Genomic DNA, 55,540 nt, shown 5'->3' with positions numbered 1-55,540 from the left:
CACGTTTGCCATGGGTCCTGCCTCTTCTTAATTCTTCGCGACAGCGGGTTGCGCTGCCGTGGGCGCAGCCGGTTCACGCCAGCCGACGGCAAGGCCGTTGGCGTAACGCAGGTCGACGCTCGCAATGTTCGTAATCTGTTCTTTCAAGGTCTTGTCATAGATGGCAATAAAGCGGCGCATCTTTTCCACCAAGCGGTCGCGTCCCAGCAACAACTGGATGCCCGGGCCGGAACTGCCGGCGCCGGTCGTCAAAAACCAGCTACCCCGTTCACGCAGTTCCAGGCGTGCAATGGAGAAGCCCAGTGGCCGCAGCATCTGGCTCAAGGCCTGGTACTGCTGCATCACTTGTTGTTGCGCCCGCTGCGGCCCGAACAGCTGCGGCAGGTGCTCATAGTTCGCCAGCTCACGCGGGGTGAACGCCTGGCCCTGGTTGTTCAACAGCGCTTCGTCACCCCAACGGGCCACGGGCAGTTGTTCTTCCAGGCGGATCGTTACCTGGTCCGGCCACACGCGGCGGACTTCGGCGTGGGCGATCCACGGCATCTGCTCCAGCTCCCCGCGCATCCCCGCCAGGTCGATGGTGAAGAAGCTCGCCGCCAGGTACGGGCCGATGCGCTGCTGCACTGCTTGCTGGCTGATGTAGCTCAAGTCGCCCTGCACGCTGATCTTGGTGATCGGGCGGTCGGCATACGGCAACAGACGCTGCGCGCCTTCGTAGGTTCCGAAGCCCAGCACCACCAGCAACACCGGCCAGTACAGCGCCTTGAGGAAACCAAAATTGGCTTTCGGCAGGCGCGCCGACATCGGCTCTTTGGCCACCATCCGGCTGGCACCCCGTGGCACCGGCTTGCGGCTCGGTGCTTGTGGGGGCTGATGACGAAGCGATGCGCCTTTCATGTCTTAGCCTCGGGGCTCAACGCTGGCGGCCAGGATCGCCAGCACCAACTGCTGGAAATCCAGGCCCGCTGCGCGAGCGGCCATTGGCACCAGGCTGTGGTCGGTCATACCGGGTGCGGTGTTGACTTCAAGGAACCAGAAATTCCCTTGGTCATCCTGCATCACGTCTGCCCGCGCCCAACCGGCGATACCCAACGCCTCACAGGCTTTCGCCGTGAGGTCCATCAATTCCTGTTCCTTGGCTGCGTCGAGGCCGCACGGGATCCGGTACTGGGTATCGGAGGCCACATACTTGGCGTCGTAGTCGTAAAAGGTGTGGGGCGTGCCCAATGCGATAGGCGGCAATACCTGGCCACGCAGGGTGGCGATGGTGTACTCGGGACCCTGGATCCACTGTTCCACCAACACTTGCGAATCGTAGGTACTTGCCGCTTTCCATGCGTCGATCAATTCGGCGGCCGAGTTCACTTTGGCCATGCCGATACTGGAGCCTTCATGGGCAGGTTTGACGATCAAAGGCAGGCCCAGTTCCTTGGCCGCAGAAATACAATCGTCTTCGCTGCACAGAACGCTGTGACGCGGGGTGGGAATCCCCAGGCTGTGCCACACCTGCTTGGTGCGCAACTTGTCCATGGCCAGCGCGGACGCAAGGATGCCACTGCCGGTGTAAGGGATGCCGGCGCACTCCAGCAGGCCCTGCATGCTGCCGTCTTCACCGCCACGACCGTGGAGGATGATGAAGGCGCGGTCGATCTTCTCGGCCTGCAAGCGGGCGAAGAAGTCGTCGCCCACGTCGATGCCGAACGCGTTCACGCCAGCGCTTTGCAGGGCTTCGAGCACGGCGTTGCCGGACTTGAGCGACACTTCGCGCTCAGCGCTTTTGCCGCCGAACAATACCGCGACGCGACCGAAGTCGGCCGGGGCGATGGTGGAAAACAGGGCGTCGTAATTCGTGGTCATTTCGACTTCCCCTGTGCAACGGCAAACAGCGGGCTCGCCAGCAGTTTCGGGGCAAGGCCACCAATGTCACCGGCGCCTTGGCAGAGCAAAATGTCGCCAGCACGCAGCAACGGCTTGACGATTGGCGCCAGGTCCACACCACGCTCGATGTAGATCGGGTCCAACTGGCCACGCTGGCGGATGCTGTTGCACAGCTTGCGGCTGTCCGCGCCCGGGATCGGTTCTTCACCGGCCGGGTACACCTCCATCAGCAACAGTACGTTGGCATCGGCCAGTACATTGACGAAATCATCGTAGAGGTCGCGGGTACGGCTGTAGCGGTGCGGCTGGTACACCATCACCAGACGGCGCTCGGGCCAGCCACCGCGTACGGCCTTGATCACGGCTGCGACTTCGGTCGGGTGGTGACCGTAGTCGTCCACCAGCATTACGTCGCCACCCTCTACCGGCAGTTGGCCGTAGACCTGGAAGCGACGGCCCACGCCGGCGAAACCCGACAGGCCGGCGACGATGGCTTCATCGCTGACGCCCTCGTCGCTGGCGATGCAGATGGTCGCCAAGGAGTTCAATACGTTGTGGTTGCCGGGCATGTTCACCGACACGTCCAACGGCTCGCGATCCGGACGCAACACGGTGAAGAAGGTTTGCATGCCTTCCTGGCGCACATTGATCGCACGCACGTCGGCGTCTTCGCTGAAGCCGTAGGTCACGGTCGGACGCTTGACCTGCGGCAGAATCTCACGCACCACCGGATCATCCAGGCACACCACCGCCAAACCGTAGAACGGCAGGTTGTGCAGGAACTCGACGAAGGTTTTCTTCAACTTGTTGAAGTCACCGTCATAGGTCGCCATGTGGTCGGCGTCGATGTTGGTGACCACGGCCACCAACGGTTGCAGGTGCAAGAAGCTTGCATCGCTTTCATCAGCTTCGGCGATCAGGTAACGGCTGGTGCCCAGTTGTGCATTGGTACCGGCTGCATTCAGGCGGCCACCGATCACGAAGGTCGGGTCCAGGCCACCGGCGGCGAACACCGAGGCGATCAGGCTGGTGGTGGTGGTTTTGCCATGGGTACCGGCGACGGCAATGCCGTGGCGGTAGCGCATCAGCTCGGCCAGCATCTCGGCACGTGGCACCACCGGAATACGGCGCTCAAGGGCAGTGGCCACTTCCGGGTTGGAGGTGTTCACGGCGCTGGATACCACCAGCACATCGGCATCGGCGGCGTTCTCGGCACGGTGGCCGATAAAGATCTGCGCGCCGAAGCTTTTCAGGCGTTCGGTGACCGGCGACTCTTTCAAGTCCGAGCCGGACACCTGGTAGCCCAGGTTCAGCAACACTTCGGCAATGCCGCACATGCCCACGCCGCCGATACCGACGAAGTGGATGCGACGGATGCGGCGCATCTCGGGTTGTGGCATGGCTTTCTGATTCTCAACCATGGGCCACCTCCAGGCAGATATCGACCACGGTGCGGGTTGCGTCAGGTTTGGCCAGGCGGCTTGCGGTGCTCGCCATGCTGTTGAGTCGTTCCGGTTGCATCAAAACCTCGGTCAGGCGTGCGGCCAAATCGGCGGCGCCAGTCGTTCTTTGCGGCAGCAGGAAGGCAGCGCCCTCCCCGGCCAAATATTCGGCGTTGCGGGTCTGGTGATCGTCGATCGCATGGGGCAAAGGCACCAGCAAGGACGGCAGACCGGCGGCGGCCAGTTCACTGACGGTCAGCGCACCGGAGCGGCAGACCACCAGGTCGGCCCAGCCATAGGCTTGGGCCATGTCTTTGATGAAAGGCTGTACGTTCGCCTCTACACCGGCTTCGCGATAACGCGCAGCAGTGACTTCACCATGGTTCTTGCCGGCCTGATGAAAGACCTCTGGACGCAATTCCACAGGGAGTTGCGCCAGTGCTTCCGGCAGCAGTTTGTTCAAAGGCTCGGAGCCCAGGCTTCCGCCCATGATCAGCAGGCGCGCCTTGCGCCCCACCAACGCGTCACGGGCGATGCTCATAAACAGCTCGGTGCGTACCGGGTTACCGGTCGTGCGCAGCTTGTCCGATGCACCGAAGGTTTTCGGGAAGGCCTCGCACACCCGCGCAGCCAACGGCACCAACAGGCGGTTGGCCGTACCGGCGACGGCGTTCTGCTCGTGCACAATCACCGGCACACCGGCGAGTTTGGCGGCAACGCCTCCCGGGCCGGTCACGTAACCACCGAAGCCGAGTACGCACACCGGCTGCACTTCGCGGATCACCTTGCGCGCCTGCCACACCGCCTTGAGCAACACGAACGGCGCCTTGAGCAGGGACAACTTGCTCTTGCCACGCAGGCCGGTGACGTTAATCAGGTGCAGCGGCAAGCCGGCATTCGGCACCAATTCGTTTTCGATACCGCGCGGTGTACCCAGCCAGTGCACGGTGTAGCCACGGTTCTGGAATTCCCGCGCACAGGCCAGGGCCGGGAACACATGGCCCCCGGTGCCGCCGGCCATGATCAGCACGTTAGCGCCCATGGGTCGGCTCCTCGGCAAAGTCGCTTTCGCTGAATTCCATCTCTTCGCTGCCCAGGTGGGTTCGACTCTCCCACTCGATGCGCAGCAACAAGCCCAGGCACGCGCAGCAGATCACCAACGAACTGCCGCCATAACTGAGGAACGGCAAGGTCAGGCCCTTGGTCGGCAACAGGCCGACGTTCACACCGATATTGATCAGGAACTGGCCGATCCACAGGAACGACAAGCCGTACGCCACATAGGCGGCGAAATACTGTTTGGCCTTCTCGGCCCACAGGCCGATGTACATGCCGCGTACACACACGAACACGAACAGCGCGACGGTGCATAGCGAACCCACCACACCGAGCTCTTCGGCCAGTACCGAGAACACGAAGTCGGTGTGGGCTTCCGGCAGGTAGAATTGCTTCTGCACGCTGTTGCCCAGGCCCACGCCCAGCCACTCGCCGCGACCAAAGGCGATCAGCGCCTGGGTCAACTGGTAGCCGGAACCGAACTGGTCGGACCAGGGGTCGGTAAAGGTAATCAGACGGGCCATCCGGTAGGGTTGCGCCTGCACCAGGACGGTCACGGCCGCGACGGCCAGTACCACCATCAAGGTGAAGCGGAACAGGCCAACACCGCCAAGGAACAGCATTGCCGCCGCTGCCCCCATCATCACGACGGTGGCACCGAAGTCGGGCTCCATCAGCAACAGGCCGGCCATGGGCAGCAGCACGATGAACGGCTTGAAGAAGCCCATCCAGCTTTCACGCACTTCTTTCTGGCGACGTACCAGGTAGCCGGCCAGGTAGATCACCACGAACACCTTGGCGATTTCCGAAGGCTGGACGTTGAACGCGCCGAAACCGATCCAGCGCATCGAACCATTCACCTCGCGGCCGATGCCGGGCAGGATCACCATGATCAGCAAGCCAAACGCGCCGATCAGCATCAGCCAACCCAGGCGCTGCCAGGTGGCGATGGGAATCATCATGGTGACGATGCAGGCGCCGAGGCCGAGCAGCAGGTACACCAGGTGACGGATCATCATGTACAGGGTGTTACCCGACTGCACGGCAGCCACTTCGGACGATGCCGAGGTAATCATCACCAGGCCCAGGCCCAGCAGTGCGAGGCAACCGGCGAGCATCGGGAAATCAAGGTCGATACCGCGCCCGGTGATGATCGGCGACGGGTACGGCTTGATGATGTTTCTCAGACCGAGGCTCATACCAAAGCCTCCACGGCGCGGGCGAACAGCTGGCCGCGCTCTTCGTAGTTCTTGAACATGTCGAAACTGGCGCAGGCTGGCGACAGCAGCACCGCATCGCCGGACTGGGCCAGGGCCTTGCAACGGGCGATAGCGTCGTCCAGGGACGTGGCGCGCACTTGCGGCACCGCGTCACCGAGGGCGGCGGCGATCAGATCGGAATCGCGGCCCATCAGCACCACGGCGCGGCAATGCTCAGCCACCGGGCCTTTAAGGTCCTTGAAGTCGGCACCCTTGCCGTCGCCACCGGCGATCAACACCAGCTTGCCGTCGATATCGGCGCCAAGGCCTTCGATGGCTGCCAGGGCTGCACCCACGTTGGTGGCCTTGGAATCGTTGTAATAGCTGACGCCATCAAGGTCGCGCACCCACTGGCAGCGATGCTCAAGGCCGCCAAAGCTGCGCAGCGCCGAGAGCATGGCGTCAAACGGCAGGCCGACGGCATGCCCCAGCGCCAACGCCGCCAGGGCATTGGACTGGTTATGGGCGCCACGGATTTTCAGCTCGCGCACCGGCATCAGGTTCTGGAATTCGAAGGCCAGGTATTTCTCGCCGTTCTCTTCACGGATGCCGAAGGCCTTGAAGTCGGGTGTGCTCAGGCCGAAGGTCCAGCAGGGCAGGCCCTCGCCCATCAGCGGACGGCTCAGGGCATCCTGGCGGTTGACCACCACTTGCCGCGCACCACGGAAGATCCGGTGCTTGGCCAGGTGATACGCCGGCAGGCCGCTGTAGCGGTCCATGTGGTCCTCGCTCACGTTCAACACGGTGGCCACTTCGGCGCCGAGGTCGTGGGTGGTTTCCAGTTGGAAGCTCGACAGCTCCATCACGTACAGTTCGACGTCGTCACTGAGCAGGTCCAGCGCCGGCACACCGAGGTTGCCGCCCACCGCCACGCGCTTGCCGGCCGCAGCCGCCATCTCGCCGACCAGGGTGGTCACGGTGCTTTTCGCATTGGAACCGCTGATGGCCACGATCGGTGCCTTTGCGTTACGCGCGAACAGGTCGATGTCACCGGACAGCTTCACGCCGCGGGCCGCAGCGGCTTGCAGGGCGGGTGTCGCCAGGGCCAGGCCGGGGCTCACGTAGAGCTCGTCGGCACGGCACAGAAACTCGACATCCAGCTCGCCACAACGCACTTCCACGTGCGGGTAGTCACGGCGCAGCGTGACCAGCTCCGGTGGATTTTCCCGCGTATCGGCCACGGCAAACGACGTGCCCCGGTTCGCCAGGAAGCGAACCAGGGACATGCCGCTCTTGCCGAGGCCGACAACGATGCGGAAGTGGTCTGAAGCGATCAGGGACACTCGTTTCTACCTCAGTTTCAGGGTGGCAAGGCCGACCAACACGAGAATCACGGTGATGATCCAGAAACGGACGATCACGCGCGGCTCGGGCCAGCCCTTGAGTTCAAAGTGGTGGTGGATCGGCGCCATGCGGAACACGCGGCGCCCGGTCAATTTGAAGGACGCCACCTGGATGACCACCGACAGGGTTTCCATCACGAACACACCGCCCATGATGAACAGGACGATTTCCTGACGCACGATCACCGCGATGGTGCCCAGGGCCGCGCCCAACGCCAGTGCGCCGACGTCGCCCATGAAGACCTGTGCGGGGTAGGTGTTGAACCACAGGAAGCCCAGGCCGGCACCGATCAGCGCGCCGCAGAACACGATCAGCTCGCCCGCGCCCGGTACATACGGGATCAACAGGTATTCAGCGAATTTCACGTTACCCGACAGGTAGCAGAAGATGCCAAGCGCGCCGCCCACCATCACCGTCGGCATGATCGCCAGGCCGTCGAGGCCATCGGTGAGGTTCACCGCGTTGCTGGAGCCGACGATCACGAAATAGGTCAGCACCACGAAGCCAACGCCCAGTGGAATGCTGGCGTCCTTGAGCATCGGGATGATCAGGGTGGTTTCCACCGCACTTGGCGCGGTCATGAACAGGAAGATCGCTGCGCCCAGACCGAACACCGACTGCCAGAAATACTTCCAGCGGCTTGGCAGCCCCTTGGAGTTTTTCTCGATCACTTTGCGGTAGTCATCGACCCAGCCAATGGCGCCGAACAACAGGGTCACCAGCAACACCGTCCACACGTAGCGGTTGTGCAGGTCAGCCCAGAGCAAGGTGCTGATGCCGATGGACGACAGGATCAGCGCACCGCCCATGGTCGGGGTGCCGGACTTGGACAGGTGCGACTGCGGGCCGTCATTACGAACCGATTGACCAATTTGCAGGTTCTGCAGGGTGCGGATCATCCACGGTCCCAGGAACAGCGACAGAGACAGCGCAGTCAGCACACCCAGAATCCCGCGCAGGGTCAGGTACTGGAAGACCGCGAAGCCTTTGTGGAACTGTTGCAGATACTCAGCCAGCAGCAGCAGCATTAATGTTTCTCCGTACTTGAGCCACACAAGGCCGCGACGACGTTTTCCATCACCGCGCTGCGCGATCCCTTGATCAAAATAGTGGTTTGTTTGTCTTGTTCAGCCGTAGCCAGCGCCTGGATCAGCTCGGCCTGGGTCGCGAAGTGTCGCGCACCGGAGCCAAAGGCGGCCACGGCGTGGGCCATGTTCGTCCCCACGGCGTACAAAGCATCGACTTTGCCAGCGGCATAGGCACCGACTTCGCGGTGGCCTTGTTCAGCCCAATCGCCCAGCTCGCCAATGTCGCCGAGCACCAGGACCTTGCGCCCGGCAAAGCCCTTCAGCAGGTCGACAGCGGCGTTGATGGAGGACGGGTTGGCGTTGTAGGTGTCATCGATCACGCGCATGCCGTTGGTGGCCAACTGCGCCACGGTGCGGCCCTTGACCGGCTGCACCGCGCCCAGGCCAGTGACGATCCCGAACAGCGACACACCCAGGGCGTGGGCGGCAGCAGCGGCGGCCAAGGCGTTGGCGACGTTGTGGTTGCCCAGCAGATTCAACTGCACCTGCTCGCTGCCTTGTGGCGTGTGCAAGGTGAAGGACGGGCAGCCACGGGCGTCAACGCTGATGTTGGAAGCGTGGAAGTCTGCCGCTGCGTTGTGCACGGCAAACGTCAGGACCTTGCGACCGGCGGCGCGTACACGCCAGGTCTCGAAGGCCTTGTCGTCCAGATTCAATACCGCAGTGCCCGCGGCATCGAGGCCTTCAAGGATTTCGCCCTTGGCTTCGACGATTTTTTCCGGGCCGCCGAACTCACCGACGTGAGCGGTACCGGCGTTGTTGATGATCGCCACGTGGGGCTTGGTCAGCGCCACGGTGTAGGCGATTTCACCGATGCGCGACGCGCCCAGCTCAATCACTGCCGCCGTGTGTTCCGGGGCCAGTTCGAGCAGGGTCAGCGGAGCGCCGAAATCATTGTTCAGGTTGCCACGGGTGGCGAGCACCGGCCCGCGTGTGCGCAGGACACCGGCGAGCAGTTCCTTGACCGTGGTCTTGCCGCTGGAGCCGGTGATGGCTGCAACGGGTTTGTTGAAGGCGGCACGGTTCAGCGCGCCCAACTGGCCGAGGGCCAGACGGGTATCGGCGACCAGCAATTGCGGCAAGGTGGAATCCGCCACTTCGCGCTGCACCAAGGCCCCCACCGCGCCTTTGGCGGCGACGTCATTCAGGTAGTCGTGACCATCGAAACGCGGGCCGGCCAAGGCGACAAACAGCTGTCCCGGCTTGATGTTACGACTGTCGATGCTGACACCGTTGAAGCTGCAATCGCCCGACAGCATACGGGCCGACAGGGCCTGGGTCAGTTCGCTGAATTTCATCGCTTCAAGCATGGGCAACCTCCCAGGCGGTCAAGGCGTGATCGGCCTCGACCAGATCGGAGAAGGCATGGCGTTCGCCGTTGATTTCCTGGTAGTCCTCATGACCTTTACCGGCCAGCACCACCACGTCGTCAGCACTGGCGCCAGCGATCAATTGGGCGATGGCGGCGCCGCGGCCGGCAACGAAGGTGACCTTGGACGCGTCTTTGAAACCGACGCGGATGTCATCGAAAATCTGGCTCGGATCTTCGCTGCGTGGGTTGTCGTCAGTGACAAGCACGCCATCGGCCAGACGCTCGACGATCTCGGCCATCAATGGACGTTTGCCGCGATCACGATCGCCACCGCAGCCGAACAGGCACAGCAACTTGCCCTTGGCGTGGGGACGCAGGGCTACCAGGACTTTTTCCAGGGCATCCGGAGTGTGGGCGTAATCAACCACCACCAGCGGCTGCGAACCGCCACCCAAACGCTGCATGCGACCGGCCGGGCCTTCCAGCTTGGGCAGCACCCGCAGGATTTCATCCAGGGCGTAGTCCAGGCCGAGCAAAGCACCGACGGCGGCGAGGACGTTGCTCAGGTTGAAACGGCCGAGCAAGGTGCTGCGCAAATGATGCTCGCCCTGAGGCGTGACCAAAGTGGCGCGCACGCCTTCGTCATTGAATTGGGCTTCACGGCAATACAGGTACGCGCTGGAATCTTCCAGGCTGTAGCTGATCAGCCGAGACTCGCGGTCTTCTGCTGCCAGTTGGCGACCGAACGCGTCGTCCAGGTTCACCACCCGGCACTTCAATTCATTCCAGGCAAACAGCTTGGCCTTGGCGGCGGCGTACGCCTCCATGGTGCCGTGGTAGTCGAGGTGATCGCGGGACAGGTTGGTCATCACCGCCACGTCAAATGCCAGCGCGGTCACGCGGCCCTGGTCCAGGCCGTGGGACGAAACTTCCATGGCAACGGCCTTGGCGCCGGCCTTTTTCAAGTCGGCCAGGGTCGCTTGCACGGCAATCGGGTTCGGCGTGGTATGCAGGCCGCTTTGCAGCGCACCATAAAAACCGGTGCCGAGGGTGCCGACGATGCCACAGTGCTGGCCGAGCAGGTCAAGCGCCTGGGCCACAAGCTGGGTCACGCTGGTCTTGCCGTTGGTGCCGGTGACGCCCACCAGGTTGAGGTGACGGCTCGGCTCGCCATAGAAGCGCCCGGCGATGTCCGACAGCTGTTTGGCCAGGCCCTTGACCGGAATCAACGGCACGTCGGTGATCGGCAGCACAGTGGCGCCTTCCACTTCATAGGCCACGGCCGCCGCACCGCGCTGCAAGGCATCGGCGATGTGCTCGCGACCATCGAACTTGCCGCCCGGCACCGCCAGGAACAGGTCCCCGGCGCGCACATTGCGGCTGTCCAGGCTCAACTCGCGGATCAGCAGATCACGACCGGCGTGGGCAAAAATCTTGTTCAGGCTAAGAGACATCAGCCACGCCCTCCATTGGCTTTTACAGCAGCGGCCGGTGGTCCGGCGTTCGCTTGTTGGGTCGGCGGCAGGTTGTCCGGGGTGATGTTCATCAGGCGCAGGGTGCCGGACATCACTTTGCTGAACACCGGCGCCGATACCAGGCCACCGAAGTAGCCGGCTTTACTCGGTTCGTCGATCACTACGACGATGGCGTAGCGTGGATCGCTCATCGGGCCGAAGCCGGCGAACAGCGAACGGTAGGAGTTCTCGGCGTAGCCCTTGGTGCCCACCGAGGTTTTACGCGCAGTACCGGACTTGCCGCCCACGTGGTACGCCGGCACCTGGGCACGGAATACGCCGCGCGGTGCTTCGATCACTTGTTGCAGCATGCCCTGCATGGTCTTGGCGACGTTTTCCGGGATCACCTGGGTGGCTTTCGGCGCTTCGTCGACGTGGATCAGGCTCAGTGGAACCATGCGACCATTGTTGGCCAATACCGAGAAGGCGTGGGCCAGCTGGATCGCGGTCACCGACAGACCGTAGCCGTAGGAGAGCGTGGCGGTCTCGGCTTTCTTCCAGTCGCGATAGTTCGGCAGGTTGCCTACGCGCTCGCCCGGGAAGTCGAGGCCGGTGGGTTGACCCAGGCCGATCTTCTGCGCCAGGTGGTAGATGGTTTCGCCGCCAATATCGAAGGCGACCTTACTCATGCCCACGTTACTGGAGTTGATCAGGATACCTGTCAGATCCAGCACCGGGCCTTCGGTACGGGACACGTCACGGATGGTGTATTTGCCCAACTGCAAGGTGCCCGGATAGACCTCGACCTTGTCGCTGGGCTTCCAGCGCCCGGTTTCGAGGGCGGCACTCATGGAGATGGCTTTCATGGTCGAACCCGGCTCGAACACGTCGATCATGGCGCGGTTGCGCATCATCGCCGGTTGCAGGTTACGACGGTTGTTCGGGTTGTAGGTCGGCTGGTTGACCATGGCGAGGATCTCGCCGGTCTTCACGTCCATGATCACCAGGCTGCCAGCCTTGGCGCCGTTCTCGATGATCGCGTTACGCAGCTCGCGGTTGGCCAGATACTGCAGACGCAGGTCAATCGACAACGCCAAGGGCTTACCGGCCTTGGCGTTTTTGGTGACCTGGACATCCTTGATCAGTCTGCCGCGCCGATCCTTGATGACTTGTCGTTTGCCGGGAACCCCGGCCAGCCATTCATCGTAGGCCAACTCCACGCCTTCGCGGCCGTGGTCATCGATGTCGGTAAAGCCAACCATGTGGGCGGTGGTTTCACCGGCCGGGTAGAAACGCCGGAACTCCTCGATGCCGTAGACACCGGGAACCTTGAGGTCGAGCACTTGCTGGCCTTGCTCGGGGGTCAGGCCGCGAACAAGGTAGATGAACTCTTTGTTGGCCTGGGCTTCGAGGCGCTCGGAGAGGGCCTTCGGGTCCTGGCCCAAGGCGGCGGCAAGCTGCGGCCACTTTTCCTTGGCGGTTTGCAGTTCCTTGGCGTTGGCCCACAGGGTGGTCACCGGCGTACTGACGGCCAGGGGCTCGCCGTTACGGTCAGTGATCAGGCCGCGGTGCGCAGGGATCGGGATATGCCGCAGGCTGCGGGCATCGCCCTGGCCGATCAGGAAGTCACGATCGATCACTTGCAGGTCGATGATCCGCCAGGCGATCGCGCCCACCATCAATGCCAGCAAGCCGAGCATCAGGCGGAAGCGCCAGGGGTAGAGTGCGCCTTCGAGCTTCATCATGGCGCCACCATGCGGACTTCGGCCGCGCCGGGGATGTGCATTTTCAGCTGTTCAGTGGCCAGCACTTCGATACGGCTGTGGGCCGTCCAGGTGCTTTGCTCCAGGATCAGTCGCCCCCACTCGGCCTGTGCCTTGTCACGCACACTCAACTCCCCGTACAGGGTGTTGAGCAATTGACGGTTGAAGTGGGCGCTGTAGGACACCGCAATCGCGGACACCAGCACGCCGACGTACAACAGCATCATGAAGAAGCTGCCGCCCGGGAGGGGCTTGGCGAAAAGCTTGCTCAACGCAGCTTCTCCGCGACACGCATGACGGCGCTGCGCGAACGTGGGTTGGCCTTCAGTTCGGCTTCGGAAGCGAATTGCGCTTTGCCAAGGATCTTGATTTTCGGCACAAAGGCTTCGAAACGTACCGGCAGGTTGCGCGGCAGGTTGTCGGACTCACCCTTGACCAGACGGCGCATGAACAATTTGACGATGCGGTCTTCCAGGGAGTGGAAGCTGATCACCACCAGGCGACCGCCCACTTCCAAGGCATCCAGCGCGGCTTCGAGGCCCGCTTCCAGATCGCCCAATTCGTTGTTGACGTGAATGCGCAGGCCCTGGAACGCACGGGTGGCCGGGTTCTTGCCCTTCTCCCACGCCGGGTTGGCGACTTTCAGCACTTCAGCCAGGTCGGCGGTGCGCTCGAACGGCTGGATTTCGCGGCGCTCGACCACGGCACGGGCCATGCGGCCGGCGAAGCGCTCTTCGCCGTATTCCTTGAATACACGGGTGATTTCTTCGTGGGAAGCGGTGGCGATGAACTCGGCCGCGCTGATGCCCCGGGTAGGGTCCATGCGCATGTCGAGCGGGCCGTCGTTCATGAAGCTGAAGCCGCGCTCGGGATCATCGAGCTGTGGCGAGGACACGCCCAGGTCGAGCAAAACCCCGGCCACTTTGCCCGCCATGCCGCGCTCGGCGACTTCGGCACCCAGCTCGGCAAAGCTGCGCTGCACAACGACAAAGCGGCCGTCTTCGGCCGCTAGCGCTTGCCCGGTGGCAATCGCTTGGGGGTCCTTGTCGAATCCGAGAAGCTTTCCGTCGGACCCAAGCTGACTGAGTATCAGGCGGCTATGCCCGCCCCTGCCGAACGTGCCATCCAGATAGCAACCATCCGCGCGCACGGCGAGAGCCTCAACGGCTTCGTCAAGCAGTACGGTGATGTGGTTAAAGCCGCTATCAATAGTCACAAGATCAAATCACGCAGTTCATCAGGCATGGCGCCCGGTTGTTGAATAGCAGCCAGGTCAGCTGCAGAAACAGCATCCCAGGCATCTTCGTCCCACAATTGGAACTTGTTCAGCTGGCCGACCAGCATTGCGCGCTTATCCAGCTTGGCGTACTCGCGCAAACGCGGCGGCACCAGGAAGCGACCACTGCCGTCGAGCTCGAGGTCGACGGCATTACCAATCAGCAAACGCTGCAGGCGACGGTTTTCTTCACGCAATGAAGGAAGGGCGCGCAATTTGGTTTCAATCAACTCCCACTCATCGAGGGGGTAAACACATAAACAAGGGTCAACGGCATCGATCGTGATGATCAACTGTCCGGAACTTCGCGAAATGAGCTCGTCACGATACCGGCTCGGCATGGCGAGACGGCCTTTTGCATCGAGACTGATAGCGTTAGCTCCGCGAAACACAGATGCGTTTCTCCAAATTTTAGCGTTTTACGTTCAAAAAACCCACTTTGTGCCACTTTCCGCCACTTGCGCACACTATAGGAATGCGCCCACCACACCGTCAAGGCGCGGATTAAAGGAAAAGCCTTACAGAACGGAGATTTAGGAGCGTAAAAGGAGGAGAAACGAGAGTTTGGCGAAGTTTTTGACCCAGCAAGCACAAACAGCTCAAAGAGCTATCGCTCAAAGTTAAAGTAATTTATTAAGAGTAAGATTTTTTTGGTATTACGAAGATGCATCTGCCAATGATTCGGCAGGGAGGGATTCTTGCGTTACTACCGGTTTTCTGCACGAGATTCGGACAGAAGGAAAAAGGTGGAGAGTCGATCTGTAAGCCGGGTTCTGTCTTGAACAGTCATTCGTCTACGATGGCCATCACTGGACATCTTTAGCAACCTACCCGGTCCCAGCGCGGGCCACGCCTTGGGACCCTATTTGGTCTTGCTCCAAGTGGGGTTTACCTAGCCACGAACTGTTGCCAGTCGTGCGGTGCGCTCTTACCGCACCTTTTCACCCTTACCGGCACCGAAGCGCTTAGGCGGTTATTTTCTGTGGCACTTTCCGTAGGCTCACGCCTCCCAGGCATTACCTGGCACTTCGCCCTATGGAGCCCGGACTTTCCTCCCCCCCCTAATTTTCATAGAGGGCAGCGACTGTCCAATCGACTCTCCGCCGCGCAGGTTAACGGCACGGCGGACTTAGGACAAGTAATAAAAGTTCAGAATTGCCATCACGTTCAGACGGAATACAGCTTTAGCCCCGGAACTATTCGGCTTTCTGTTTATCCAGCGCAACTTGATACAACACATTCTTGCGCACGCCGGTAATTTCCGCCGCCAACGCTGCCGCACGCTTGAGGGGCATTTCCTTGAGCAGCAGGTCGAGAATGCGCATGGCCTCACTGTTTACCGCATCTTCACTCTCCGGCGCCGTCCAGCCCGCCACGAGCACCACACACTCGCCGCGCTGCTGGTTGCTGTCGCCTTCGACAAATGCGCGCAGCTCTTCCAGCGGCAGGCCCTTGAGGGTTTCGAAGGTCTTGGTCAGCTCGCGGGCCAGCAGTGCCAGGCGCTCGCCGCCGAACACCAATTCCATATCCTGCAAACATTCAAGAATGCGGTGAGGGGCCTCATAGAAGATCAGCGTACGCGGCTCTTCCTTCAACGCTTGCAGGCGCGCACGCCGCCCCACGGCCTTGGCCGGCAGGAAACCTTCAAAAATAAAGCGGTCCGACGGCAGGCCTGCAGCCGACAATGCTGCAATCAGCGCGCAGGCCCCCGGAACAGGCACTACATTGATACCAGCGGCCCGCGCCTGACGCACCAGATGGTAGCCAGGGTCGGAAATCAGCGGCGTGCCCGCGTCGGAGATCAGCGCCACGTCATCACCGGCCAGCAAGCGCACGATAAAGCGGCTGCCTTCTTCACGCTCGTTGTGTTCGTGACAGGCCGCTAATGGCGTGCTGATACCAAAATGCTGCATCAAGCGCTGGGAGTGCCGCGTATCTTCCGCCGCGATCAATTTGACCTCGCGCAACACTTTCAGCGCCCGAGCGCTGATGTCGTCCAGGTTGCCAATGGGCGTCGCCACCACAAAAAGCGAGCCAGCAGTGGAATTCAAAGGACCTGGAGCAGTCAAAACGCACACCTCGATGGTTGGCAAAAGCCGCATTGTAACGCGTAGACGCCTTGAAAATATGCCATCACGGCCGATGCCTTTTCAGCCAATGATGGCCACCAGCAACATTTGCACGACCTAATTCGACGGTTTCACGCCAGTAACATCGCGCCTGGGCCAGTGCTTGGGTACAATTCCACGCTAATTTGATCGGTATCAGGAACACTTACATGATCGCTTGCCTGCGGCTGCTCTCCGCCCTCTGCCTCGCTGCCCTGTTGGCCGCTTGCGCCAGCTCGCCCTCGTCCAGCCTTGGCGACCTCCCACGGACCCCGGACGCCAGTATCGAGCAACTGCTCGAACAGGCCACCTCCGCCAAGACGCCAGAAAAGGCCGCTTTGCTGCGCCTGAGTGCGGCAGACATGGCTTACCACCAAAACAATCCAGGCCGCTCGTCGCAGATTCTTGCGCAGGTGCCCCTGGACGTCCTGAAACCAGCCGCGCAAGTATTTGCCAGCACCCTGGCTGCCGAACTGGCCATGGCGCGCAACCAGCCCAAGGCGGCGTTGACCGCCCTGAGCCACCCAAGCCTGCAAAACCTGAAGGACCTGCCGCCCGAACAACAGCTGCGCACTGGCAGCGTGCACGCCCGCGCCTATGAAGCCGATGGCCAGACGCTGGCCGCCGCCCGCGAACGCGTGGCCATGGCCCCACTGCTCAGCGGTGATGCAGCCAAAAACAACCACGAAGCCATCTGGACCTTGATTGCCGCAGTGCCTGCAGACCAACTGCAAGCCAGCGGCAACCCAACGCTCGACGGCTGGATCACCCTGGCCCAAGCGGTCAAAGGTGCCGGCACCCTGGAGCAACAACAAGCCGCCATCGACACCTGGCGCGCGCAAAACCCAAGCCACCCGGCAGCCGTACAACTGCCGTTGCCACTGACCAAGCTCAAGGAACTGGCCAGCCAGCCCCTGAACAAGATCGCCCTGTTGCTGCCGCAGGAAGGCCCGCTGGCCTCCGTCGGCAAAGCGCTGCGTGAAGGTTTCATGGCGGCGCACTACCAGGCTCAGCAGGCCGGGCAGAAGCCGCCGGTCATCGAGTTCTTTGACAGCTCGCGCCTGACCTCCATCGACGACTTCTACGCCAAGGCCCAGGCTGCCGGCGTGCAACTGGTGGTCGGCCCGCTGGAAAAACCGCTGGTCAAACAGCTGAGCGCACGCCCGCAACTGCCGATCACCACGCTGGCACTGAACTACAGCGAGGCCGACCAGAACCCGGCGCAACTGTTCCAGTTCGGCCTGGCCGCTGAAGATGAAGCCCGTGAAGTCTCGCGTCGTGCTCGCGCTGACGGCTTGCATCGTGCGGCCGCCATGGTGCCGCGTGGTGAATGGGGTGAGCGTGTCTACAAGGCCTTCCGCCAGGATTGGGAAGCCAACGGCGGTACCGTTGTCGGCGTGGAATACGTCGACCAGCCGGTCGCCCTCGCCCAGCAAATCGCCGACCTGTTCCAACTGCGCAAAAGCGAAGGCCGCGCCAAGAGCCTGCAAAACACGGTCGGCACTGACGTAGCGGCGCAACCTTCGCGCCGTCAGGACATCGAGTTCATCTTCCTGGCCGTGCCCCCGCAGTTGGCCCAGCAGATCAAGCCGACCCTGAACTTCCAGTACGCCGGTGATGTACCGGTGTATGCGACCTCCCACGTATTCAGCGCCAGCGGTGACAAGAACCAGTACCTGGACATGACCAACGTGATGTTCTGCGAAACCCCTTGGTTGCTCAACAGCACCGACCCGCTGCGCAATCAGGTGGCTGCGCAGTGGCCGCAAGCCAATGGTAGCCTGGGCCGTCTGTACGCGATGGGCGTTGACGCCTACCGCCTGGCGCCACGCCTGGGCCAACTCAAGGCACTGCCGGACACTCGTATTGACGGTCTCTCTGGCAACCTGGGCATCAGTGCCAGCCAGCGTGTTGATCGCCAGATGCCATGGGCCAAGTTTGTTGGCGGCGACATCCAGCGCCTGCCCGACACCCCGCGCTGATGCCCGAGCGGTCCAGCGCACAAAGCGGCAAGGACGCCGAACTGCAAGCTCTGAAACACTTGCAACAGCAGGGTCTGCGCCTTCTGGCGCAGAACTGGTTGTGTAAACGCGGTGAGCTTGATCTGGTCATGCTTGACGGCGATACAGTAGTATTCGTCGAAGTCCGCTACAGAAAACACGCACAATGGGGTGGCGCGCTCGCCAGTATCGACGGGCGCAAGCGTCAGAAGCTGATACTCGCCGCGCAGTTTTTCCTGCAGAAAGAGCATCGCTGGGCCGACGCCCCCTGCCGTTTCGATGTGGTTGCCATTGAACGCACACCGTCTGGTCAGGCTGATCTGAACTGGCTCAAAGATGCCTTCGACAGCTGATTCGCCGGACATCTTCACCACACACTTTTGCTCTTTGCTTTGCGGGCTGCACATTCCTGTGCCAAACAGCCGCGCTACTTAAGGTCACACAGATGGACATGCAATCCCGAATTCGCCAGCTTTTCCAGGCCAGCATCGACACCAAGCAACAGGCGATGGACGTACTTGCACCGCACATCGAGCAAGCCAGTCAGGTCATGGTCAACGCGTTGCTCAACGAGGGCAAAATGCTTTCGTGCGGCAACGGCGGTTCGGCCGGCGATGCCCAGCATTTCTCGTCCGAACTGCTCAACCGCTTCGAACGCGAGCGTCCGAGCTTGCCGGCCATCGCCCTGACCACCGATTCGTCGACAATCACCTCGATTGCCAACGACTACAGCTACAACGAAATCTTCTCCAAGCAGATCCGCGCCCTGGGCCAACCTGGCGATGTGCTGCTGGCGATTTCCACCAGCGGCAACTCGGCAAACATTATTCAAGCGATCCAGGCCGCACATGATCGCGAAATGATTGTCGTAGCATTGACCGGGCGCGATGGCGGCGGCATGGCTTCGCTATTGTTGCCGGAGGACGTGGAGATCCGCGTTCCAGCCAATGTCACCGCACGTATCCAGGAAGTCCATCTGCTGGCGATCCACTGCCTATGCGATCTGATCGACAGCCAATTGTTTGGGAGTGAAGAATGACCGTTAACCGCCTCAGCCTATTGGCCATCACGCTGTGCATCGCTATCAGCGGCTGCAGCACGGCAATCACTGCAACACGTGACACCCCGATCCAGGATGACAAGGGCACCCGCACCTTCGGTAGCAAGATCGACGACTCGTTGATCGAAACCAAGGTTGAGGTCAACGTTGCCAAGGCCGCTACCGACCTGGGCAACGGTGCGTCGCGCATCGTCGTCACCAGCTTCAACGGTGTGGTCCTGCTGGCCGGCCAGACTCCGCGTGCCGACCTCAAGGCCCAGGCTGAACAGGCCGCCTCAGCGGTGCAGCGCGTGAAGAAGGTGCACAACGAACTGCAGGTCATGGACCCGATCACCCTGCTGGCCATCAGCAATGACGCGCTGCTGACCACCAAGATCAAGGCACAGATGCTGACCGATAACGCGATTCCTGGCTCGCGCATCAAGGTCGTCACCGACAACGGCATCGTCTACCTGATGGGCCTGCTGACCCAGGCCGAAGCCACCCGTGCAGCCAACCTGGTGCAGGGTGTGTCCGGTGTGCAGAAGATCGTGAAAGTGTTCGAATACATCGACTGATCCAACCGTCAGCCACAAAAAAGGGCGCCGTGCATTGACTGCACGGCGCCCTTTTTTGTGGTCCTGTGTGTTACTGGTACTGCGAGTACGGGTTGCCCTGGAACTGGTTGTTCTGTTGTGGCGCTTGTTGCTGGGCGCCCGGCTGGCCATATTGCTGACCTGGGATCGGGCCAAGGTTGACCTCTACTCGACGGTTCTGGGCACGGCCGTTGACGTCGGCGTTACTGGCAATCGGGTTATCCGGACCGGCGCCACGTACACTCAGGTTGGCCGAACTCACACCCTGGGAAGTCAGGTAGTTGGCCACGCTCTGCGCACGACGCTGGGACAGGTCCATATTCAACTGGCGGCTGCCGGTGCTGTCGGTGTAGCCGACGATCTGGATGGTATTCTGATTGAACTGCTTGAGGGAGTTGGCCAGGTTGTTCAGCGGCTGGTAGAAGCTGCTGGAGATCGCGTCCGAGTTGGTGGCGAACGTAATGTTGCCCGGCATGATCAGCTTGATCTGGTCACCCTGGCGCTGCACTTCGACCCCGGTATTGGCCATGCTTTCACGCAGCTTCTTCTCTTGCTGGTCGGCGTAGTAGCCATAGCCCGCAGCACCGGCACCGGCAACCACCGCACCGATCAGCGCACCCTTGCCGCGGTTGTTGTGGTCGATGGCCGCACCGGCCAATGCACCGGCCAGGGCACCCAGGCCACCGTACTTGGCGGTCTTGCTCATACCGCCGGAATCATTGCTGGCCTGTCCTTGGCTGCTGCCGTCGTAAGGGTTAGGCGTAGCGCAGCCCGACAACAGGGCTACGACGGTGGCGACAACAAGCAGACGACGCGAAGTGAACATGAAGGAGGCTCCTACTTTTGCATTCTATGGTGCAAAGGACATTGGCAATGGACCTGTGCCGAGTTTGGAACGCGACAAACAGCAAAAATTCCGTGGCCGCGCGCCGACCAGTAACAAAAGATTCGGAACCAAGACTGCTATAGAAACCGTAGCAGACCTACGCTGAACGCGACCTGAGTTTTTGCTACAACGGTTATCGGTTATAGAACAGCCCGCCCCTCCTAAGCCCGTACAAACGGGTTCTCCCGCATCTCATCCCCCAGCCGGGTATCCGGCCCGTGCCCTGCCACCACCGTTGCGCCCTCATCCAGGGTATACAGGCGCTGCTTGATCGAGCGCACGATGGTCGCCTGGTCCCCACCCCACAAGTCCGTACGTCCCACGCCACGCCGAAACAGCGTATCGCCGGCAATCAGCAACTTGGCATCGGCAAACCAGAAGCTCATCGAACCCGGCGTGTGCCCTGGCGTATGCAACGCCACACCGCAACCGCAGGCCAACTCTTCGTCATGTTCCAGCCAGCGATCCGGAGCCGGCACTGGAGTGTAGGGCACGCGAAACATCTGACACTGCATCTCAAGGTTGTCCCACAGGAACTGATCTTCCTTGTGCAGGTGCAAGGTGGCACCGGTCTTCTCCTTCAACTGGCCGGACGCCAGGAAGTGATCAAGGTGAGCATGGGTGTGGATGATGCTCACCACCTTGAGACCCAGCGCATCCAGGCGCGCGAGGATCAACTCATGGTTGCCGCCCGGATCGACCACGATGGCTTTCTTGCTGATGGGATCGCCGATGATGGTGCAGTTGCATTGCAGGGGGCCGACGGGAAAGGTTTCGCGGATGAGTGTCGGCTTGGCGGTGTCCATGGGCGGTCCTCTAGTACAAACGGAATGTCGCTTTCGGGCGAATATCGCCAGAACAATTGCACTATTAAAACAGACTGGCGGTCACTCGCTAACCAATCAATCGCAACTCCTGCGCCCGCGCCACCGCCTGCGTGCGGCGCTCCACCCCCAGCTTGCTGTTGATATGGCTCGCGTGGGTCTTGACCGTGTGCAACGAGATAAACAGCCGATTGCTGATCTCCTGGTTCGAGCAGCCTTCGGCGATCAGTTGCAGCACCGCCAGCTCCCGTGCACTGAGGGTTTCCTGCAGGGGTGCGGCCTCCACCACCACAATCGCCGGCAACAGCGCCAGCAGGCTCTGGTTCAGCAAGCCATGGGCGTCCTGGCCCAACTGTTCGCGCATCCAATCGGGGTGGTTTTCCAGTAAGCGCTGGAACGGCTGCAGCGCGCCACCTGCGCCCGCCTCCAGGGCCTGGGCCACAACCACACGGGCCTTGGCTTCGTGACCACCGTCCAGTAGCAATTGCGCCAACTGGGTCAGGGCCATCAGCGCAATCATCTGGCGTCCGCTGTTCCGGGCTTGCTGCGCCAGTTCTTCGAGACGTTGCAGAGCGGCAGCGGGTTGATGACGCGTGGCGTCCAGCGCGGCCTGCTGCAGGCCGATATGTTGCGGCAGGTGTGGATGAAATTCCGGTGCGGCCGCGGCGTGCTCGCCATTGTAGGTTTGCCCCAAGCGGTTCAACCACGCATCCGCCAGGTCGGTGCGGCCCTGGGCCAGCCAGAGTTCGCACTTGATCAGGGTGATCATCGCCAGGTAGTAAATCGGCGGCACGTCCCAGATATGCATCAAGCGCTCGGCCTCGGCCAGTTCGGCAAACGCCTTGGAGAAATCATTGCGCCGCCCCTCAAAGCTGGCGATCACGCAGTGCCCGATCAACACGCTTATATCGCGGCAGGCGCGAGCCTCCACCAGCCCTGCGCGCAAACGGTCAATCCCCGCATCGGGCTGGTAGCGCACCAACAACAGGTAGCCCTCATAGAGCGACAGGCGCGCACGCACTGCGTACAACCGCTCGGGCGCCAAGCCATGCAAGCGTTGCAGGCCCTGACGCACTTCATCCAACGAACGCAGAATCTCGCCCCGGGCCTGTAGGACGCGTGCGCGGTCATAGTGGGCCAAGGCTTCAAATAGCGGGTTGCCGACACGTTGCGCCAACTCCAGGGACTCACGGTTCAAGCCACGGGCACGCCACAAATCGGCGTCGACGATGGCCAGGTTGGAGAGTGTCGACAGGCACATCAAGCGCTGGCCGTAGCGTCGCTGCGGCAGACTTTCCAACGCTTCACTGCAATAGCGCTGGGTCAATTCACGATTGCCCCGCCCGCGCGCGATGACGCCACTGAGCGCCAACCACTGGGCCAGCATCGACTTTTGCGCGGTGGCGGAAGGCGCCGGCAGAAAGCGGCTGAGGTAGCCGGATAATTCCTCCGCGGCATCCAATTGGCAGGCCAGGCCCAGGGCCCAGCTATACAGCACGATCAGGCGTGGCGTGCTGATCAGCAGGCTATCCGGCAAGTCCATCTTCCAGCGCAGCAACATGCCGACATTTTGCTCGGCCAGCAGTTGCTCCTCCGAAAGGTTCTGCACCAGATTGGCGGCCACATCCAGATGGCCGGCGCGCAACGCCTGCTCCACCGCTTCATCGATCAAACCCTGGGCATTGAACCAGCGGCACGCGCGCAGGTGCAGGCTGGCCGTCGGCAAGACGTTGCTGCTTTCGCGCCGGGACCGCAACAAATCGGAGAACAAATGGTGGTAGCGATACCAGTGGCCCTGATCATCCAGTGGCACCAGGAACACTTGATGGGCTTGCAGGTAACGCAGGTTCTCCGCGCTGTCGTGGGCTTCGCGTACGGCGTCGCACAGCTCGCTGCAAAAACGTTCCATGGGGGCGGTGTCAAACAAGAAGGCCTGCACATCGGCCGGCAGGCAGTCGATCACCTCCTCCAGCAAATAATCGCGGATCAGCCCTTCGCCGCCATGCAGGTTTTGCGGCAACGCGCCTTCATTGCCCGCTTCGGAAGCGGCCAGCAACCAGAAGCGCAGGCCGGCGACCCACCCCTCACTGCGGCGGATCAGGTTGTCGAGAGCTTCACCGCGCAATGAGCTGCTATGACGATCCAGTACGGCAAGGGACTCGGCATGGGTCAGGCGCAGGTCTTGCTCATGCAGTTCCAGCAGGTGCCGTGACAGGCGCAGACGCGCCAGATGCCAGTCCGGGCGCTGGCGACTGGTGACCAATACCACCAAGCCATCAGGCAAATGGTTGAGGAAAAACTGCAGGCAACGGTCGAGCACCGGCCCCTGGGCCAAATGGTAGTCATCCAGTACCAGCAATAGCGGTGCGCGGGTGGATAGATGCACCGTCAGTTCGTCGAGCAAGCCGTCCAGCCATTCTTCAAACGCAAAGGGTTGGTGACGCTGGCGCATTTTCAGCAGCCCCAGGGATTGGGCGCCGAGTTGCGGGAAGTACTGCTGCAAACCGTCGAGCAGGCGCTCGAGGAAACGTCCGGGGTCGCTGTCCCGTGGGCTCAAGCCCAGCCACAGGCTTTGCCAGTGGGCCGGCAGGCTCTGGCAGAACTCCACTGCCAACGAACTCTTGCCAAACCCGGCGGGTGCGCTGACCAGCAACAGTCGCCCGTCCAGCCCGGCAGTCAGCCGTTCGCACAGCCGCGGTCGCAGCACGTAGCCGTCAGGCAGGGGTGGCCTGTAGAAGCGACCTTCCAGGGTCGGGATTACCGCACTGGCAGGCCCTTGGATTCGGGACAGATCAGTCATCGCCGGGCTCTTGTAGAAGGCTGTTGTCGGCATTGCAGATGTCCGCAGACTAGCGGTAAAAGCGGCGGGATTGTAGATCTTTGCAACATTTGCCTGAAAAAGAACTGAGACAAAAAATGTGAGAGGGGGCTTGCTCCCGATAGAGGCGGGTCAGTCAACCGATGAATTGACTGGCCTGCCGCCATCGGGGGTAAGCCCCCTCCCACATGGGCAATCGCTAGGGCTTAGCGAACACCGTCCTGACGCAACGCCGCCGGGGTGAAGTCGCTGGTAGTAGCGGTGAAGCCGAAGTTATACGCCTGCTTCTCTTCGTTCTTCATACCCAGCGCCAGGTAGCGACCCGACTGCAGGTCGTAGATGGTTTCCACGGCATACCACGGCACTTGCTTGTCGTAGTAGTTCTCGGCGTGGGCCTCGGCGACGCGCCACAGTTGGCCGCGACCGTCGTAGTGGTCAATCACCGCCGCTTGCCAGGTATCTTCGTCAATGAAGAAGTCACGCTTGGCGTAGATGTGGCGCTGACCTTCCTTCAAGGTCGCGACCACGTGCCAGACGCGGCGCAGCTCATAGCGGGCCAAGTCCTGGTTGATGTGGCCGGCCTTGATGATGTCGGCGTACTTGAGCTTCGGATCGTCGAGCTTGTAGCTGTTGGAGGCGATGTAGATTTCCTTCTTGCCCTCCAGCTTCCAGTCGTAGCGGTCCGGTGCACCGTTGTACATGTCGAGGTTGTCTGAGGTACGCAGGCCATCGGCAGCAGTACCCGGGCCGTCATAGGACACCTGCGGCGCCCGGCGCACACGGCGCTGGCCGGCGTTGTAGACCCACGCCGAACGCGGCTCCTTCACCTGGTCCAGGGTTTCATGCACCAGCAGCACACCACCGGCCAGACGTGCCGGGGCAGTCACTTCCTGCTTGAAGTAGAACAGCACGTTGCCCGGGTTTTTCGGGTCGAAGTCCTTCATCTTGTCGCGGAAAACGAACTGGTCCTTGAAGTACACCAGGCTGAACGAACCGTTGGTTTGCGGTGTGGCCTGGGTGACCAGGCGCGTCACACTGCCGCCACGATAGCGGGTGATGTGGTTCCAGATCACTTCCACGCCGCTTTTCGGGATCGGGAACGGCACGGCGGTTTCGAAGTTCTCCAGGCCGTTGCCGCCAGACACCAGGTTGGTGGTGGTGGCGTTCTTCTTGATGGAGGCGAACACCTCAGCCGGCACCGTGGCACCGCGGTGGGTCGGGTAGACCGGCATCTTGAAGCTGTCCGGGTAACGCTTGAACATTGCGTATTGGCCCGGTGCCAGCTTGTCTTTGTACTGTTCGACGTTCTGCGCGGTGATGGTGAATTGCGGTTGCTCACTGGCGTAAGGGTTGGCCAGGAAACCACGGGCATCTACAGCGCCGGCGTTGGTCGGCAATGGCGACCACTTGGGAATGGTGCCCGCCGCGTTACCGGCCATTTCGGCGCCCATCGGGGTCAGGCTCGTGCCCAGCTTGGCGGCTTCATCCGCCGAGACTGCCGCCATGACGTTGCTCGCCAGGATCGACAGCCCAAGCACACCCACGTGCAACAGACTTTTAGTTATTTTCATGTTCTGGTTCTTCCTGAAATACGGTCGCTTAGAAGTTCATGCCGAAGCTGAGCGCAACAAAATCCCGGTCGTCCACCGTGGTGTACTTGCCATCAAAGAAGTTGGTGTACGACAGGCCTGCGGTGTAGGTGTTCTGGTATTCCGCGTCCAGGCCAAGGCTGACGGCCTTGCGGCCTTCTTCGAAGTTGCCACCTGGGCCAGGGGAATAGCCGCTCACATCATGGGACCAGGCGACGCTAGGCTTGAGGTTGATCCCTGCAAAGACGCTGTTGTAATCCCAGATGGCGCGGGCGCGATAACCCCAGGAGTTGGCGGTGGTGAAGCCGTCGTTTTCGCAGTAGCGCGACAGGTTGTTCTGCGCCGCGCCAGTCAGGGTGCCAGCGTTCAAGGTCTGGCACGTACCATTTGGCAGTGGGCCAGGGCCGTAGCTAGGATCGCGGCCGTAACGGGCCTTGGAGTTTTTTTCCAGGCCACCGACGTGAGTGAAGCCAACTTCACCGACAACCGTCAGTCGCTCAGCCCCCATCACCTGATCGAAAAAGTGAGTGAACGTGGTTTGCAGCTGGGTGATTTCCTTACGGCGATAGCCAGGTTGGTCCTGGTCCGCCTTGCCTTGCAGCACCGAGTAGTTGGCCGCTGCCGGGTTGACCGCGGCCAAAGGCGTCAGCCCGGAATACAGAATATCCGTAGTGTTCAACTGCACCGGTGCATTCGGACGGTAGCTGATTTCACCACTCCACGCGGTGCCGGTAGGCAACGTCGTAGAGAAGCTGAGGCCGTACAGGCGGATGTCCTCAGGGTATTCGACGTAGTAACTCGAGTTGCCGGCAACCACGAACGGCAACAGCGATGGCGCGATCGCGCTGGCTTGTCCCAGGGTCAACCCTTGGCCCATCAATGACCCAACCAGGTTCGCAGGGCTGTACTTGCTCGCCGCCGCCCCTCGTCCGCTGAAGATCGGTGCCCGGCTGTGGTAGTTCATGAAGTAAGCGCCGAACTCGGTATCCAGCGGCTCGAACATGTAGTGGGCGGCGAAACCAAACTGGCCGCTGTCGCGCGCATCACGGTCAGGACCACGGCGAACAATGGCGCCCTCATCCGGCGAGCCGAAGTTCACACCCTGGGCCGCCAGCGCACCGAACGCCGCATTCCGGAACGGCGCCGGCAAGGCGTTGGACAAGCCTTGACGGGTTCGCAGTACGGCAAGGTTATTGTCGCAACCGTCGGCGATCACATCTGGCTGCGAGAAGAATGTCCCGCAGTTGTCGACAACGGTCTGGTCCCACTCCAACTGGTAGAAACCATCTACGGACAGGTTGTCCGTTACGCTTTGCGACAGATAAAACATGTTGACCGGGATCAGGCCTTCCTTGATCTCGGCGCCTGGACGACGGAACGCAGACACGTCGATCGGGTTGATGGAGTTGATACCACCCCCAATGAAGGTACTTTCACCCCAGCTGACCACCTGCTTGCCGAAACGCACCGAGCCCGGCAAATCGGCAATGTTGTAGTTGTGGTAGATGAAGGCGTCGAGGATCTGCGCGCCGGAGGATTTGGCGCCCTCTTTGCGATTGCTGTCGCTGATGTCCTTGAACGGGCGACTTTCATCCTTGAGTTCAAAGTCGTACCAGTACTTGCCACGCACGAACACACCGGTATCGCCGTACTTCAGTTCCAGGTCATGGATGCCCTTGAAGATCTTCGAGAACGTCTCACCACGTTTGAAGTTCAGGTGCCCATCGTCAGAGGTCTGCGAAAGACCGTGCCCACCGTTGTTGGAACCGATCAAGTTCTTGTTGGCCTTTTCCGTCGACCAACTGGCCCCCACGGAAAGAGACGAGTCAAAACTCCCTTCGACTTCACCGATATTGAAACTGACGCCGAATGCGGGCCCGGCGAGCGTAGAGGCGAGACTGACGGCCAGGGGCAGTCTTGCCCGGCGCCAGAACTGGTTTACTGAGGTCATCGACGCTACTCCATGTGCATTATTGTTATGGCAGAGAGTTCATTCTGTGATGCGTGTAACGGCCGGAATACAACGATTCCAATGCCGCTCGGCAACTGAGCCCCCATGGCCCAAAGCGGAACATCCTTGAAAAACTCTGGAAGGGACTATAGCCAGCAGGGGGTAGTGCTTGATCCCTCTAAAGTGTGATTTGCATCACCGACCCGTCTGCCACGACCCTTTCGCCATGTCGGCGAAGGCCGACGCGGCAAGGATGGCTGAAAATCGGCAAATCACAAGTAGAGGCGCAAGATAGAGCACTGCCGTGCCCGGGCGGGCACGGCGAGGGGCGTCAGAGGGTGGACAGGAACGTGCTGTTGTTGGCCTGCCATTCAATGATGTCGATGCGGATACGTTTCTTGTCGAGCTTGCCGACGCTGGTCTTGGGAATTTCCGTAACAACGGCGATCTGACTCGGAATCGCCCACTTGCTCAGATGGCCCAACTCCACGAACGGCTTGAGGTGCTCCTTGAGCTCACGGGCCCCTATCACATGGCCATCACGCACCACCAGCAAGGCAAACGGACGCTCACCCCACTGCGGATCGGCGATGCCCACCACCGCTACTTCGCGTACCGCCGGGTGACGGCTGACCAGATCTTCGAGGGCCAGGGAGGAGACCCATTCGCCGCCGGTCTTGATCACGTCCTTGATGCGATCACGAATATCGATCACCCCAAACGCATCCAGCGTGGCCACGTCACCGGTGTGCATCCAGCCGCCTTCCCACAGCTCGGCGCCCTTCTGCGGCTCGTTGTAATAGCCTTCGGTCAGCCATGGCGCACGCAGCACCAGCTCGCCTTGGGACTCGCCGTCGGCAGGCAGGAAGTTGCCTTCGCTGTCGATGATCGCCGCGTCCACCAACGGCCCGGGCACGCCGGCCTTGATGCGGTAGGTGGTGCGTTCGTCCTCGCTGCCGGCCATCAGTTCTTCGTTGAGGTGGGCACACGATACCAACGGCCCGGTCTCGGACATGCCGTACGCCGCCGTCAGTTGAATCCCACGAGCCTTGGCAGCTTCGTACAGCGTACGGTTGAGCGCGCTACCGCCGATGACGATTTTCCAGCCGCCAAAATCCACGCCCTGTGCAGCCTTGGCGTTGAGCAGCATTTGCAGGATGGTTGGCACGCAATGGGAAAAAGTGACTTTCTCCTTGCGCCACAACTCCACCAGGAACTCCGGATCGTAGCGGCCGGGATAGACCTGCTTGAGGCCCAGCATGGTCGCCACATACGGCAGGCCCCACGCATGAACGTGGAACATCGGCGTGATCGGCATGTACACATCGTTGGTGCCCAACAGGCGCACGCTGTCGACGCTGCCCATGATGGTCGCCACACCGATGGTGTGCAGCACCAGTTGGCGATGGGTGAAGTACACGCCCTTGGGGTTGCCGGTGGTGCCGGTGGTGTAGAAGGTGGTCGCGACGGAATTTTCGTCGAAATCCTGGAAGTCGTATTTCGGGCTGGCGGTGGCCAACAGGGTTTCGTACTCGCCCACGAGGTCTGGCAGCTCGGCGGTTTTCGATTCACCGTCGGTGAGCAGCAAGGTCTTGTCGACCGTCGTCAATTGCCCGGCGATGGCTTGGTAAAGCCCCACGAATTCACTGTTGACCAGCACAAAGCGGTCCTCGGCGTGATTCATGGTGTAGAGAATCTGTTCCGGCGACAGACGCACGTTGATGGTGTGGATCACCGCGCCAATCATCGGGATGGCAAACATGCACTCCAGGTAGCGATGGCTGTCCCAGTCCATCACCGCCACGGTGTCACCGGCCTTTACCCCGGCTTCGGTCAACACATTGGCCAGGCGCGCGACGCGCTCGATCAAGGTCGGATAGGTGTAGCGCAACTTGTCACGGTAGACGATTTCCCGGGTTTTCTCGTAACGGGTCCCGGACATCAACAGGCGCTTGATCAACAGCGGATATTGGTAGGCGCCTTCGGCGGGGGGGATAACACGGGTCTGCAACATAGGAATCCCTTTTATGACTGCACGGTCTTGGCTGGAAGTTCTGCACTGTAGAGCGCTTATGTTTCAGCCAAATCAGCCAAAGGAATGATTTGCAGGAACCTATAGGTGCTGGCGCCGAGCCATCAATGCAACTTCACACCGATTCAACGTGGGAGGGGGCTTACCACCGATTGCGGCGGGTCAGCGACAAATAAGCCGGCTGACCCAATGCTATCGGGAGCCTGCCCCCTCCCACACTTGAAATGCGTCCGCTCAAGTTTTACTTCATGCTGGTGAACGCCAACTTCACCCCAATGGCAATCAACACCGCCCCCATCGTCCGATCAAACCAGTGCCCCATCCGCGCAAACCCTGCACGCACGCGCTGTTGGCTAAACAGCATGGCCACCAGGCAGAACCACACCGCCGTGGCCACTGCCAGGTACAAGCCATAACCCGCCTGGATCGCCAACGGCGTGTGCGGGTTGATCACTACGGTGAACAGTGACAGGAAGAACAATGTCGCCTTGGGGTTCAGGCCATTGGTCACGAAGCCGGCAGTGAACGCCCCGCGCGCGGTGCGTTCGCCGACTTCAGCGTGCAATTCACCCTCGGCCGCAGGCTTGGCCGGCTGCGCGCGCAGCGCTTTGAAGCCGATGTACAACAGGTAGGCCGCCGCCGCCCACTTCAGGGCGTTGAACAACACGATGGACTGGGACACGATCAAGCCAATGCCGAGTAGCGAGTAGCCCACGTGCAGGAAAATCGCCGAGCCGACGCCCAGCGCAGTCCAGGTCCCGGCGCGGCGGCCGTGGGTAACACTTTCCCGTACCACCACGGCGAAATCCGGGCCGGGGCTGGCCACTGCCAACAAGTGAATCAGTGCCACGGTCAAAAACTCGGCGACGTACATGCTCACTCCAATTCAAGTAACTGATTATTTCATCTGATAGGCTCGGGAGATTACGCCTTCGAACCCTGTCGCAAAAGGTACAGTTGATGACGAACAATCGCCGCGCCGTCTTCCTCGATCATCCCTCACTGGATTTGGGAGACCTCGACCTCAGCGAGCTGCGAAACAGCTTCAGCGAACTGCAGCTGTTCGAGCAGACCACGCCGCAGAACGTGATCGAACGCCTGCAAGGCGCCCAAGTGGCGATCAGTAACAAGATTGCGCTCAACACCGAAACCCTGGCCGCTTGCCCCGAGCTCAAGTTGATCCTGGTGTCGGCCACCGGCACCAACAACATCGACCTCGAAGCCGCCCGCGCCCATGGCATCACCGTGAGCAATTGCCAGGGCTACGGCACGCCGTCGGTGGCGCAGCACACGATCATGCTGTTGCTCAACCTGGCGACGCGCTTGAACGATTACCAGCGGGATGTCAGCGCCGGCAAATGGCAGCAAGCCAAGCAGTTCTGCCTGCTGGATCACCCGATTGTCGAGCTGGAAGGCAAAACCCTCGGCCTGCTTGGCCACGGTGAATTGGGCAGCGCCGTCGCGCGCCTGGCCGAAGCGTTTGGCATGCGCGTGCTGCTCGGCGCGATTCCCGGGCGCCCTGCCCGCGCCGACCGCGTGCCGCTGGACGAATTGCTGATGCAGGTCGACGCCCTGACCTTGCACTGCCCGCTGAACGAACACACCCGCGACTTTATCGGCGCCCGCGAACTGGCGCTGCTCAAGCCCGGCGCCTTTATCGTCAACACTGCGCGCGGTGGCTTGATCAATGAACAGGCCCTGGCCGATGCGCTGCGTAATGGCCATCTGGGCGGCGCGGCGACCGATGTGCTGAGTGCAGAGCCGCCGGTCAACGGCAATCCGCTGCTGGCCGGCGACATCCCTCGACTGATCGTCACGCCCCACAATGCCTGGGGCAGTCGCGAAGCACGCCAGCGCATCGTCGGCCAACTGGCGGAAAACGCCCGGGGCTTTTTCAGCGGTGCCCCGCTGCGGGTTGTGAGTTGATAAACTGCGCCCCTTTTCAAGGAGCAGACCATGGATCCGCGCAGTGAAGTACTGCTTCGTCAGGCCGAACTTTTTCAAGGCAACGTGCTGCTCGTCGGCTTGCCTGCCGATGATCTGCTGGGCCGCCTGCCCAACGCCCACGGCTGGTGCTGGCACGCCGGCGACCAGGCGGCGCTCGACGCACGTTTCCCCGAGCGCAGCCAGTTCGGCGTGAATGTGCCCGAGCGGGCATTTGATGCGGCGGTGATCTTCCTGCCCAAATCCAAGGATCTCACCGACTATCTGCTCAATGCCGTGGCCGCTCGTCTGCCCGCTGCGGAGCTGTTCCTGGTGGGGGAAAAAAAAGCCGGCGTCGAAAGCGCCGCCAAGCAGATGACCCCCTTTGGCAAACCACGCAAGCTGGATAACGCGCGGCACTGCCAGCTGTGGCAAGTCACCGTGACAAACGCACCGCAAGCGATCGAACTGGAAAGCCTGGCTCAGGTTTTCGAAGTGCCACTGGCTGAAGGGCCGCTGAAGGTCGTGAGTTTGCCGGGGGTATTCAGCCACGGTCGCCTGGATCGCGGTACGGAACTGCTGCTGGAGCATCTGGATAAACTGCCGAGCGGTCACCTCCTGGATTTCGGTTGTGGCGCGGGCGTGCTCGGTGCTGCGGTCAAGCGTCGCTACCCGCACAACGCGGTGACGATGCTTGATGTCGATGCGTTCGCTGCGGCCAGCAGTCGCTTGACCCTGGCTGCCAACGGTCTGGAAGCCGAGGTGCTGACGGGCGACGGAATCGACGCTGCGCCGATGGGTTTGAACACGATTCTGAGCAATCCGCCGTTCCATGTCGGTGTACACACCGATTACTTCGCCACGGAAAACCTGCTGCGAAAAGCGGCGAAACACCTGGCAAAAGGCGGCGAACTGCGCTTGGTCGCCAACAGTTTCCTAAAGTACCAACCACTGATCGAAGAGCATCTGGGCGTGTGCGCAATCAAGGCCGAAGGCAATGGCTTCCGCATCTATCGCGCCAAGCGCGGCTGACGGGCGTTTAAAAAAGAAGGCTTGCCGAATGGATTCTGCCTAGGCAGAATCCGCTCCGTCCTAGGGGAGTAGTCTCCCACGAGCGCCATGCTCGTCCGGCATACGTCAACATACTTGGTCAACAGGCCATGGCGTATGCGACCCAGGTGTCCGCACAGACGGACCAGGGTTTGACAAGACCTATGACACGCACACCTTACCCGGGGCGGGAAGGCTGTACGTGTCATAGCCGTGTCGACCCGCCCCTGGAAACCTACCTGATGCTGGATTCATTACTCGTTCCTACCGCAATCGTTGCCTTGGCCGAAATCGGCGACAAGACGCAACTGCTCGCGCTCATCCTTGCCGCACGCTTTCGCAAACCCTGGCCGATCATCGCCGGCATCGTCGCCGCGACCCTGGCCAACCATGCGGCCGCCGGTGCCGTGGGGGCGTGGTTTGGCAGCTTCTTCTCGGATGCGGTGCTGCACTGGATCCTCGCAGCGAGCTTCTGCGCCACCGCGCTGTGGACCCTGGTGCCGGACAAACTCGATGACGACGAAGCCAGCACCACCCGCAAGTTCGGGCCGTTCCTGACCACGCTGATCGCATTCTTCCTCGCCGAAATCGGTGACAAGACCCAGATCGCCACAGTGATGCTGGCGGCACAGTATCCCGAGTTGTGGCTGGTGATTATCGGCACGACGCTGGGCATGCTGATTGCCAACGTGCCGGTGGTTCTGGCGGGAAATTTTGCGGCGGAGAAGCTGCCGCTGACCTTGATTCGGCGATTGGCGGCTACGGCGTTTTTTGTACTGGCGGTGGTTGCGGTGTACAAGGCCATGCAGAGCAGCGGCTGGATCTAAGACTCCAACACCAGTCCAATGAGGGAGGGCTTCAGGCTTTCTGCGCAAACTCGTTCAGTTCATAACCTGCAACGGCGCGCTGTTTGCGCCCTGGCCGGTGGGTCAGGGCAGGATTCTCCACGGCGCGTCTTTGGGCAATACACACAGGGGTAAGCCAGTGCGCGAGCCTTTGCGGAATTATCTGAAGGAACAATTCAGATCTGGATACCACAAACGTGTCATGACCCTTTCTATGCAATGAGAGGTACCGATGGACACGTCATCTTCAGTTTCTTCGTCCAACGCCGCGCAACGAACAAAATCAAGCGAGGATGATAAAGAGCAAGCCGCCTATAACCGTGCGAGCGACCCTGCCTATCAAGCGGCGAACGCTGCGCCTTACATGGCGAATGTGCCATTTACGTACAACAACTCTGAACCATCCACATCGGAGCAGCGCTCGATCGGCGTCAGCTCGATTCCCCAGGGCGGCGCGGGAGGTATGCCCAGTCACTCTCGGCAAAGTGGCGGCGGCGGTTCCAGCTATCAGCCCGACCCCACCCCAGAACAAACGCCCTATCAGGGCCAAGGCCGCTCAGGATCTATTCAATACGGCAGCCCTCAATCATCGTCTGCGCCGACCCAGGTTGACCTGAGTAACGGATTCTATGACGGCAATGTTCGCATTGAATACAGCGCCGGGATTCCGCCGGGCGAAAAGAAACTCCACGAGACGCTGTCGATTGAAACCGGCCAGGGAAATGATTCGGTTTATGTTTCCGGGGGGCAAAATGGCGGAGTTGTTGCGCAGGTAAACGGGCAGTCTTACGAGATTCCTTTTTGGGCGAACACGCAGAATCAACAGACCATTGATGTCAATACTGGCGATGGGAACGATTCCGTCGTTATTGATCAAAGACTCCATCATAACGCCAACATCGACCTTGGAAGGGGCGATGATGCTGCGTACGCCGGATCTGGAAGGACCAAAATCTTCGGAGGGCCCGGGAACGACAACATCAATCTGGGAAGTGGCGAAGGCTACGCTGAAGGCGGTGATGGCAATGATTTCATCAATGGTGGCTCAGGACATGCAACGATTTACGGTGGGCCTGGCAGTGACGAAATACGTGCGGGTGGAGGGCCGAACACGAAAATCAACTACGTGGACGGGGGAGACGGCAGGGACGTAATTTATGGTGGGAAGGGTCATAACGTGTTGTTTGGAGGGCGCGGAGATGACTACATCTTCGCTGGTGACCGCAGCACTATTATTCCAGGCAAAGGTAACGACTGGGTGCAGACAAACTCCCAAAATGATCATGTCATTGGGGACGGAGCCGACGACCTTAGTTACGTCCACCCGTCGTCGTCCTTTGAGCACACAATACCTTCCCCTGATGCCGGCGCGCGCGGCATTAACATCAAGGGTAGCCCTTCGTTCACTCAGCGCGTAAATGATGACCTGGAGTCCCTGAGAAGCACTCGGGCCGGGCAGGAAACCCTGAAAATCATAGATTCGCTAAATGCACCTGTGACCCTGAAAGAAGGCGTATCAGGTAGTTTCTATTATTACGACGACCCGGGCGGGCGTCGCATGACCCCGCAGGAACAGGGTTTGGCGCGCACGCCTGGCGTAATAAAAAACGGTGTTGCAGGCATTCCGGCGCAAAACCCAGCGGTTGAGTATGACCGAACATTCATTGCTCCCGGGCACCAGCGGCCTCCACTGGTTATTCTTCAACATGAACTTTCCCATGCGGTCAACGGGGGGCAGGGCACGATTCTGCCGGGGTCAACGATAGTCTGGAATGGCCGTGATTTTACATGGGAGTCGAATTATGAGCGCCAGGCGGTAGGACTCCCCGCATGGAGCATTTTTGACTTTGACCGCAATCCCCGAACGCCGCCCACCAACACCAATCCCTGGCCTTACAACGAAAACGCGCTCCTCAACGAGCTTGGGTTGCCGCTGCGGCAAATATACGGAGACTAGCTCATCAAGGCACCATACAAATGGCCTGGCGCAAAAGACGATGGCGCTTTTTCAGAGCCCCCCAATAGCAGTGTGTCAGTACCTTCTTCATTAACTGACACCTTGCTAACGGGGTGCCCCCCACAACATTTGGGGGGCTATAGGAACTGGGAGATCAGGATTTCTTGGCCTGCTGATACAACGGCATCACTTTTGGAATCGCCGCTTGCAACGAGGCGATTCGGCTGTCCGACGCCGGGTGAGTGCTCATGAACTCCGGTGGCGCACCTTCCGAAGCCTTGGCCATTTTGTTCCACAGCGTGATCGCCGCATTTGGGTTGTAACCGGCGCGAGCCGACAGCTCCAGGCCGATCAAGTCTGCCTCGTTTTCATTGGCTCGGCTGTTGGGCAAAGTCATGCCGTAGTTGGCCACGGTATCGGCCAATGCCAGGCTGTCCTGGCCCAGGCCGAACAACGCGCCTGCGCCCTGCTTCGCCATCTCGATGCCATACGCCTTGGACATGGCTTCGCGGCCGTGCTCGCGCAAGGCGTGGGCAATTTCATGACCCATCACCGCCGCCAGTTCGTCATCGGTCAACTTGAGGTTGTCGATCAAAGCGCTGTACACAAAGATCTTGCCGCCAGGCCCGCAGTTGGCGTTCATCTCGTCGCTCTTGATCAGGTTCACTTCCCACTTCCACTGCGCCGCATCGGGGCGGAAAGTCGGTGCCTGGGCGATCAAGCGGTTGGCGATGGCCTGCACGCGCTTGGCGTTGGTGCTGGTCTTGTCCAACTGGCCCTTGCTGCTGGCTTCACCCAAAGTCTGCTGGTAGGACTGGGCATACATCTGGTCGACTTCCTGACTCGACAGCATGCTGAACATGTATTGCTTGCGCTCAACCCCGACGGCGCCGCCGCTGGTGGTGTTGACCGACTGGCAACCAGCCAGCAACAGCGCCGCTGCCAGTACGTTTATTGCCAATGATTTCTTCATGAACACTCTCCCTGAAAACATGGCGCGTATCGTAGGCGGTCATTTGTATTGGCGCCAGATACAACAGACGTGTAGCCGGATAATTTCAGATACATCTCACATGCCGCTCAACCGGGCGTCAAACACTCCGGCCCGTTCAGCTTCGGATCATTGACCATATTGGCCAACACACGCTCACGCAACGCGCCAGGCTCGCTGGCCAGCAACGCCTGAAGCGTGTGCAAGGGCGTCTCTGGATTGAGCCACGCCTCCTGCCCTGCCGCATCCAGAATCAACGGCCGCCGCTGGCTTTGCGCGGCCTGGGTGACCACTGCCGTGCTCAGCCACACCTGCTCCTGCACCGGGTACGCTTCCCAGATCGCCGCAAAAAACAGCGTAGAGCCCTCCCCCGGCGTCAGCCAGTACGGGCGCTTGCGTTGGGTTCCGCGCCATTCGTAGAACCCATTGGCCGGCAGCAGGCAGCGGCGCTGGCGAAATGCCTCGCGAAACATCGGTTGTTCGGCAAGGGTCTCGGCGCGAGCGTGGGCGGGGGTACGCGAAAGGTCAGTCAGCCACGGCGGCGTCAACCCCCAACGGGCACGGGCCAGGGTACGCTGGCCGGCGTCGGCGCGCTGGATCAGCACCGAGTCATTCGGAGAAATGTTCCACTGGGCCTGCTGATCGGCCGGAAAGCCCGGCAAGGCAGCAAAGGAGGGATTCCAGCGAAACAGGGCATAACGTCCACACATGGGGCAACACGACTCTTGGGTAAACCGACCGACAGCCTAACAGACCAACACGTCGGGGAAGCTGTCGGGTTCATCGCCCGCCACGGGCTGCGCACCGATATAGGCGGTGATCAGCGCACGGGCATTGGCGGCCTGGTCGTTATCCACTTCCAGGCCCAGCAGGCCGAAGATCGGCAGCTCGCCCGTGCCGCCGAGCAAATGCCGACCGACCAGATGCGCCTCGATGCCCTCGCTGGCGAGCATCTGTTGCAACAACTCGCCTTCCATCAGGTTTTCCGGCTCGTAGATTCGCTGCATGGACCCACCTGTTATTCGTTTTCACCGCGCACGTTCAGCATCCATTCGCCGCCGTGCACCTGCAGGTCAAAAATGATCGGCCGGCAGCACACCGGGCAGTCTTCTATATATTCCTGATCGCCCCCGGACAGGTCCAGCAGCGCCGTGACCAGCTCCCCACAATAAGGACATTCGTACGACTCTTCTTCCATCGCGGCCTCCAAGGTGACTTGTGCGTATAATCGCCGGTCTATTTACAGGGTTATTTTCGGCCGGGCCCATTACCCGGACCGTACCCTGGTATTTCCTCTACTTACCCTAGCCGTTTCTAACAAGAGAGCATGATGGGCCAATTCGATACCATCCGACCTTACAACGACAGCGAAGTCCCGGCAGTGCTGGACCGGCTGTTCAGTGACAAGGCCTTTCTGGACATCCTGACCCACTTCCGTTTCCCGCGCTTTGCCGGCGCCCTGGGCTGGCTGCTCAAGCCGATGATCGCCCGCAAGCTGCGCCGTGAATTTGCCGGCGTCACCACCGTGGCCACGCTGCAAGACAAAGTCGAGTACTACGTCGACCATACCATCGACCGCGCGACCGACGGCGTGACCTACACCGGCGTCGAGCAGCTCAAGTCCGGCACCGCCTACCTGTTCCTCGCCAACCATCGCGACATCGTGATGGACCCGGCCTTCGTCAACTACGCCGTATACCACGCCGGCCTGCCGACGCCACGTATCGCCATCGGCGACAACCTGCTGCAAAAGCCGTTTGTCAGCGACCTGATGCGCCTGAACAAGAGCTTTATCGTGCACCGCTCAATCAGTGGGCGAAAGGAGAAGATGGCGGCGTTCAACCTGCTGTCGGCCTACATCAACCATTCGATCCGCAATGACGGCGAGTCGATCTGGATCGCCCAGGCCGAGGGCCGAGCCAAGGACGGGGATGATCGCACCGAGTCGGCGATCCTCAAGATGTTCCATGTCAGCCGCAAGGATGAGCCGTTTGCCGAGGTGATCCAGTCGCTGAACCTGACGCCGGTGTCCATCAGCTACGAATACGACCCGTGCGATTCAGCCAAGGCCCGCGAGCTGTACATCCGCGCCACCACCGGCACCTACAGCAAGGCACCGGGCGAAGATGACGTGAGCATTGCCCTGGGCATCACCGGCTACAAGGGCCGGGTGCACGTGAACTTCGCGCCGCCGATCACCGAGCGGTTCGAAGACACCAAGGTGCTGGCCATGGAAATGGACCGGCAGATTCTCGGCGGTTATCGGTTGTTCCCGGTGCACTACCTGGCGTACGCGCAGTGGAGCGAGGCTGATCCGCAGTTGCAGGTGCCGACGGCCGCCGAGGTATTCCCGGCCGATGAGCTGGCGAAGGCGAAGGCCGAGTGGGAGCGACGCTTGCACGAATGCCCGGCTGAACATCGGCCATTCCTGGTGGTGCAGTACGCCACGCCGGTGCGCAACCAGTACCGGGTCAAGGCTGGCATTCCGCTCTAGACGAACATGTGGGAGCGGGCTTGTGTGGGAGCGGGCTTGCTCGCGAATGCGGAGTGTCAGTCACTAGATTTGTTACTGACCCACCGCATTCGCGAGCAAGCACGCTCCCACATTTGTTTTGTAGTGTGTTTTAGAGGTGGGTGCTGAGCCAGGAAATAGCCAGCGCCAAGCCCAGGCAGGCGAACCCTATGCGGTAAGCCACTCGATGCGCCCGTTCGGTGCGTACATCCAGAAACAACATCGGCTGGTCGATAGCGCGATCTTCGCCTTGTGCGGTCAGGTCGGCCATGGCGCGTTGCTCGCGCAGGCGGGTAATGGCCAGCAGCGCCGAACCCGGGAGCGCCACCGCCAAGGCAACAACATTGATCAATAGAGCGGGCAGCGCCATCGCAAACCTCGGGAAAACAGTGCCTGGGTATCAGTTCGGATACCTATCCGGACGCAGTGGCATCTTGCGCCACTCATGTTTCATTCCCAGCATGGACGGCTAATGTAGCCAGTAATTTACAGCGTCACCTGAACGTCACCTTAACAAGCCACTCTGTTGCCCTTCGAACGTTCGGGAGCTTGTCATGCTGCACGCAAACAACCAGGATCGGCTGTATCTGATCACCCAAAGCGATGAACAAGAGGCGCTGATCGGCGGCCTGGCATTCAACGTTCAGGATCGTCATTGGCTGGTGTATTGCGCCCTCGGCGGGCACCAGCATGCGGACTTGCCGGAAGCGGACTTGTTGACCGGCGTGAGCCTGCTGGACTTCTGTATCGACACCGCCGCGTGAAACTCAAGGCGTAAAAAAACCGGGCCCATCACTGGGCCCGGTTTTTTGGATCGGTTATTGCGAACTGAGCAACGAACCGATGCTTGGGTCCTTGAACAGGCGGGTCAAGGCATCGCTCAACACGTCGCTGACCAGCTTGGTGTTGGTTTCCTGGTTCGGCGACATACCGAAACGCTGGTTCAACGATGCGCCGTAGCGGCCGCTGTAGCGACGGGTGCCGGCGGTGACGTCGGACTTGAACGTCGCGCCGATGGAGGCTTCGGTCACGTACAGGCCTTCCTTGGGCGACTGATATTTCAGCTCGGCCAGGGTGATGGTCAGTTGCGGGGCGCCCGGCGCGTTGGGGCTCGGCGTGAAGCCCAGAAGGCGCACGGCCGCTTCAGCCTGGGCTTGCAGCTTGGGCAGCACGTCCTGGCCAGTGACCGAAATCAGCGCAGTCTCCGGGTACAAGCCACCGCGGGAACCCAGGGTTGGCGACGGACGGCCGTCCACCACACGCACCGAAACCGGCTGGCCGTGGCCCACTGGCGCCAGCTGCGTGGTGAGCTTCGGTTGCGGGCTGAGTTGTTGCGGGCTGTTGGCGCAGCCAACCAGGGTCAAGCTGGTCACAGTGATCAAACCGAACAACAGGCGTTGCAACATGCGCTTCTCTCCAGAAATCAAGTACCGACAGGCCGGCAGTATAGCGGTGCGCCACTGCCCGGAACTAGCATCAGTTACAACCTGAGACCCGCAAGGGCGGCGGCGGTTCGCTGTCACCGATATGTCACAGCCGATACATCCGCTCGTCATCCCCCGCAGGCAAGCTTGGCCTCAATCTCAGGAGGTTGATCACCATGAATTTTCTCTGGTCATTGTTCGTGCGCAAGCCCGCCCTTCGCCAGTTTGCCCTGCTCGATGCACAAGGCCGCTGCCAGGCATTCAAGGAGTGCGACCAGCCGCCGGTGGGCAATGGCTGGGTGGAAATCGACGAGATCCGCCTGAGCTGGATGCACCGCCCGCTGCCAGCCCGGGCCCGCGTCAGCCCGCGTGCGGCGCAGTCGCCCCGGCACCAGCCGTTGGCCGCCTGACCGAACACCTAATAAAAGTCATAAAACACGCCCATTTCCTTGGCGTTCTTCGCTACAATCTCCCCCCGATTATAAGGACGTCTCCTGATCGGGCCCCGCAACATCGTTAATGCCTCGGTATTAACCCCCCAATCGCCCACAGAGAGCCGCCCACACAGATCGAATAGAGCTGGCGTGCTTGCTGCTTTCGTTGCAAACCACCCCTTCTTTATATCGAATCTGCCAGAGCTGCCATTGCGCTCGGCCACTTGAGTTGTTTGCCCGTTTTTGCCGCCTGTCGGCAAGCAATCCGGGCCAGGTGCCAGGCTGAGGCAGCCCTTTTTTGAGGTTCACGTCTTCAAAAGAGCGTGAAAAAAACGGGTTTTCACAACTTCACAAGAGTGTGGCGAGCAAATGAATAGTTTGGCGTGTGTACAAGCACCATCAGCGTCTTTAACAGCCCAACCACACAGGACCGAGCCCTCCTCAAAAACCGGAGCTTGAGCCTGTCCGCTACGGATTGGTTGCACGAATCACACGCTTTGACCATAAGTCGAATTGCCACAGGCGGCCATGAATGCGTTCATAGGCGGATTGGCCCGGCAGGAAGCGTGTGCTGAAGTTGCAAAGAATTGCGAAACGGACATGGCGATCCTGGCCATGAGTATCCTGGGGCAACACGTGAACCGCCCCGTCACTCCTGGCAGCCATGCCGTCAATTTGGTGCTGCAGATTTTGGAGACGCGTTAAATGGCGCATAACGAAGCAGTCGACGTAGTACTGGTAGGGGCCGGCATCATGAGTGCCACCCTGGCCGTACTGCTTAAAGAGCTCGACCCCGGCCTCAAGCTGGAAGTCGTTGAGCTGATGGATTCGGGTGCCGCGGAAAGTTCCAACCCGTGGAACAACGCCGGCACCGGTCACGCCGGGCTGTGTGAGCTGAACTACACGCCGCAGGCCGCCGATGGCTCCATCGACATCAAGAAAGCCGTGCACATCAACACCCAGTTCGAGGTGTCGAAGCAGTTCTGGGCGTACCTGACCAAAAAGGGCACCTTTGGCTCGTCCAAGTCCTTTATCAGCCCGGTGCCACACCTGAGCTTCGTACAGGGCGAAAAAGGCGTGGAGTTCCTCAAGAAGCGCTTTGACTCCCTCAGCCGCCATCACGCATTTTCGGACATGCACTACACCGAAGACCGCGCCGAGATGGCCGAGTGGATGCCGCTGATGATGCCGGGCCGCCCGCTCGACGAAAAAATCGCCGCCACCCGCGTACTCAACGGCACCGACGTCAACTTCGGCGCCCTGACCAACCAGCTGCTGGGTCACCTGACCAGCTCGCCGGATGCCCAGGTCAAGTACTGCAAGCGCGTCACCGGCCTCAAGCGCAATGGCGCTGGCTGGACCGTGAGCATCAAGGACGTCAACAGCGGCAACAGCCGTGAAGTCGACGCCAAGTTTGTCTTCCTCGGCGCCGGTGGCGCGGCCCTGCCGCTGCTGCAAGCCTCGGGGATCGAAGAAAGCAAAGGCTTTGGCGGTTTCCCGGTCAGCGGCCAGTGGCTGCGTTGCGACAACCCGGAAGTGGTCAAGCACCACCAGGCCAAGGTCTACAGCCAGGCTGCCGTGGGTTCGCCGCCGATGTCCGTGCCACACCTGGACACCCGTGTGGTCGATGGCAAGAAGTCCCTGCTGTTCGGGCCCTACGCCGGCTTCACCACCAAGTTCCTCAAGCACGGTTCGTTCCTCGACCTGCCACTGTCGATCCGCGCCGGCAACATCGGCCCGATGCTGGCCGTGGCCCGCGACAACATGGACCTGACCAAGTACCTGGTCAGCGAAGTGCGCCAGTCCATGGAACAGCGCCTGGAATCCCTGCGTCGCTTCTACCCTGAAGCGAAAGCCGAAGACTGGCGCCTGGAAGTGGCCGGCCAACGGGTGCAGATCATCAAGAAAGACCCGAAGAAAGGCGGCGTGCTGCAATTCGGCACCGAGCTGGTCGCGGCCAAGGACGGCTCGCTGGCCGCACTGCTGGGCGCATCCCCGGGTGCTTCGGTGACCGTTTCGATCATGCTGGAACTGATCGAAAAATGCTTCCCCGGCAAAGCTGCCGGTGAATGGGCTGCCAAGCTTCAGGAAATATTCCCCGCGCGGGAAAAAGTCCTGGAGACCGATGCCGAGCTGTATCGCAAGATCAACACGCAGAACAACATCAGCCTGGAGCTGGTGGAGCCTGCCGCCGAGACCGAGAGCTACGCTTGAGGCCTTGAAGCCATAAAAAACGCCCCGCCCTCTGCATGAGGACGGGGCGTTTTTGTATGTCTCGGAAAATCAGCCGCGGGCTTTTTCGATCAGTTCGATGTACTCATCGGCGTTGCGCTGATCCTTGACCAGGTCGACAAAGGTCTGGCCATGTTCGTCCTTGCCATCGAGGTCCAGGCCGGCTTCCTTGAAGAAACCCAGGAAACGCTCGAAGTCGTCGATGCGCAAGCCACGGTAAGCCTTGATCAGTTTGTGCAGGGACGGGGAAGTCGCGTCGACCGGCTCGAAGTCCAGGAACAACTTGATCTGATCATCACCGATCTCGTCACCAATCACCTGTTTCTTATCTTTACGCATTACCGACTCCAGCCTGCAGACATTTACACGGGACTGGAAGTCTACCTGCGAGACGCCGCCTTCGAAAGCGCTGGAGGTCCAATGTGGGAGCGGGCTTGCTCGCGAAAGCGGTATATCAGTTGAAGCATTTATCGACTGACCCACCGCTTTCGCGAGCAAGCCCGCTCCCACATTTGGATCCTCAGTGTTCTGGCTATTTGGTACGAACGGCACCGGTGTGTAAGTCCGCCCAGATGTGGCCGTTGGCGTAACTGAGGAATTGCACATACAAGGTGTCATTACGCAGCAGGTCGACGATCACGCGGTATTGGGCCACCGGATACGACAAGGTCAACGTCTTGCTCTTGTCGTCATACGCAGGTTTTTTCAGGCTTTTGCTTTCAGCGTCGAAATTGAGCACCACCTGATTGATGGTCGCGCCTTTGTTCAGGGACTTGCCCTTGAGGCGGATCATCAACGGCGAAGTCACCGGGATCGGTTGCTGAGTGGACTGACGCTGGTTACCCACCACCACCGCATACTCAGTGACTTGCAGCAACTGCTGCTGGTCGGGAGTTCCGGCACGCAGGCTCAGGTCATCCGGCGGCAGGAATTGGCTATGCATCGGTGCAGGGGCGGCAGCCAGGGGCAGGCTGAGGGTCAGCGCCAGGACGGCGCAGGTGCGAATCAACAGGCTCATGGAAAGCTCCAGACGCAGGGCCAGGCACTCTAGCATGCCGGCCCTGCACCTGATGCAGCGCGTTTACATGCCTTTGACGGCATAGATGCCATTGGCATTGCGCCAGTAGCCCTTGTAGTCCATGCCGTAACCGAAGATGTAGCGGTCAACACATGGCAGGCCGACGAAATCGGCTTTCAGTTCTGGGCGGGCCTTGCGGTCGTGATCTTTGTCGATCAGCACGGCGGTATGCACTTTGCGCGCGCCTGCGTGTTTGCAGAAGTCGATGATCGCGCCCAGGGTGTGACCTTCGTCGAGGATGTCGTCGATGATCAGCACGTCACGGTCGATGAACGAGACTTCCGGCTTGGCTTTCCAGAACAGATCGCCGCCGCTGGTTTCATTGCGATAACGGGTGGCGTGCAGGTAGGACGCTTCCAGCGGGAATTGCAGGTGGGTGAGCAATTTGCCGGCAAAGATCAGGCCGCCGTTCATCACACAGAAAACCACCGGGTTGGTGTCGGCCATTTCGCGGCTGATGTGCGCGCCGACCTTGGCGATCGCCTCTTCGACTTGCGCTTCGGTGTACAGGCAGTCAGCCTCGCGCATGATTTGACGGATATGCTCGAGATCAGCGGACATGGCGCTCTCCAAGGGGGTGCTGTGGCAAGAAAAGCGGGCGAAGGTACGCTTCTCGTGCGCTCCGATCAAGCGCTAATGGACTAACGTACTAGATGTCTATAGGACAACACCCTCGGATAGATTAATCTAGGCCGGTTTTTTTGCCCGCCGCCGGAGCCTTTCCCATGCCCACTCGCGAGATCCGCCACCCGCTGATCCGACACAAACTCGGCCTTATGCGCCGCGCCGACATTAGCACGAAGAATTTCCGTGAGCTTGCTCAGGAAGTCGGAGCGCTGCTCACTTACGAAGCCACCAAGGATTTGCCCCTGGAGAGCTACGAGATTCCTGGTTGGGCCGGTCCTGTCCAGGTCGAGAAAATCGCCGGTAAGAAAATCACCGTCGTCCCGATCCTGCGTGCCGGTATCGGCATGCTCGAAGGTGTGCTCAGCCTGATCCCGGGCGCCAAGGTCAGCGCCGTGGGCGTCGCCCGCAATGAAGAAACGCTGGAGGCGCACACCTACCTGGAAAAACTCGTCCCGGAAATCGACGAGCGCCTGGCGATGATCATCGACCCGATGCTCGCCACCGGCAGCTCCATGGTCGCCACCATCGACCTGCTGAAAAAAGCCGGCTGCAAAGACATCCGCGCCATGGTGCTGGTCGCCGCGCCGGAAGGTATCGCCGCGGTCGAGAAGGCCCACCCGGACGTGCAGATCTACACCGCGTCCATCGACGAGCGCCTGAACGAACACGGCTACATCATCCCGGGCCTGGGCGACGCCGGCGACAAGATCTTCGGCACCAAGCAGAAGGACGCGTGAGCATGCAGGATGAATTCAACGACCCGCTTTGGCGCCAGATCCTGTCTGGCGCACAAATGCTCTTCGTGGCATTTGGCGCGCTGGTGTTGATGCCGCTGATCACAGGTCTTGATCCAAACGTTGCACTGTTTACCGCAGGCCTGGGCACCTTGTTGTTCCAGGTGGTCACAGGGCGGCAGGTGCCGGTCTTCCTGGCGTCGAGCTTTGCGTTTATCACACCGATCATTCTCGCCAAGGGCCAGTTCGGCCTCGCAGCGACCATGGGCGGCGTGATGGCGGCCGGTTTCGTCTACACCTTCCTTGGCCTGGCCGTGAAGATCAAGGGCACCGGGTTTATTGACCGTCTGCTGCCTCCAGTCGTGATCGGGCCGGTGATTATCTCCATCGGCCTGGCCATGGCGCCGATTGCCGCGAACATGGCGATGGGTAAATCCGGCGATGGCGCCGAGTTGATCCACTACCAGACGGCGATGATGATCTCGATGCCGGCACTGCTGACCACGCTGATCGTGGCGGTGTTCGGCAAAGGCATCTTCCGCCTGGTGCCGATCATTTCCGGCGTGCTGGTGGGCTTTGCCATGTCGTTCTACTTTGGCGTGGTCGACACGGCGAAGATCGCCGCGGCCCCCTGGTTCGCCCTGCCCCACTTCACCGCACCGGAGTTCAACTGGCAGGCGATCCTGTTCATCGTCCCGGTGGCCCTGGCCCCGGCGATCGAGCATATCGGCGGCGTGATTGCGGTGGGCAGCGTGACCGGTCGCGACTACCTGAAGAAGCCCGGTCTGCATCGCACCCTGCTGGGTGACGGCATCGCCACCACCGCCGCCGGCCTGTTTGGCGGCCCACCGAACACCACCTACGCCGAAGTGACTGGCGCGGTGATGCTGACCAAGAACTACAACCCGAAAATCATGACCTGGGCGGCGGTGTTTGCCATCAGCCTGGCGTTTATCGGCAAGTTCGGCGCACTGCTGCAAAGCATCCCGGTGCCGGTAATGGGCGGGATTCTGTGCCTGCTGTTCGGTTCGATTGCAGCGGTGGGGATGAACACGTTGATCCGCCACAAGATCGACCTGGGCGAAGCGCGCAACCTGGTGATCGTCTCGGTGACGTTGGTGTTCGGGATTGGCGGTGTGCTGGTCGGCACCGGCACCGGCCCGGACGATTTCGGCCTGAAGGGCATCGCCCTGTGTGCGGTGGTAGCGATTGGCTTGAACCTGCTGCTACCGGGCAATGATGGCTGGAAGAACAAGAAGCCGGATGAGCCATTGCTTTAACCGTGCGGTGTCGCTGATGACCTCATCGCGGGCAAGCCAGCTCCCACAGGGAATTGCATTCCAATGTGGGAGCGGGCTTGCCCGCGATGGGGCCCGTCAAGCCAACCGAGAATTAAAGCTCGCCTAGCCCATCGATCAACGCCTGGTTCTGCTCCGGCGTACCGATGCTGATCCGCAGGAACTGGGCAATCCGCTCCTGCTTGAAGTGCCGCACGATCACACCCTGCTCACGCAACTTGGCCGCCAGGCCGGCAGCGTCGTGCTTGGGGTGACGGGCAAAGATGAAGTTGGCCGCCGACGGCAATACTTCAAAGCCTTTACCTTCCAGCTGCGCGACGACGGTGTTGCGGCTGTCGATCACCAACTGGCAGGTTTTCTCGAAGTACTCACGGTCTTCAAACGCCGCCGCTGCGCCGACAATCGCCAGGCGATCCAGGGGATACGAGTTGAAGCTGTTCTTGACCCGCTCCAGCGCCTCAATCAGGTCCGGGTGGCCCACGGCCAGGCCCACGCGCAAACCGGCCAGTGAGCGCGATTTGGACAGGGTCTGGGTCACCAGCAGGTTCGGATAGCGATCCACCAGGCTGATGGCGCTTTCACCGCCGAAGTCGATGTAGGCCTCATCAACCACCACCACCGAATCCGGGCTGGCCTTGACGATCTGCTCCACCGCATCCAGCGCGAGCACGCAGCCCGTCGGCGCGTTGGGGTTGGGGAAGATAATCCCGCCGTTGGGCCTGGCGTAGTCCGCCACACGGATCTGGAACTGCTCGTCCAGCGGCACCGGTTCGAACGTGATGCCATACAGGCCGCAGTAAACCGGATAGAAGCTGTAGCTGATGTCCGGGAACAGCAGCGGCAAGTCGTGTTGGAACAGGCCGTGGAAGATGTGCGCGAGGACTTCATCGGAACCGTTGCCGAGAAATACCTTGCCGGCATCCACGCCGTAGTACTTGGCCACCGCCTGCTTGAGCAGGTCGCTGTTGGGGTCCGGGTACAGGCGCAGGTTGTCGTTCAACTCGGCCTGCATTGCCGCCAACGCCTTGGGCGATGGCCCGTAGGGGTTTTCGTTGGTGTTGAGCTTGACCAGTTTGGTCAGCTTCGGTTGTTCACCCGGCACGTAAGGTACGAGGTCCTTGACGAAGGGGCTCCAGAATTTGCTCATGCCTCACTCTCCCTTGACGATGCGATATTCGGCGCTACGTGCGTGTGCGCTCAGCGATTCACCACGGGCCAGCACCGAGGCGGTCTTGCCCAGCTCGGACGCGCCTTGTGGCGAGCAGAAAATGATCGACGAACGCTTCTGGAAGTCATAAACCCCCAGCGGCGACGAAAAGCGTGCGGTGCCGGACGTCGGCAACACGTGGTTCGGGCCCGCGCAGTAGTCGCCCAGGGCTTCGCTGGTGTGGCGGCCCATGAAGATCGCACCGGCGTGGCGAATCGATGGCAGCCAGGCCTGTGGGTCGGCCACAGACAGCTCCAGGTGCTCCGGCGCGATACGGTTGGCCACTTCGATGGCCTGCTCCATGTCGCGTACCAGGATCAGTGCACCACGGCCATTGATCGACTTCTCGATGATCTCGGCGCGGTCCATGGTCGGCAGCAGCTTGTCGATGCTGGCGGCAACCTTGTCGAGGAACTCCGCATCCGGGCTGACCAAGATCGCCTGGGCGTCTTCGTCGTGCTCGGCCTGGGAGAACAGGTCCATGGCGATCCAGTCCGGGTCGGTCTGGCCGTCACACACCACAAGGATTTCCGACGGGCCTGCAATCATATCGATGCCGACCTGGCCAAACACGTGGCGCTTGGCAGTGGCAACGTAGATGTTGCCGGGGCCGACCACCTTGTCGACCTTCGGCACGCTTTCGGTGCCATAGGCCAAGGCCGCAACAGCCTGGGCGCCGCCGATGGTAAACACGCGGTCGACACCGGCGATGCACGCGGCGGCCAGTACCAGTTCATTGATTTCGCCGCGCGGGGTCGGTACGACCATGACCACTTCGGTCACGCCGGCAACCTTGGCCGGAATCGCATTCATCAACACCGACGACGGGTACGACGCCTTGCCGCCCGGCACGTACAGGCCGGCACGGTCCAGCGGCGTGACCTTCTGGCCCAGCACGGTGCCGTCGGCCTCGGTGTAGCTCCACGAATCCTGCTTCTGCTTTTCGTGGTAGCTGCGCACCCGCGTCGCCGCCACTTCCAGCGCTTCACGCTGCGCGGCGGTGATGCGCGTCAGGGCCAGCTCCAGGCGTTCGCGGGGCAGGATCAGGTCGGACATCGACGCCACATCGAGGCCGTCGAACTGCCGGGTGAAATCCACCAGCGCCGCATCACCGCGCTCGCGCACGGCCTTGATGATGTCGAGTACTCGCCCGTTGACCGACTCGTCGGACACACTTTCCCAGCTCAGCAGATGATCCAGATGATGGGCGAAATCCGGGTCGGCAGCGTTGAGTCGGGCAATTGCAGTGGACGTGGTCATAGCGAGGGCCTCAATAGAATTGGCAAAAACTCAGGCGCCCTAAACTAGCAGTCGTTTCCGCTTGGGCACCTGAGAATTCTGGCTATGAGGCGGATAGACGGGCGCAGCCTTTCAGCTACGCGGGTAGGTCAACCGCGGTGTCGCGACTCCACTGCCTTGCGCAGGGTGTCGATCAACGCCTGGATACGGGCGTGCTGCATCTTCATCGATGCTTTGTTGACGATCAGGCGAGAGCTGATGTCGGCAATGAATTCTTGTGGTTCAAGACCGTTGGCACGCAGGGTATTACCGGTGTCGACCACATCGATGATCTTGTCGGCCAGGCCAATCAGCGGAGCCAGCTCCATGGAGCCGTAGAGCTTGATGATGTCGACCTGGCGGCCTTGCTCGGCGTAATAGCGCTTGGCGACGTTGACGAACTTGGTCGCCACACGCAGACGGCCTTTGGGCTCGACGTCACCGACACGGCCGGCGGTCATCAGCTTGCACAGGGCGATGCGCAGGTCCAGGGGCTCGTACAGGCCCTGGCCGCCGTATTCCATCAGCACGTCCTTACCGGCGACGCCCAGGTCGGCCGCGCCATGTTCAACGTAGGTCGGCACGTCGGTAGCCCGCACGATCAAAAGGCGAACGTCGTCCTGGGTCGTGGGGATGATCAGCTTGCGGCTCTTGTCCGGATTCTCGGTCGGCACGATGCCCGCTTCAGCCAGAAGCGGCAAAGTGTCGTCAAGGATGCGGCCCTTGGACAGTGCGATGGTCAACATGGGAAACGTCAGTCCTTCATCAGGCTATTGCGGTCCGGTCGCAAACGGCGCCGGACACAGATCGAGGCCATGACAGCCTCGATTTGAAACAAATTCACAGCAAGCTTCTGTAGTGAGCGGGCCTGCCCCGCACTGGGTTGCGAAGCAGCCCTAAAAATCTTGGGAGCGCTGCGCCCTCCAGCGCGGGGCAAGCCCGCTCACTACACTAGCGTTTGGGACTAGCCCGGTACGCGGCGGATTTTCGCGCCGAGCATCTGCAGTTTTTCTTCGATGCACTCGTAGCCACGGTCAATATGGTAGATGCGGTCGATCAGGGTGTCGCCGTCGGCGCACAGTGCCGAAATCACCAGGCTGGCCGACGCACGCAGGTCGGTGGCCATCACTGGCGCGCCCTTGAGCTTGTCGATACCGGTGACGATGGCGGTGTTGCCTTCAACCTGGATCTTCGCGCCCATGCGGTGCAGTTCGTACACGTGCATGAAACGGTTTTCGAAGATGGTCTCGATCACGGCACCGGTGCCTTCGGCAATCGCGTTCAGGGAAATGAACTGAGCCTGCATGTCGGTCGGGAACGCCGGGTACGGAGCGGTACGCACGTTGACGGCCTTAGGCCGCTTGCCGTGCATGTTCAGCTCGATCCAGTCTTCGCCGGTGGTGATGTCCGCACCCGCTTCGCGCAGTTTTTCGAGGACCGCTTCCAGGATGGTCGGATCGGTGTCCTTGACCTTGACGCGGCCGCCAGTGACGGCAGCGGCAACCAGGTAGGTGCCGGTTTCGATACGGTCGGGCATGACCTTGTAGGTCGCCGTGTGCAGGCGGGCCACACCGTCAATGGTGATGGTGTCGGTGCCAGCACCGGAAACCTTGGCGCCCATGGCGTTCAGGAAGTTGGCCAGGTCGACCACTTCCGGCTCGCGCGCAGCGTTCTGCAGGACGCTGCGGCCGTTCGCCAGGGCAGCGGCCATCATGATGTTCTCGGTACCGGTCACGCTGACGGTATCAAAGAAGAAGCTGGCGCCACGCAGACCGCCTTCCGGCGCCTTGGCCTTGATGTAGCCACCTTCGACGTCGATGGTTGCGCCCATGGCTTCAAGGCCACGGATGTGCAGGTCCACCGGACGCGAGCCGATGGCGCAACCGCCAGGCAGGGCCACTTCGGCCTCGCCGAAACGGGCAACCATCGGACCCAGCACCAGGATCGATGCACGCATGGTTTTCACCAATTCGTACGGGGCGATCAGGGTCTTGATGGTGCGCGGGTCAATTTCGACCGACAGCTTTTCGTCGATCACAGGCTCGATGCCCATGCGACCGAACAGCTCGATCATGGTGGTGATGTCGTGCAAGTGCGGCAGGTTGGCCACGGTGACCGGGCCATCACACAGCAGGGTCGCTGCCAGGATCGGCAAGGCGGAGTTTTTTGCACCGGAGATGCGAATCTCGCCATCAAGGCGGGCACCGCCGGTAATAATCAATTTATCCATAAGAATCTCGACGCCTTGGGGGCTCAGGTGCGCTCGGCCCAGGCCGCGCGGCTGAAAAATTTCATAGTGACCGCATGGATGCTGCCATCGGTGATCCACGGGTTCAAATGGGCATAGATCTGCTGCTGACGCTTGACCGGGCTCAGTGCCGCCAGTTCATCGCTAATCACGTTCAGCTGGAAGTTGCAGCCTTCGCCTTCAACTTCTACGGTCGTTTCCGGCAGCTTTCCTTCAAGAAAGCTCTTAACTTCTAGGGCCTGCATGCTCAACCTCTATCGGCGCCCAGTGCGCACGGGTCGCACATCATACAAAAAAGCCCCGCGCCTGCGAACCCCGCATAGCAGGACTCTGACGGGGGGCTTCTCTAATAGTGTGTATTAAGGATGTGCCAACAGCTCGGTCAAACCCGAAACCTCGGCAATTTCGCGCATGTCTTCAGGCATGGCGCGGATGCTGACCGTTTTGTTGGCTGCCTCGGCATCGCGCATGAAGCACAGCAGCAAGGACAAACCCACGCTGCTGGACTTGGTCACCTGCGAGCAATCCACCACCAACGCAGGCGCGCTACTGCTGTTGATCAGTGCCTGGCCCTGCTTGCGCAGGCCCGGCCCGGAGCGATAGTCCAGTACGCCGCTGATGAACAACTCGCCGGCATCGCCGAGACGAACGGCCGATTCGGTCATTGCGCAGGCTTCCCGGCAGCTTGCTTGTCGGTTTCTTCCTTGGCCTTGGCGACTTCACCGGCCCAACCATTGATGGTTTTGTCCAGGTCATTGCCATTGCGCTGCATGGCATCGGCGAACTGATCACGGAACAGCTTGCCGATGTTGATGCCGTTGATGATCACGTTGCGCAGTTTCCACTCGCCGTTGATCTTCTCCAGGGTGTACTGCACCGGGTAGACGGCACCGTTGGAACCCTTGACGGTCATGCCAACGCTGGTGCGGTCACCGGACTCATCCTTGGCGGGATCGACGGTAATGCCCTGGTTGTTGTACTCCAGCAACGCGTTGCCATAGAACTGGAACAGGCCTTTCTTGAAGTTCTCCTGAAACGTCTGCATCTGCGCCGGGGTAGCCTTGCGCGAATACTTGACCGTCATGATGCTGCGGGAAATGCCTTCGGCATCGACCACCGGGCCGACAATGGTGTTCAGCGCGTCATAGAACCTGGTCGGGTCTTGCTTGTACTGCTCTTTATTCGCCTTCAGGTCGGCCAACATCTTGTTGGTCGTGTCTTGCACCAGTTCGTGGGCAGAACCTGCCGCGTTGGCCATCAACGGCAACGCTGCAAGCAGCACCAGCAGGCCACGTCGCAAGGTAGAGATCATGAACAGATTCCTCATTTGGCGTCTTTATTGACCGTATTGAGCAGGAATTTACCGATCAGGTCCTCAAGTACCAGCGACGACTGCGTGTCGTGGATGGTCGAGCCATCCTTGAGCAGGGCTGTTTCCCCACCCACGCTGATACCGATGTACTTCTCGCCCAGCAGACCCGCAGTGAGGATAGATGCAGTGGAGTCGGTCGGCAGATTATCTACCTTCTTGTCCAACTGCATCGTCACTCGACCGGTGAAGCTGTCGCGATCCAGATCGATTGCCGTGACCTTGCCGATGGTTACACCGGCCATGGTCACTTTAGCTCTGACAGTCAAACCGGCGATATTGTCGAAGTACGCGTAAAGTTTATAAGTATCGGCGGTGGGGCTGGCCGACAGGCCGCTGACTCGCAGCGCCAGCAACAGTAAAGCCAGGATGCCAGCCAGCAAGAAAAGGCCGACACCGATTTCCACAGTGCGGTTTTGCATCAGAAATCTCCAAACATCAAGGCGGTCAAAATGAAGTCAAGGCCCAGTACCGCCAGCGAGGCGTACACAACGGTCTTGGTGGTGGCACGACTGATCCCTTCTGAAGTGGGCTCACAGTCGTAGCCTTGGAATACGGCGATCCAGGTCACTACAAAGGCGAAGACGATGCTCTTTATGATGCCGTTGAGCACGTCACCGCTGAAGGTCACGCTGTTTTGCATGTTGGCCCAGTAGGAGCCGTCGTAGACCCCCAGCCAGTCCACCGCCACCCACGAACCGCCCCAGATACCCACCACGCTGAAGATCATCGCCAGCAGTGGCAGGGAAATGAAGCCGGCCCACAGACGCGGGGCAACAATGTACTTGAGCGGGTCCACGCCGATCATTTCCAGGCTGGACAACTGCTCGGTGGACTTCATGTTGCCAATCTCGGCAGTCAGCGCAGAACCTGCGCGCCCGGCGAACAACAACGCAGTGACCACCGGCCCCAGTTCACGCAACAGTGTCAGGGCAACCATCTGCCCTACGGCCTGCTCCGAACCGTAGCTGGAGAGAATATTGAAGCCTTGCAGCGCCAGTACCATGCCGATGAACACGCCGGAGACCACGATGATCACCAGTGACATCACGCCCACCGCATGCAACTGCTTGATCAACAGACCAAAACCGCCGCCAATGCCGCCGCGCCCCAACAGGGCATGGAACAGGAAAATCGTCGAACGGCCGAGCACTTCGATGATGTCGATGCCCGAGCGACCGAAAAGGCGAACCTTCTCGATAAGTGAAGTCTTGCGCATCAACGCTTCCCCAGAAGATCCGAGCGGTAGTCCGCTGCCGGAAAATGAAATGGCACCGGGCCGTCGGGATCGCCGGTCATGAATTGGCGAATGCGCGGGTTGTCGGCGTTCATCAACTCTTCAGGCGTACCCTGCCCCAACACTTGGCCATCGCCGACGACATAGAGGTAATCGGCGATGCTCGCGGTTTCTGCAAGGTCATGGGAAACCACGATGCTGGTAATGCCCAGCGCGTCGTTGAGCAGGCGGATCAACCGCACCAGCACGCCCATGGCGATAGGGTCCTGGCCGACAAAAGGCTCGTCGTACATGAGGATCTGCGGATCGAGGGCGATAGCCCGCGCCAGGGCGACACGACGTTTCATGCCACCCGACAGCTCGTCGGGCATCAGGTCGATGGCACCGCGCAGCCCTACGGCCTGCAGTTTCAACAACACGATGTCGCGAATCATCTCGTCGGACAGTTGGGTATGGACCCGCAGCGGGAAGGCGACGTTCTCGAAAACGTCAAGATCGGTAAACAGTGCGCCGCTCTGGAACAACACGCCCATGTGCTTGCGCGCGTCGAACAGGTCGCTGCGCGACAACGTCGGCAGGTTCTGGCCGTTGACCCACACTTCGCCGGCAGTCGGGCGCAATTGCATGCCCATCAGGCGCAACAGGGTGGTCTTGCCGCAACCGGAAGGCCCCATGATGCCCGTGACCTTGCCGCGTGGAATGCGAATATCGACGTTATTGAAGATGCTGCGCGTCCCGCGCTTGAAGGTAAGACCCTTCAGCTCGACCGCGTAGGCGTTATCGGCACTCATCTAAACTCCTTGGGATGCAGCCTTTCACTCAGACACCACGTTTGCGCCAAACGTTTGCAACGCTCGTGCAATAGTTAGCCACATGGGCTGGGCGGACCGAACTGGCGGCGAACTATATCACTGCTGGTACAACGCGCCCAAGGCCGGAACTGTGCTTGTTCAGACTGAAGACAGGGAAAAACCGTTGCTTAAGATGAATCTCACCCGCATCACGAACAAACCCTGACGAACTTGCGTGAGGGAATTGCTCATTACCGCTATAATCGCCGACTTTTCGTCAGGCTATACGATTTCAGACATGAGCCAATCCAGCGACCTTATTCAATCCGCACAACGCACCATCCGCCTCGAGCTTGAAGCCGTAGAAGGCTTGTTGGCGCATATCGACGCAGATTTCGTACGCGCATGCGAGATGATTCTGGCCAGCAAGGGCCGCGTTGTCGTCGTCGGCATGGGCAAATCCGGCCACGTCGGCAACAAGATTGCCGCCACTCTGGCCAGCACCGGGACCACCGCATTTTTTGTGCACCCGGCCGAAGCCAGCCACGGCGACATGGGCATGATCACCAAGGATGACATCATCCTGGCAC

General features: G+C 60.7%; 57 protein-coding genes, 1 other RNA gene and 1 riboswitch (2 of these 59 only partly in view). Of the genes, 16 read left to right on the top strand and 42 right to left on the bottom strand.

Annotation, left to right across the window (positions count from 1 at the left end):
• From ftsA to rsmI, 16 genes are all read right to left on the bottom strand, one after another.
• Positions 1-12, bottom strand: partial view of a cell division protein FtsA gene (ftsA, locus tag AC3ISR_RS04800; RefSeq protein WP_110623104.1) — the beginning only. 1,251 nt of this gene lie to the left of the window's left edge; 12 of the gene's 1,263 nt are visible here — the first part of the coding sequence; it begins with the start codon at positions 10-12; the stop codon falls past the left edge of the window.
• Positions 13-27: 15 nt separating this feature from the next.
• Positions 28-897, bottom strand: coding sequence for a cell division protein FtsQ/DivIB (locus AC3ISR_RS04795; protein WP_192297612.1), 870 nt, complete (start codon positions 895-897; stop codon positions 28-30).
• Positions 898-900: 3 nt separating this feature from the next.
• Entirely contained in the window at positions 901-1,857 is a 957-nt protein-coding gene (locus AC3ISR_RS04790; protein ID WP_192297614.1) for a D-alanine--D-alanine ligase, read from the bottom strand.
• Positions 1,854-3,299, bottom strand: coding sequence for a UDP-N-acetylmuramate--L-alanine ligase (gene murC / locus AC3ISR_RS04785; protein WP_192297616.1), 1,446 nt, complete (start codon positions 3,297-3,299; stop codon positions 1,854-1,856). The genes AC3ISR_RS04790 and murC overlap by 4 nt, the downstream gene beginning before the upstream one ends.
• The gene (gene murG, locus AC3ISR_RS04780) at positions 3,292-4,362 is read right to left on the bottom strand and encodes an undecaprenyldiphospho-muramoylpentapeptide beta-N-acetylglucosaminyltransferase (protein WP_463983244.1); all 1,071 of its coding nucleotides are present in this window, start codon (positions 4,360-4,362) and stop codon (positions 3,292-3,294) included. The genes murC and murG overlap by 8 nt, the downstream gene beginning before the upstream one ends.
• Positions 4,352-5,575: a putative lipid II flippase FtsW gene (ftsW, locus tag AC3ISR_RS04775; RefSeq protein ID WP_370694885.1), complete on the bottom strand. Its 1,224-nt coding sequence runs from the start codon at positions 5,573-5,575 to the stop codon at positions 4,352-4,354. Before ftsW ends, murG begins: the two co-directional genes overlap by 11 nt.
• Entirely contained in the window at positions 5,572-6,918 is a 1,347-nt protein-coding gene (gene murD, locus AC3ISR_RS04770; protein WP_192297620.1) for a UDP-N-acetylmuramoyl-L-alanine--D-glutamate ligase, read from the bottom strand. The genes ftsW and murD overlap by 4 nt, the downstream gene beginning before the upstream one ends.
• 6 nt (positions 6,919-6,924) lie before the next feature.
• The gene (gene mraY, locus AC3ISR_RS04765) at positions 6,925-8,007 is read right to left on the bottom strand and encodes a phospho-N-acetylmuramoyl-pentapeptide-transferase (protein WP_017738698.1); all 1,083 of its coding nucleotides are present in this window, start codon (positions 8,005-8,007) and stop codon (positions 6,925-6,927) included.
• Positions 8,007-9,377 carry a UDP-N-acetylmuramoyl-tripeptide--D-alanyl-D-alanine ligase gene (locus AC3ISR_RS04760; RefSeq protein WP_192297622.1) on the bottom strand — a complete coding sequence of 457 codons (1,371 nt, stop codon included), beginning with the start codon at positions 9,375-9,377 and terminating at the stop codon, positions 8,007-8,009. Before AC3ISR_RS04760 ends, mraY begins: the two co-directional genes overlap by 1 nt.
• Positions 9,370-10,833: a UDP-N-acetylmuramoyl-L-alanyl-D-glutamate--2,6-diaminopimelate ligase gene (locus tag AC3ISR_RS04755; RefSeq protein ID WP_192297624.1), complete on the bottom strand. Its 1,464-nt coding sequence runs from the start codon at positions 10,831-10,833 to the stop codon at positions 9,370-9,372. The genes AC3ISR_RS04760 and AC3ISR_RS04755 overlap by 8 nt, the downstream gene beginning before the upstream one ends.
• Complete coding sequence (locus tag AC3ISR_RS04750) at positions 10,833-12,575, bottom strand: peptidoglycan D,D-transpeptidase FtsI family protein (protein ID WP_192297833.1); 1,743 nt, start codon at positions 12,573-12,575, stop codon at positions 10,833-10,835. The genes AC3ISR_RS04755 and AC3ISR_RS04750 overlap by 1 nt, the downstream gene beginning before the upstream one ends.
• Positions 12,575-12,868 (bottom strand): cell division protein FtsL, encoded by a 294-nt coding sequence (gene ftsL, locus AC3ISR_RS04745; RefSeq protein WP_105520838.1) that lies wholly within the window; start codon positions 12,866-12,868, stop codon positions 12,575-12,577. The genes AC3ISR_RS04750 and ftsL overlap by 1 nt, the downstream gene beginning before the upstream one ends.
• On the bottom strand, positions 12,865-13,812 hold the full coding sequence (rsmH, locus tag AC3ISR_RS04740; protein WP_463983243.1) for a 16S rRNA (cytosine(1402)-N(4))-methyltransferase RsmH: 948 nt from the start codon (positions 13,810-13,812) through the stop codon (positions 12,865-12,867). The genes ftsL and rsmH overlap by 4 nt, the downstream gene beginning before the upstream one ends.
• Positions 13,809-14,264, bottom strand: a complete 456-nt coding sequence (mraZ, locus tag AC3ISR_RS04735) for a division/cell wall cluster transcriptional repressor MraZ (RefSeq protein WP_003171868.1) — start codon at positions 14,262-14,264, stop codon at positions 13,809-13,811. Before mraZ ends, rsmH begins: the two co-directional genes overlap by 4 nt.
• A gap of 354 nt (positions 14,265-14,618) precedes the next feature.
• An RNA gene (gene rnpB, locus AC3ISR_RS04730) (RNase P RNA component class A) lies at positions 14,619-14,972 on the bottom strand.
• 96 nt (positions 14,973-15,068) lie between these two features.
• Positions 15,069-15,974, bottom strand: a complete 906-nt coding sequence (rsmI, locus tag AC3ISR_RS04725; RefSeq protein ID WP_192297626.1) for a 16S rRNA (cytidine(1402)-2'-O)-methyltransferase — start codon at positions 15,972-15,974, stop codon at positions 15,069-15,071.
• A 176-nt stretch (positions 15,975-16,150) separates the two neighbouring features.
• Here rsmI and AC3ISR_RS04720 point away from each other — a divergent pair, with 176 nt between their 5' ends.
• The 4 genes from AC3ISR_RS04720 (at position 16,151) to AC3ISR_RS04705 (ending at position 19,597) form a co-directional block, all read left to right on the top strand.
• Entirely contained in the window at positions 16,151-17,962 is a 1,812-nt protein-coding gene (locus tag AC3ISR_RS04720; protein ID WP_192297628.1) for a penicillin-binding protein activator, read from the top strand.
• Positions 17,962-18,333, top strand: a complete 372-nt coding sequence (locus AC3ISR_RS04715; protein ID WP_226457716.1) for a YraN family protein — start codon at positions 17,962-17,964, stop codon at positions 18,331-18,333. The genes AC3ISR_RS04720 and AC3ISR_RS04715 overlap by 1 nt, the downstream gene beginning before the upstream one ends.
• Before the next feature lie 92 nt (positions 18,334-18,425).
• Positions 18,426-19,019 carry a phosphoheptose isomerase gene (locus tag AC3ISR_RS04710; protein ID WP_007904374.1) on the top strand — a complete coding sequence of 198 codons (594 nt, stop codon included), beginning with the start codon at positions 18,426-18,428 and terminating at the stop codon, positions 19,017-19,019.
• Positions 19,016-19,597 (top strand): BON domain-containing protein, encoded by a 582-nt coding sequence (locus AC3ISR_RS04705; protein ID WP_192297631.1) that lies wholly within the window; start codon positions 19,016-19,018, stop codon positions 19,595-19,597. Before AC3ISR_RS04710 ends, AC3ISR_RS04705 begins: the two co-directional genes overlap by 4 nt.
• A gap of 70 nt (positions 19,598-19,667) precedes the next feature.
• On the opposite strand, the gene AC3ISR_RS04700 is transcribed toward AC3ISR_RS04705, so the two are convergent.
• The 7 genes from AC3ISR_RS04700 to AC3ISR_RS04670 all read right to left on the bottom strand — a co-directional run bounded on the left by AC3ISR_RS04700 (position 19,668) and on the right by AC3ISR_RS04670 (position 30,589).
• On the bottom strand, positions 19,668-20,441 hold the full coding sequence (locus AC3ISR_RS04700) for a YiaD family glycine zipper/OmpA-like lipoprotein (protein WP_192297633.1): 774 nt from the start codon (positions 20,439-20,441) through the stop codon (positions 19,668-19,670).
• A 221-nt stretch (positions 20,442-20,662) separates the two neighbouring features.
• On the bottom strand, positions 20,663-21,307 hold the full coding sequence (locus AC3ISR_RS04695; protein ID WP_192297635.1) for an MBL fold metallo-hydrolase: 645 nt from the start codon (positions 21,305-21,307) through the stop codon (positions 20,663-20,665).
• Positions 21,308-21,395: 88 nt separating this feature from the next.
• On the bottom strand, positions 21,396-24,125 hold the full coding sequence (locus AC3ISR_RS04690; protein ID WP_463983242.1) for a winged helix-turn-helix domain-containing protein: 2,730 nt from the start codon (positions 24,123-24,125) through the stop codon (positions 21,396-21,398).
• A 224-nt stretch (positions 24,126-24,349) separates the two neighbouring features.
• On the bottom strand, positions 24,350-25,714 hold the full coding sequence (locus AC3ISR_RS04685; RefSeq protein WP_463983241.1) for a DUF1329 domain-containing protein: 1,365 nt from the start codon (positions 25,712-25,714) through the stop codon (positions 24,350-24,352).
• 28 nt (positions 25,715-25,742) lie between these two features.
• Positions 25,743-27,683, bottom strand: a complete 1,941-nt coding sequence (locus tag AC3ISR_RS04680; RefSeq protein WP_192297640.1) for a DUF1302 domain-containing protein — start codon at positions 27,681-27,683, stop codon at positions 25,743-25,745.
• A 331-nt stretch (positions 27,684-28,014) separates the two neighbouring features.
• Positions 28,015-29,697 (bottom strand): fatty acid--CoA ligase, encoded by a 1,683-nt coding sequence (locus AC3ISR_RS04675; RefSeq protein ID WP_463983240.1) that lies wholly within the window; start codon positions 29,695-29,697, stop codon positions 28,015-28,017.
• 259 nt (positions 29,698-29,956) lie between these two features.
• On the bottom strand, positions 29,957-30,589 hold the full coding sequence (locus AC3ISR_RS04670; RefSeq protein WP_192297644.1) for a LysE family translocator: 633 nt from the start codon (positions 30,587-30,589) through the stop codon (positions 29,957-29,959).
• A gap of 86 nt (positions 30,590-30,675) precedes the next feature.
• On the opposite strand from AC3ISR_RS04670, the gene AC3ISR_RS04665 reads away from it, so the two are divergent.
• The 4 genes from AC3ISR_RS04665 to AC3ISR_RS04650 all read left to right on the top strand — a co-directional run bounded on the left by AC3ISR_RS04665 (position 30,676) and on the right by AC3ISR_RS04650 (position 35,490).
• The gene (locus tag AC3ISR_RS04665; protein WP_463983239.1) at positions 30,676-31,641 is read left to right on the top strand and encodes a 2-hydroxyacid dehydrogenase; all 966 of its coding nucleotides are present in this window, start codon (positions 30,676-30,678) and stop codon (positions 31,639-31,641) included.
• A 30-nt stretch (positions 31,642-31,671) separates the two neighbouring features.
• A complete protein-coding gene (locus tag AC3ISR_RS04660) occupies positions 31,672-32,670 on the top strand; it encodes a methyltransferase (protein WP_463983238.1) in 999 nt (332 codons plus the stop codon).
• Between the two features lie 50 nt (positions 32,671-32,720).
• A riboswitch (yybP-ykoY riboswitch) is annotated at positions 32,721-32,842 on the top strand.
• A gap of 88 nt (positions 32,843-32,930) precedes the next feature.
• A complete protein-coding gene (locus AC3ISR_RS04655; RefSeq protein WP_016974259.1) occupies positions 32,931-33,515 on the top strand; it encodes a TMEM165/GDT1 family protein in 585 nt (194 codons plus the stop codon).
• A gap of 250 nt (positions 33,516-33,765) precedes the next feature.
• Entirely contained in the window at positions 33,766-35,490 is a 1,725-nt protein-coding gene (locus tag AC3ISR_RS04650) for a M91 family zinc metallopeptidase (RefSeq protein ID WP_463983237.1), read from the top strand.
• A 154-nt stretch (positions 35,491-35,644) separates the two neighbouring features.
• Here AC3ISR_RS04650 and AC3ISR_RS04645 read toward each other — a convergent pair whose 3' ends face one another.
• From AC3ISR_RS04645 to AC3ISR_RS04630, 4 genes are all read right to left on the bottom strand, one after another.
• A complete protein-coding gene (locus tag AC3ISR_RS04645) occupies positions 35,645-36,463 on the bottom strand; it encodes a M48 family metallopeptidase (RefSeq protein ID WP_192297650.1) in 819 nt (272 codons plus the stop codon).
• 107 nt (positions 36,464-36,570) lie between these two features.
• Positions 36,571-37,191: an SOS response-associated peptidase gene (locus AC3ISR_RS04640; protein WP_192297651.1), complete on the bottom strand. Its 621-nt coding sequence runs from the start codon at positions 37,189-37,191 to the stop codon at positions 36,571-36,573.
• 36 nt (positions 37,192-37,227) lie between these two features.
• Positions 37,228-37,488, bottom strand: a complete 261-nt coding sequence (locus AC3ISR_RS04635; protein WP_192297652.1) for a putative signal transducing protein — start codon at positions 37,486-37,488, stop codon at positions 37,228-37,230.
• 11 nt (positions 37,489-37,499) lie between these two features.
• Complete coding sequence (locus AC3ISR_RS04630) at positions 37,500-37,679, bottom strand: CPXCG motif-containing cysteine-rich protein (RefSeq protein ID WP_192297653.1); 180 nt, start codon at positions 37,677-37,679, stop codon at positions 37,500-37,502.
• A 132-nt stretch (positions 37,680-37,811) separates the two neighbouring features.
• Here AC3ISR_RS04630 and AC3ISR_RS04625 point away from each other — a divergent pair, with 132 nt between their 5' ends.
• Complete coding sequence (locus AC3ISR_RS04625) at positions 37,812-38,975, top strand: 1-acyl-sn-glycerol-3-phosphate acyltransferase (RefSeq protein ID WP_192297654.1); 1,164 nt, start codon at positions 37,812-37,814, stop codon at positions 38,973-38,975.
• A 130-nt stretch (positions 38,976-39,105) separates the two neighbouring features.
• On the opposite strand, the gene AC3ISR_RS04620 is transcribed toward AC3ISR_RS04625, so the two are convergent.
• The gene (locus AC3ISR_RS04620; protein ID WP_226456465.1) at positions 39,106-39,363 is read right to left on the bottom strand and encodes a hypothetical protein; all 258 of its coding nucleotides are present in this window, start codon (positions 39,361-39,363) and stop codon (positions 39,106-39,108) included.
• A gap of 184 nt (positions 39,364-39,547) precedes the next feature.
• On the opposite strand from AC3ISR_RS04620, the gene AC3ISR_RS04615 reads away from it, so the two are divergent.
• Positions 39,548-39,757, top strand: coding sequence for a hypothetical protein (locus AC3ISR_RS04615; RefSeq protein WP_192297656.1), 210 nt, complete (start codon positions 39,548-39,550; stop codon positions 39,755-39,757).
• A gap of 54 nt (positions 39,758-39,811) precedes the next feature.
• Here the strand turns inward: AC3ISR_RS04615 and AC3ISR_RS04610 are convergent, their stop codons facing one another.
• Complete coding sequence (locus tag AC3ISR_RS04610; RefSeq protein ID WP_192297657.1) at positions 39,812-40,399, bottom strand: YajG family lipoprotein; 588 nt, start codon at positions 40,397-40,399, stop codon at positions 39,812-39,814.
• Between the two features lie 194 nt (positions 40,400-40,593).
• On the opposite strand from AC3ISR_RS04610, the gene AC3ISR_RS04605 reads away from it, so the two are divergent.
• From AC3ISR_RS04605 to mqo, 3 genes are all read left to right on the top strand, one after another.
• Complete coding sequence (locus AC3ISR_RS04605; protein WP_192297658.1) at positions 40,594-40,827, top strand: hypothetical protein; 234 nt, start codon at positions 40,594-40,596, stop codon at positions 40,825-40,827.
• A gap of 552 nt (positions 40,828-41,379) precedes the next feature.
• Entirely contained in the window at positions 41,380-41,556 is a 177-nt protein-coding gene (locus AC3ISR_RS04600) for a hypothetical protein (RefSeq protein ID WP_192297847.1), read from the top strand.
• Positions 41,557-43,065 (top strand): malate dehydrogenase (quinone), encoded by a 1,509-nt coding sequence (gene mqo, locus AC3ISR_RS04595; RefSeq protein ID WP_192297659.1) that lies wholly within the window; start codon positions 41,557-41,559, stop codon positions 43,063-43,065.
• 69 nt (positions 43,066-43,134) lie between these two features.
• Here mqo and AC3ISR_RS04590 read toward each other — a convergent pair whose 3' ends face one another.
• The 3 genes from AC3ISR_RS04590 to AC3ISR_RS04580 all read right to left on the bottom strand — a co-directional run bounded on the left by AC3ISR_RS04590 (position 43,135) and on the right by AC3ISR_RS04580 (position 44,722).
• On the bottom strand, positions 43,135-43,422 hold the full coding sequence (locus AC3ISR_RS04590; RefSeq protein WP_192297660.1) for a PA4642 family protein: 288 nt from the start codon (positions 43,420-43,422) through the stop codon (positions 43,135-43,137).
• 193 nt (positions 43,423-43,615) lie between these two features.
• Positions 43,616-44,101 carry a hypothetical protein gene (locus AC3ISR_RS04585; protein WP_192297661.1) on the bottom strand — a complete coding sequence of 162 codons (486 nt, stop codon included), beginning with the start codon at positions 44,099-44,101 and terminating at the stop codon, positions 43,616-43,618.
• 63 nt (positions 44,102-44,164) lie between these two features.
• Positions 44,165-44,722, bottom strand: coding sequence for a hypoxanthine-guanine phosphoribosyltransferase (locus AC3ISR_RS04580; protein WP_017738742.1), 558 nt, complete (start codon positions 44,720-44,722; stop codon positions 44,165-44,167).
• A gap of 164 nt (positions 44,723-44,886) precedes the next feature.
• Between AC3ISR_RS04580 and upp the strand changes: the two genes are divergently transcribed.
• Positions 44,887-45,525 carry a uracil phosphoribosyltransferase gene (gene upp / locus AC3ISR_RS04575; RefSeq protein ID WP_192297662.1) on the top strand — a complete coding sequence of 213 codons (639 nt, stop codon included), beginning with the start codon at positions 44,887-44,889 and terminating at the stop codon, positions 45,523-45,525.
• A 2-nt stretch (positions 45,526-45,527) separates the two neighbouring features.
• Positions 45,528-46,802, top strand: coding sequence for a uracil-xanthine permease family protein (locus tag AC3ISR_RS04570; protein ID WP_192297663.1), 1,275 nt, complete (start codon positions 45,528-45,530; stop codon positions 46,800-46,802).
• Between the two features lie 112 nt (positions 46,803-46,914).
• Here AC3ISR_RS04570 and hisC read toward each other — a convergent pair whose 3' ends face one another.
• The 10 genes from hisC to AC3ISR_RS04520 form a co-directional block, all read right to left on the bottom strand.
• Positions 46,915-47,967, bottom strand: a complete 1,053-nt coding sequence (gene hisC, locus AC3ISR_RS04565) for a histidinol-phosphate transaminase (protein WP_192297664.1) — start codon at positions 47,965-47,967, stop codon at positions 46,915-46,917.
• A gap of 3 nt (positions 47,968-47,970) precedes the next feature.
• Positions 47,971-49,287, bottom strand: coding sequence for a histidinol dehydrogenase (gene hisD / locus AC3ISR_RS04560; protein WP_192297665.1), 1,317 nt, complete (start codon positions 49,285-49,287; stop codon positions 47,971-47,973).
• Between the two features lie 128 nt (positions 49,288-49,415).
• The gene (gene hisG, locus AC3ISR_RS04555; protein ID WP_010213102.1) at positions 49,416-50,051 is read right to left on the bottom strand and encodes an ATP phosphoribosyltransferase; all 636 of its coding nucleotides are present in this window, start codon (positions 50,049-50,051) and stop codon (positions 49,416-49,418) included.
• 218 nt (positions 50,052-50,269) lie between these two features.
• Entirely contained in the window at positions 50,270-51,535 is a 1,266-nt protein-coding gene (gene murA, locus AC3ISR_RS04550; protein WP_192297666.1) for a UDP-N-acetylglucosamine 1-carboxyvinyltransferase, read from the bottom strand.
• A gap of 23 nt (positions 51,536-51,558) precedes the next feature.
• A complete protein-coding gene (locus AC3ISR_RS04545) occupies positions 51,559-51,798 on the bottom strand; it encodes a BolA family protein (protein ID WP_003188597.1) in 240 nt (79 codons plus the stop codon).
• A gap of 114 nt (positions 51,799-51,912) precedes the next feature.
• Positions 51,913-52,218 (bottom strand): STAS domain-containing protein, encoded by a 306-nt coding sequence (locus AC3ISR_RS04540; protein ID WP_192297667.1) that lies wholly within the window; start codon positions 52,216-52,218, stop codon positions 51,913-51,915.
• On the bottom strand, positions 52,215-52,865 hold the full coding sequence (locus AC3ISR_RS04535; RefSeq protein WP_226456468.1) for an MlaC/ttg2D family ABC transporter substrate-binding protein: 651 nt from the start codon (positions 52,863-52,865) through the stop codon (positions 52,215-52,217). The genes AC3ISR_RS04540 and AC3ISR_RS04535 overlap by 4 nt, the downstream gene beginning before the upstream one ends.
• Positions 52,866-52,876: 11 nt before the next feature.
• Complete coding sequence (mlaD, locus tag AC3ISR_RS04530; RefSeq protein WP_017845975.1) at positions 52,877-53,344, bottom strand: outer membrane lipid asymmetry maintenance protein MlaD; 468 nt, start codon at positions 53,342-53,344, stop codon at positions 52,877-52,879.
• Entirely contained in the window at positions 53,344-54,141 is a 798-nt protein-coding gene (gene mlaE, locus AC3ISR_RS04525; protein ID WP_017738750.1) for a lipid asymmetry maintenance ABC transporter permease subunit MlaE, read from the bottom strand. The genes mlaD and mlaE overlap by 1 nt, the downstream gene beginning before the upstream one ends.
• Entirely contained in the window at positions 54,141-54,950 is an 810-nt protein-coding gene (locus tag AC3ISR_RS04520) for an ATP-binding cassette domain-containing protein (protein WP_017738751.1), read from the bottom strand. Before AC3ISR_RS04520 ends, mlaE begins: the two co-directional genes overlap by 1 nt.
• 298 nt (positions 54,951-55,248) lie before the next feature.
• On the opposite strand from AC3ISR_RS04520, the gene AC3ISR_RS04515 reads away from it, so the two are divergent.
• Positions 55,249-55,540, top strand: the start of a protein-coding gene (locus AC3ISR_RS04515) for a KpsF/GutQ family sugar-phosphate isomerase (protein WP_192297669.1). 683 nt of this gene lie beyond the right edge of the window; only the first 292 of its 975 coding nucleotides appear in the window; its start codon is at positions 55,249-55,251; the stop codon falls past the right edge of the window.

This window comes from Pseudomonas sp. GL_117, assembly GCF_057835125.1.
This window is presented reverse-complemented; position numbering and strand designations above follow the sequence as displayed.

Excerpts from the sequence above, each read along its gene's own strand:
- rsmI (WP_192297626.1), bottom strand. The coding sequence starts at position 15,974 with ATGCGGCTTTTGCCAACCATCGAGGTGTGCGTTTTGACTGCTCCAGGT.
- AC3ISR_RS04750 (WP_192297833.1), bottom strand. The coding sequence starts at position 12,575 with ATGAAGCTCGAAGGCGCACTCTACCCCTGGCGCTTCCGCCTGATGCTC.
- AC3ISR_RS04635 (WP_192297652.1), bottom strand. The coding sequence starts at position 37,488 with ATGCAGCGAATCTACGAGCCGGAAAACCTGATGGAAGGCGAGTTGTTG.
- mlaE (WP_017738750.1), bottom strand. The coding sequence starts at position 54,141 with ATGCGCAAGACTTCACTTATCGAGAAGGTTCGCCTTTTCGGTCGCTCG.
- AC3ISR_RS04610 (WP_192297657.1), bottom strand. The coding sequence starts at position 40,399 with ATGTTGCAACGCCTGTTGTTCGGTTTGATCACTGTGACCAGCTTGACC.
- AC3ISR_RS04660 (WP_463983238.1), top strand. The coding sequence starts at position 31,672 with ATGGATCCGCGCAGTGAAGTACTGCTTCGTCAGGCCGAACTTTTTCAA.
- mlaD (WP_017845975.1), bottom strand. The coding sequence starts at position 53,344 with ATGCAAAACCGCACTGTGGAAATCGGTGTCGGCCTTTTCTTGCTGGCT.
- AC3ISR_RS04670 (WP_192297644.1), bottom strand. The coding sequence starts at position 30,589 with ATGTACGTCGCCGAGTTTTTGACCGTGGCACTGATTCACTTGTTGGCA.
- AC3ISR_RS04675 (WP_463983240.1), bottom strand. The coding sequence starts at position 29,697 with ATGTTGCAGACCCGTGTTATCCCCCCCGCCGAAGGCGCCTACCAATAT.
- AC3ISR_RS04615 (WP_192297656.1), top strand. The coding sequence starts at position 39,548 with ATGCTGCACGCAAACAACCAGGATCGGCTGTATCTGATCACCCAAAGC.
- AC3ISR_RS04645 (WP_192297650.1), bottom strand. The coding sequence starts at position 36,463 with ATGAAGAAATCATTGGCAATAAACGTACTGGCAGCGGCGCTGTTGCTG.
- AC3ISR_RS04705 (WP_192297631.1), top strand. The coding sequence starts at position 19,016 with ATGACCGTTAACCGCCTCAGCCTATTGGCCATCACGCTGTGCATCGCT.
- hisC (WP_192297664.1), bottom strand. The coding sequence starts at position 47,967 with ATGAGCAAATTCTGGAGCCCCTTCGTCAAGGACCTCGTACCTTACGTG.
- AC3ISR_RS04760 (WP_192297622.1), bottom strand. The coding sequence starts at position 9,377 with ATGCTTGAAGCGATGAAATTCAGCGAACTGACCCAGGCCCTGTCGGCC.
- AC3ISR_RS04655 (WP_016974259.1), top strand. The coding sequence starts at position 32,931 with ATGCTGGATTCATTACTCGTTCCTACCGCAATCGTTGCCTTGGCCGAA.
- AC3ISR_RS04720 (WP_192297628.1), top strand. The coding sequence starts at position 16,151 with ATGATCGCTTGCCTGCGGCTGCTCTCCGCCCTCTGCCTCGCTGCCCTG.
- upp (WP_192297662.1), top strand. The coding sequence starts at position 44,887 with ATGCCCACTCGCGAGATCCGCCACCCGCTGATCCGACACAAACTCGGC.
- AC3ISR_RS04620 (WP_226456465.1), bottom strand. The coding sequence starts at position 39,363 with ATGGCGCTGCCCGCTCTATTGATCAATGTTGTTGCCTTGGCGGTGGCG.
- ftsW (WP_370694885.1), bottom strand. The coding sequence starts at position 5,575 with ATGAGCCTCGGTCTGAGAAACATCATCAAGCCGTACCCGTCGCCGATC.
- AC3ISR_RS04650 (WP_463983237.1), top strand. The coding sequence starts at position 33,766 with ATGGACACGTCATCTTCAGTTTCTTCGTCCAACGCCGCGCAACGAACA.
- AC3ISR_RS04695 (WP_192297635.1), bottom strand. The coding sequence starts at position 21,307 with ATGGACACCGCCAAGCCGACACTCATCCGCGAAACCTTTCCCGTCGGC.
- AC3ISR_RS04715 (WP_226457716.1), top strand. The coding sequence starts at position 17,962 with ATGCCCGAGCGGTCCAGCGCACAAAGCGGCAAGGACGCCGAACTGCAA.
- hisG (WP_010213102.1), bottom strand. The coding sequence starts at position 50,051 with ATGTTGACCATCGCACTGTCCAAGGGCCGCATCCTTGACGACACTTTG.
- AC3ISR_RS04680 (WP_192297640.1), bottom strand. The coding sequence starts at position 27,683 with ATGACCTCAGTAAACCAGTTCTGGCGCCGGGCAAGACTGCCCCTGGCC.
- AC3ISR_RS04685 (WP_463983241.1), bottom strand. The coding sequence starts at position 25,714 with ATGAAAATAACTAAAAGTCTGTTGCACGTGGGTGTGCTTGGGCTGTCG.
- murA (WP_192297666.1), bottom strand. The coding sequence starts at position 51,535 with ATGGATAAATTGATTATTACCGGCGGTGCCCGCCTTGATGGCGAGATT.
- AC3ISR_RS04545 (WP_003188597.1), bottom strand. The coding sequence starts at position 51,798 with ATGCAGGCCCTAGAAGTTAAGAGCTTTCTTGAAGGAAAGCTGCCGGAA.
- AC3ISR_RS04755 (WP_192297624.1), bottom strand. The coding sequence starts at position 10,833 with ATGTCTCTTAGCCTGAACAAGATTTTTGCCCACGCCGGTCGTGATCTG.
- AC3ISR_RS04700 (WP_192297633.1), bottom strand. The coding sequence starts at position 20,441 with ATGTTCACTTCGCGTCGTCTGCTTGTTGTCGCCACCGTCGTAGCCCTG.
- murG (WP_463983244.1), bottom strand. The coding sequence starts at position 4,362 with ATGGGCGCTAACGTGCTGATCATGGCCGGCGGCACCGGGGGCCATGTG.
- AC3ISR_RS04520 (WP_017738751.1), bottom strand. The coding sequence starts at position 54,950 with ATGAGTGCCGATAACGCCTACGCGGTCGAGCTGAAGGGTCTTACCTTC.
- mraY (WP_017738698.1), bottom strand. The coding sequence starts at position 8,007 with ATGCTGCTGCTGCTGGCTGAGTATCTGCAACAGTTCCACAAAGGCTTC.
- AC3ISR_RS04605 (WP_192297658.1), top strand. The coding sequence starts at position 40,594 with ATGAATTTTCTCTGGTCATTGTTCGTGCGCAAGCCCGCCCTTCGCCAG.
- AC3ISR_RS04665 (WP_463983239.1), top strand. The coding sequence starts at position 30,676 with ATGACGAACAATCGCCGCGCCGTCTTCCTCGATCATCCCTCACTGGAT.
- mqo (WP_192297659.1), top strand. The coding sequence starts at position 41,557 with ATGGCGCATAACGAAGCAGTCGACGTAGTACTGGTAGGGGCCGGCATC.
- AC3ISR_RS04625 (WP_192297654.1), top strand. The coding sequence starts at position 37,812 with ATGGGCCAATTCGATACCATCCGACCTTACAACGACAGCGAAGTCCCG.
- AC3ISR_RS04640 (WP_192297651.1), bottom strand. The coding sequence starts at position 37,191 with ATGTGTGGACGTTATGCCCTGTTTCGCTGGAATCCCTCCTTTGCTGCC.
- AC3ISR_RS04790 (WP_192297614.1), bottom strand. The coding sequence starts at position 1,857 with ATGACCACGAATTACGACGCCCTGTTTTCCACCATCGCCCCGGCCGAC.
- AC3ISR_RS04590 (WP_192297660.1), bottom strand. The coding sequence starts at position 43,422 with ATGCGTAAAGATAAGAAACAGGTGATTGGTGACGAGATCGGTGATGAT.
- AC3ISR_RS04600 (WP_192297847.1), top strand. The coding sequence starts at position 41,380 with ATGAATGCGTTCATAGGCGGATTGGCCCGGCAGGAAGCGTGTGCTGAA.
- AC3ISR_RS04535 (WP_226456468.1), bottom strand. The coding sequence starts at position 52,865 with ATGATCTCTACCTTGCGACGTGGCCTGCTGGTGCTGCTTGCAGCGTTG.
- AC3ISR_RS04570 (WP_192297663.1), top strand. The coding sequence starts at position 45,528 with ATGCAGGATGAATTCAACGACCCGCTTTGGCGCCAGATCCTGTCTGGC.
- hisD (WP_192297665.1), bottom strand. The coding sequence starts at position 49,287 with ATGACCACGTCCACTGCAATTGCCCGACTCAACGCTGCCGACCCGGAT.
- AC3ISR_RS04690 (WP_463983242.1), bottom strand. The coding sequence starts at position 24,125 with ATGACTGATCTGTCCCGAATCCAAGGGCCTGCCAGTGCGGTAATCCCG.
- AC3ISR_RS04580 (WP_017738742.1), bottom strand. The coding sequence starts at position 44,722 with ATGTCCGCTGATCTCGAGCATATCCGTCAAATCATGCGCGAGGCTGAC.
- AC3ISR_RS04710 (WP_007904374.1), top strand. The coding sequence starts at position 18,426 with ATGGACATGCAATCCCGAATTCGCCAGCTTTTCCAGGCCAGCATCGAC.
- murC (WP_192297616.1), bottom strand. The coding sequence starts at position 3,299 with ATGGTTGAGAATCAGAAAGCCATGCCACAACCCGAGATGCGCCGCATC.
- AC3ISR_RS04585 (WP_192297661.1), bottom strand. The coding sequence starts at position 44,101 with ATGAGCCTGTTGATTCGCACCTGCGCCGTCCTGGCGCTGACCCTCAGC.
- AC3ISR_RS04540 (WP_192297667.1), bottom strand. The coding sequence starts at position 52,218 with ATGACCGAATCGGCCGTTCGTCTCGGCGATGCCGGCGAGTTGTTCATC.
- AC3ISR_RS04795 (WP_192297612.1), bottom strand. The coding sequence starts at position 897 with ATGAAAGGCGCATCGCTTCGTCATCAGCCCCCACAAGCACCGAGCCGC.
- AC3ISR_RS04630 (WP_192297653.1), bottom strand. The coding sequence starts at position 37,679 with ATGGAAGAAGAGTCGTACGAATGTCCTTATTGTGGGGAGCTGGTCACG.